Annotated in this window: 56 protein-coding genes (2 of these 56 cut by a window edge); 30 read left to right on the top strand and 26 right to left on the bottom strand. The window is 67.4% G+C overall.

Annotation, left to right across the window (positions count from 1 at the left end; genetic code table 11):
• Positions 1-19, top strand: the 3' portion of a protein-coding gene (locus ACTRWB_RS32180) for a patatin-like phospholipase family protein (protein ID WP_446904243.1). 1,121 nt of this gene lie to the left of the window's left edge; the window shows 19 of its 1,140 coding nt (coding positions 1,122-1,140); its start codon lies beyond the left edge, outside the window; it ends in the stop codon at positions 17-19.
• Between the two features lie 317 nt (positions 20-336).
• Here ACTRWB_RS32180 and ACTRWB_RS32175 read toward each other — a convergent pair whose 3' ends face one another.
• Both ACTRWB_RS32175 and ACTRWB_RS32170 read right to left on the bottom strand, forming a co-directional pair.
• Positions 337-1,500 carry an alpha/beta hydrolase gene (locus ACTRWB_RS32175; protein WP_446904242.1) on the bottom strand — a complete coding sequence of 388 codons (1,164 nt, stop codon included), beginning with the start codon at positions 1,498-1,500 and terminating at the stop codon, positions 337-339.
• Positions 1,501-1,585: 85 nt separating this feature from the next.
• A complete protein-coding gene (locus ACTRWB_RS32170) occupies positions 1,586-2,296 on the bottom strand; it encodes an HAD family hydrolase (RefSeq protein WP_446904241.1) in 711 nt (236 codons plus the stop codon).
• 196 nt (positions 2,297-2,492) lie between these two features.
• Here ACTRWB_RS32170 and ACTRWB_RS32165 point away from each other — a divergent pair, with 196 nt between their 5' ends.
• The 4 genes from ACTRWB_RS32165 to ACTRWB_RS32150 all read left to right on the top strand — a co-directional run bounded on the left by ACTRWB_RS32165 (position 2,493) and on the right by ACTRWB_RS32150 (position 6,162).
• Entirely contained in the window at positions 2,493-3,104 is a 612-nt protein-coding gene (locus ACTRWB_RS32165; protein ID WP_129515306.1) for a pyridoxamine 5'-phosphate oxidase family protein, read from the top strand.
• Between the two features lie 832 nt (positions 3,105-3,936).
• Positions 3,937-4,395: an MEKHLA domain-containing protein gene (locus ACTRWB_RS32160; protein WP_446904240.1), complete on the top strand. Its 459-nt coding sequence runs from the start codon at positions 3,937-3,939 to the stop codon at positions 4,393-4,395.
• A 314-nt stretch (positions 4,396-4,709) separates the two neighbouring features.
• Positions 4,710-5,018, top strand: coding sequence for an ArsR/SmtB family transcription factor (locus ACTRWB_RS32155; protein WP_129515308.1), 309 nt, complete (start codon positions 4,710-4,712; stop codon positions 5,016-5,018).
• A gap of 82 nt (positions 5,019-5,100) precedes the next feature.
• Positions 5,101-6,162, top strand: a complete 1,062-nt coding sequence (locus ACTRWB_RS32150) for an alkene reductase (protein WP_446904239.1) — start codon at positions 5,101-5,103, stop codon at positions 6,160-6,162.
• A gap of 18 nt (positions 6,163-6,180) precedes the next feature.
• On the opposite strand, the gene ACTRWB_RS32145 is transcribed toward ACTRWB_RS32150, so the two are convergent.
• Complete coding sequence (locus tag ACTRWB_RS32145; RefSeq protein ID WP_446904238.1) at positions 6,181-6,708, bottom strand: GNAT family N-acetyltransferase; 528 nt, start codon at positions 6,706-6,708, stop codon at positions 6,181-6,183.
• An 87-nt stretch (positions 6,709-6,795) separates the two neighbouring features.
• Here ACTRWB_RS32145 and ACTRWB_RS32140 point away from each other — a divergent pair, with 87 nt between their 5' ends.
• Entirely contained in the window at positions 6,796-7,407 is a 612-nt protein-coding gene (locus tag ACTRWB_RS32140; protein ID WP_446904237.1) for a LysE family translocator, read from the top strand.
• A 72-nt stretch (positions 7,408-7,479) separates the two neighbouring features.
• On the opposite strand, the gene ACTRWB_RS32135 is transcribed toward ACTRWB_RS32140, so the two are convergent.
• Complete coding sequence (locus ACTRWB_RS32135) at positions 7,480-7,842, bottom strand: helix-turn-helix domain-containing protein (RefSeq protein ID WP_446904236.1); 363 nt, start codon at positions 7,840-7,842, stop codon at positions 7,480-7,482.
• A gap of 4 nt (positions 7,843-7,846) precedes the next feature.
• Positions 7,847-8,149, bottom strand: coding sequence for a type II toxin-antitoxin system HigB family toxin (locus ACTRWB_RS32130; RefSeq protein ID WP_446904235.1), 303 nt, complete (start codon positions 8,147-8,149; stop codon positions 7,847-7,849).
• Positions 8,150-8,785: 636 nt separating this feature from the next.
• Between ACTRWB_RS32130 and ACTRWB_RS32125 the strand changes: the two genes are divergently transcribed.
• Entirely contained in the window at positions 8,786-9,742 is a 957-nt protein-coding gene (locus tag ACTRWB_RS32125) for an alpha/beta hydrolase family protein (RefSeq protein ID WP_446904234.1), read from the top strand.
• On the opposite strand, the gene ACTRWB_RS32120 is transcribed toward ACTRWB_RS32125, so the two are convergent.
• On the bottom strand, positions 9,739-10,659 hold the full coding sequence (locus ACTRWB_RS32120; RefSeq protein ID WP_446904233.1) for a phosphatidylinositol-specific phospholipase C: 921 nt from the start codon (positions 10,657-10,659) through the stop codon (positions 9,739-9,741). The genes ACTRWB_RS32125 and ACTRWB_RS32120 overlap by 4 nt on opposite strands.
• Positions 10,660-10,665: 6 nt before the next feature.
• On the opposite strand from ACTRWB_RS32120, the gene ACTRWB_RS32115 reads away from it, so the two are divergent.
• Positions 10,666-11,688, top strand: coding sequence for a LacI family DNA-binding transcriptional regulator (locus tag ACTRWB_RS32115; RefSeq protein WP_446904232.1), 1,023 nt, complete (start codon positions 10,666-10,668; stop codon positions 11,686-11,688).
• Positions 11,689-11,720: 32 nt separating this feature from the next.
• On the opposite strand, the gene ACTRWB_RS32110 is transcribed toward ACTRWB_RS32115, so the two are convergent.
• The 11 genes from ACTRWB_RS32110 to ypfJ form a co-directional block, all read right to left on the bottom strand.
• Entirely contained in the window at positions 11,721-12,581 is an 861-nt protein-coding gene (locus ACTRWB_RS32110; protein WP_446904231.1) for a carbohydrate ABC transporter permease, read from the bottom strand.
• The gene (locus tag ACTRWB_RS32105; RefSeq protein ID WP_446904230.1) at positions 12,578-13,447 is read right to left on the bottom strand and encodes a carbohydrate ABC transporter permease; all 870 of its coding nucleotides are present in this window, start codon (positions 13,445-13,447) and stop codon (positions 12,578-12,580) included. The genes ACTRWB_RS32110 and ACTRWB_RS32105 overlap by 4 nt, the downstream gene beginning before the upstream one ends.
• Positions 13,448-13,481: 34 nt before the next feature.
• Entirely contained in the window at positions 13,482-14,720 is a 1,239-nt protein-coding gene (locus ACTRWB_RS32100; protein ID WP_446904229.1) for an ABC transporter substrate-binding protein, read from the bottom strand.
• Positions 14,721-14,918: 198 nt separating this feature from the next.
• The gene (locus tag ACTRWB_RS32095; RefSeq protein WP_343493911.1) at positions 14,919-16,127 is read right to left on the bottom strand and encodes a porin; all 1,209 of its coding nucleotides are present in this window, start codon (positions 16,125-16,127) and stop codon (positions 14,919-14,921) included.
• 166 nt (positions 16,128-16,293) lie between these two features.
• Positions 16,294-17,232, bottom strand: a complete 939-nt coding sequence (locus tag ACTRWB_RS32090) for a helix-turn-helix domain-containing protein (RefSeq protein ID WP_129515320.1) — start codon at positions 17,230-17,232, stop codon at positions 16,294-16,296.
• A gap of 68 nt (positions 17,233-17,300) precedes the next feature.
• On the bottom strand, positions 17,301-17,888 hold the full coding sequence (locus ACTRWB_RS32085) for a DUF3156 family protein (RefSeq protein ID WP_446904228.1): 588 nt from the start codon (positions 17,886-17,888) through the stop codon (positions 17,301-17,303).
• The gene (locus tag ACTRWB_RS32080) at positions 17,885-19,387 is read right to left on the bottom strand and encodes an APC family permease (protein WP_129515322.1); all 1,503 of its coding nucleotides are present in this window, start codon (positions 19,385-19,387) and stop codon (positions 17,885-17,887) included. The genes ACTRWB_RS32085 and ACTRWB_RS32080 overlap by 4 nt, the downstream gene beginning before the upstream one ends.
• Positions 19,388-19,571: 184 nt before the next feature.
• Positions 19,572-20,912 (bottom strand): aminotransferase class III-fold pyridoxal phosphate-dependent enzyme, encoded by a 1,341-nt coding sequence (locus ACTRWB_RS32075; protein WP_446904227.1) that lies wholly within the window; start codon positions 20,910-20,912, stop codon positions 19,572-19,574.
• Between the two features lie 63 nt (positions 20,913-20,975).
• A complete protein-coding gene (locus ACTRWB_RS32070; protein ID WP_446904226.1) occupies positions 20,976-22,478 on the bottom strand; it encodes an aldehyde dehydrogenase family protein in 1,503 nt (500 codons plus the stop codon).
• Positions 22,479-22,641: 163 nt separating this feature from the next.
• Positions 22,642-23,379 carry a response regulator transcription factor gene (locus ACTRWB_RS32065; RefSeq protein ID WP_446904225.1) on the bottom strand — a complete coding sequence of 246 codons (738 nt, stop codon included), beginning with the start codon at positions 23,377-23,379 and terminating at the stop codon, positions 22,642-22,644.
• A gap of 154 nt (positions 23,380-23,533) precedes the next feature.
• A complete protein-coding gene (ypfJ, locus tag ACTRWB_RS32060; RefSeq protein WP_446904224.1) occupies positions 23,534-24,415 on the bottom strand; it encodes a KPN_02809 family neutral zinc metallopeptidase in 882 nt (293 codons plus the stop codon).
• Positions 24,416-24,818: 403 nt separating this feature from the next.
• On the opposite strand from ypfJ, the gene ACTRWB_RS32055 reads away from it, so the two are divergent.
• The 5 genes from ACTRWB_RS32055 to ACTRWB_RS32035 all read left to right on the top strand — a co-directional run bounded on the left by ACTRWB_RS32055 (position 24,819) and on the right by ACTRWB_RS32035 (position 29,714).
• Positions 24,819-25,610: an SDR family NAD(P)-dependent oxidoreductase gene (locus tag ACTRWB_RS32055; protein WP_048245673.1), complete on the top strand. Its 792-nt coding sequence runs from the start codon at positions 24,819-24,821 to the stop codon at positions 25,608-25,610.
• Between the two features lie 100 nt (positions 25,611-25,710).
• Positions 25,711-26,754: a LysR family transcriptional regulator gene (locus ACTRWB_RS32050; RefSeq protein ID WP_446904223.1), complete on the top strand. Its 1,044-nt coding sequence runs from the start codon at positions 25,711-25,713 to the stop codon at positions 26,752-26,754.
• Positions 26,755-26,855: 101 nt separating this feature from the next.
• The gene (locus ACTRWB_RS32045) at positions 26,856-27,542 is read left to right on the top strand and encodes a hypothetical protein (RefSeq protein WP_446904222.1); all 687 of its coding nucleotides are present in this window, start codon (positions 26,856-26,858) and stop codon (positions 27,540-27,542) included.
• Positions 27,543-27,642: 100 nt separating this feature from the next.
• Positions 27,643-28,962: an MFS transporter gene (locus ACTRWB_RS32040; protein ID WP_193100151.1), complete on the top strand. Its 1,320-nt coding sequence runs from the start codon at positions 27,643-27,645 to the stop codon at positions 28,960-28,962.
• Positions 28,963-29,012: 50 nt separating this feature from the next.
• On the top strand, positions 29,013-29,714 hold the full coding sequence (locus ACTRWB_RS32035) for a DUF2848 domain-containing protein (RefSeq protein WP_446904221.1): 702 nt from the start codon (positions 29,013-29,015) through the stop codon (positions 29,712-29,714).
• A gap of 350 nt (positions 29,715-30,064) precedes the next feature.
• Here the strand turns inward: ACTRWB_RS32035 and ACTRWB_RS32030 are convergent, their stop codons facing one another.
• Positions 30,065-31,045 (bottom strand): NAD-dependent epimerase/dehydratase family protein, encoded by a 981-nt coding sequence (locus tag ACTRWB_RS32030; RefSeq protein ID WP_446904220.1) that lies wholly within the window; start codon positions 31,043-31,045, stop codon positions 30,065-30,067.
• A 98-nt stretch (positions 31,046-31,143) separates the two neighbouring features.
• Between ACTRWB_RS32030 and ACTRWB_RS32025 the strand changes: the two genes are divergently transcribed.
• Positions 31,144-32,043, top strand: a complete 900-nt coding sequence (locus ACTRWB_RS32025; RefSeq protein WP_446904219.1) for a LysR family transcriptional regulator — start codon at positions 31,144-31,146, stop codon at positions 32,041-32,043.
• Positions 32,044-32,328: 285 nt separating this feature from the next.
• Here the strand turns inward: ACTRWB_RS32025 and ACTRWB_RS32020 are convergent, their stop codons facing one another.
• The gene (locus tag ACTRWB_RS32020) at positions 32,329-33,063 is read right to left on the bottom strand and encodes a FadR/GntR family transcriptional regulator (protein ID WP_446904218.1); all 735 of its coding nucleotides are present in this window, start codon (positions 33,061-33,063) and stop codon (positions 32,329-32,331) included.
• A 199-nt stretch (positions 33,064-33,262) separates the two neighbouring features.
• Between ACTRWB_RS32020 and ACTRWB_RS32015 the strand changes: the two genes are divergently transcribed.
• From ACTRWB_RS32015 to ACTRWB_RS31980, 8 genes are all read left to right on the top strand, one after another.
• Positions 33,263-34,417, top strand: coding sequence for a mandelate racemase family protein (locus tag ACTRWB_RS32015; protein WP_129515335.1), 1,155 nt, complete (start codon positions 33,263-33,265; stop codon positions 34,415-34,417).
• A gap of 206 nt (positions 34,418-34,623) precedes the next feature.
• Positions 34,624-35,814, top strand: coding sequence for a porin (locus ACTRWB_RS32010; RefSeq protein ID WP_446904217.1), 1,191 nt, complete (start codon positions 34,624-34,626; stop codon positions 35,812-35,814).
• Positions 35,815-35,874: 60 nt separating this feature from the next.
• Entirely contained in the window at positions 35,875-37,671 is a 1,797-nt protein-coding gene (locus ACTRWB_RS32005) for a sodium:solute symporter family transporter (RefSeq protein ID WP_446904216.1), read from the top strand.
• 71 nt (positions 37,672-37,742) lie between these two features.
• The gene (locus ACTRWB_RS32000; RefSeq protein WP_446904215.1) at positions 37,743-38,897 is read left to right on the top strand and encodes an oligogalacturonate lyase family protein; all 1,155 of its coding nucleotides are present in this window, start codon (positions 37,743-37,745) and stop codon (positions 38,895-38,897) included.
• Positions 38,898-38,933: 36 nt separating this feature from the next.
• The gene (locus ACTRWB_RS31995; RefSeq protein ID WP_446904214.1) at positions 38,934-39,308 is read left to right on the top strand and encodes a hypothetical protein; all 375 of its coding nucleotides are present in this window, start codon (positions 38,934-38,936) and stop codon (positions 39,306-39,308) included.
• The gene (locus ACTRWB_RS31990) at positions 39,308-40,249 is read left to right on the top strand and encodes an SMP-30/gluconolactonase/LRE family protein (protein ID WP_446904256.1); all 942 of its coding nucleotides are present in this window, start codon (positions 39,308-39,310) and stop codon (positions 40,247-40,249) included. The genes ACTRWB_RS31995 and ACTRWB_RS31990 overlap by 1 nt, the downstream gene beginning before the upstream one ends.
• A 38-nt stretch (positions 40,250-40,287) precedes the next feature.
• On the top strand, positions 40,288-41,181 hold the full coding sequence (locus ACTRWB_RS31985) for a 2-hydroxy-3-oxopropionate reductase (protein ID WP_129515340.1): 894 nt from the start codon (positions 40,288-40,290) through the stop codon (positions 41,179-41,181).
• Between the two features lie 55 nt (positions 41,182-41,236).
• A complete protein-coding gene (locus tag ACTRWB_RS31980) occupies positions 41,237-42,037 on the top strand; it encodes an HpcH/HpaI aldolase family protein (protein WP_446904213.1) in 801 nt (266 codons plus the stop codon).
• A gap of 72 nt (positions 42,038-42,109) precedes the next feature.
• Here ACTRWB_RS31980 and ACTRWB_RS31975 read toward each other — a convergent pair whose 3' ends face one another.
• On the bottom strand, positions 42,110-42,982 hold the full coding sequence (locus ACTRWB_RS31975; RefSeq protein WP_446904212.1) for a LysR family transcriptional regulator: 873 nt from the start codon (positions 42,980-42,982) through the stop codon (positions 42,110-42,112).
• Between the two features lie 145 nt (positions 42,983-43,127).
• Between ACTRWB_RS31975 and ACTRWB_RS31970 the strand changes: the two genes are divergently transcribed.
• Complete coding sequence (locus ACTRWB_RS31970) at positions 43,128-44,588, top strand: MFS transporter (protein WP_446904211.1); 1,461 nt, start codon at positions 43,128-43,130, stop codon at positions 44,586-44,588.
• A 77-nt stretch (positions 44,589-44,665) separates the two neighbouring features.
• On the opposite strand, the gene ACTRWB_RS31965 is transcribed toward ACTRWB_RS31970, so the two are convergent.
• On the bottom strand, positions 44,666-44,863 hold the full coding sequence (locus tag ACTRWB_RS31965) for an oxidoreductase-like domain-containing protein (protein ID WP_129515344.1): 198 nt from the start codon (positions 44,861-44,863) through the stop codon (positions 44,666-44,668).
• A 12-nt stretch (positions 44,864-44,875) separates the two neighbouring features.
• Here ACTRWB_RS31965 and ACTRWB_RS31960 point away from each other — a divergent pair, with 12 nt between their 5' ends.
• Positions 44,876-45,133: a hypothetical protein gene (locus tag ACTRWB_RS31960; protein ID WP_446904210.1), complete on the top strand. Its 258-nt coding sequence runs from the start codon at positions 44,876-44,878 to the stop codon at positions 45,131-45,133.
• Entirely contained in the window at positions 45,118-45,540 is a 423-nt protein-coding gene (locus ACTRWB_RS31955) for a RidA family protein (protein ID WP_193100143.1), read from the top strand. Before ACTRWB_RS31960 ends, ACTRWB_RS31955 begins: the two co-directional genes overlap by 16 nt.
• Before the next feature lie 75 nt (positions 45,541-45,615).
• On the opposite strand, the gene creD is transcribed toward ACTRWB_RS31955, so the two are convergent.
• From creD to ACTRWB_RS31930, 5 genes are all read right to left on the bottom strand, one after another.
• Positions 45,616-47,007, bottom strand: a complete 1,392-nt coding sequence (gene creD / locus ACTRWB_RS31950) for a cell envelope integrity protein CreD (protein WP_446904209.1) — start codon at positions 47,005-47,007, stop codon at positions 45,616-45,618.
• A 103-nt stretch (positions 47,008-47,110) separates the two neighbouring features.
• Positions 47,111-48,562 (bottom strand): two-component system sensor histidine kinase CreC, encoded by a 1,452-nt coding sequence (creC, locus tag ACTRWB_RS31945; protein WP_446904208.1) that lies wholly within the window; start codon positions 48,560-48,562, stop codon positions 47,111-47,113.
• A 14-nt stretch (positions 48,563-48,576) separates the two neighbouring features.
• On the bottom strand, positions 48,577-49,284 hold the full coding sequence (gene creB, locus ACTRWB_RS31940; protein WP_343493934.1) for a two-component system response regulator CreB: 708 nt from the start codon (positions 49,282-49,284) through the stop codon (positions 48,577-48,579).
• A gap of 79 nt (positions 49,285-49,363) precedes the next feature.
• A complete protein-coding gene (locus ACTRWB_RS31935; protein WP_446904207.1) occupies positions 49,364-50,077 on the bottom strand; it encodes an SDR family NAD(P)-dependent oxidoreductase in 714 nt (237 codons plus the stop codon).
• A 105-nt stretch (positions 50,078-50,182) separates the two neighbouring features.
• Entirely contained in the window at positions 50,183-51,091 is a 909-nt protein-coding gene (locus tag ACTRWB_RS31930) for a sterol desaturase family protein (RefSeq protein ID WP_446904206.1), read from the bottom strand.
• Between the two features lie 739 nt (positions 51,092-51,830).
• Between ACTRWB_RS31930 and ACTRWB_RS31925 the strand changes: the two genes are divergently transcribed.
• The 5 genes from ACTRWB_RS31925 to ACTRWB_RS31905 all read left to right on the top strand — a co-directional run.
• Positions 51,831-52,925 carry a hypothetical protein gene (locus ACTRWB_RS31925; protein ID WP_446904205.1) on the top strand — a complete coding sequence of 365 codons (1,095 nt, stop codon included), beginning with the start codon at positions 51,831-51,833 and terminating at the stop codon, positions 52,923-52,925.
• Positions 52,926-53,032: 107 nt separating this feature from the next.
• Positions 53,033-53,338, top strand: a complete 306-nt coding sequence (locus ACTRWB_RS31920) for a hypothetical protein (protein ID WP_080970799.1) — start codon at positions 53,033-53,035, stop codon at positions 53,336-53,338.
• A gap of 47 nt (positions 53,339-53,385) precedes the next feature.
• Complete coding sequence (locus tag ACTRWB_RS31915) at positions 53,386-54,099, top strand: response regulator (RefSeq protein WP_446904204.1); 714 nt, start codon at positions 53,386-53,388, stop codon at positions 54,097-54,099.
• The gene (locus ACTRWB_RS31910; protein WP_446904203.1) at positions 54,099-55,445 is read left to right on the top strand and encodes an ATP-binding protein; all 1,347 of its coding nucleotides are present in this window, start codon (positions 54,099-54,101) and stop codon (positions 55,443-55,445) included. The genes ACTRWB_RS31915 and ACTRWB_RS31910 overlap by 1 nt, the downstream gene beginning before the upstream one ends.
• 266 nt (positions 55,446-55,711) lie before the next feature.
• On the top strand, positions 55,712-55,923 hold the start of the coding sequence (locus ACTRWB_RS31905; RefSeq protein ID WP_446904202.1) for a DUF4410 domain-containing protein. Its footprint extends 556 nt past the window's final position; 212 of the gene's 768 nt are visible here — the first part of the coding sequence; the start codon lies at positions 55,712-55,714; its stop codon lies beyond the right edge, outside the window.

The raw sequence follows: 55,923 nt of genomic DNA, 5'->3' as shown, positions 1-55,923 counted from the left end.
CGCTGAAAAACCGGCATGATGCGCGACGGCGCACCGCGCGCCGATTGCGACGGTGCGATCAGGTGCGCGCAGCCCTGAGGTAGGCGCGGCCGGCGTCGCTCACCTCGACCGCCGCGACGCCACCGGGCACATGGTGCCGGGCCACGTAACCGCGCGCGCAGGTTTCGATGTCGATGTGCGGATAGACGCCGCACCGGCTGTCGTGATGTTCATGGATGCACTCCTGGCAATCCCTTCATCCTGAACCGCGGGCACCCGACCGGGAAATGAATTTATCTGGTCGATTCCTGCATTTTCCTGCTCGATCCATCGTCGCCGCGGATATCGCCCGCACGCTCACTGCCCCGCCGTGCGTATGCCCGGCGCGGTTCCAGCAACGACCGGACACGACTGCGGCAACGCCTGGCCGAACAGCACGGCCAGCCCGCAAGCCGACGTGAACATGCCGAGATTGTCGTGCCCGACGCCCGGCACTTCGACGACCTGCTGCGCGAGATCGTCCGGATGCCGCTTCTTCAGGTAATCGAAATACGCGAGCCCGCGCGCGAGCCGGTACGGGCCCTGAGCCATCGCCGCGCACGAGCGGTCGATGAAATGCGTGTACGGGTTCGTGTCGGCCTGCCCGAGCAGGTACACGACATGGCGCGCGACGTAGCGCGTTTCGAGTTCGCGCACGTCCTGCGACGCGACGTAAGGCGGCGCCGACTTCAGCCCGTATTTCCATTGCGTCGCGCGCGGGCAGGCGCCGCCTGCGATTGCGCCGGCGTCCGGCCGTTCGTCGTCGAAATACAGGTAGCTCGACGGGTTCGCCACCACGTAGCGCACGACGATGCCGGCCTGCGCCAGCGCGTCGCCTTCGTGCCCGGCCACCGCGTAGCGCTGCAGCAACTGCGCGCCGGCGGAATGACCGATCACGACCACGGTCGACAACGCCGGGTACAGGCTGCGATCGGCGAAATGCGCGAGCAACGCGTCGAGCGCGGCGAACGAACTGACCGGGCCCGGCTGGCGCGCCGGTTCGCCGCCCTTCCATCCTTCCTGGGTCCAGGCCAGCGTTTGCGCGGGCAGCGAGAACGCACGCGTATCGGCGCGCGTCAGGAACTGCGGGGCGACGACCATCGTGCCCTGCCCGGCCGCGCCGGCCTTCCCGACGACCTTGAGCCCCGACGCGTAGTACGCATCGGCATTCCGGAGCGTGCCGTGAATCACGATGAAGACGCGCGTGATGTCGGGCGCGGCCTTGTCGAGCGGATGGTCGGCGTAGACGGGCAGCATCGCGCTGCCCTGCGGCGTAGCGACGGTCACGCGCTGGTCGGCGACGGCCTTGACCGGGGCCTCGAGACGTTCGCGCTGCGTGGCGGCATCGGCCGGACGCGCGCCGCCCAGCACACCGATTGCGGCACAGGCTGCCGCGAGCGGAATCGCGTATGACAGGGTTCGGGCGGCCGGCAGCACGCGCGACAGCCGGATTCTTGCAAAGGCGACGGAAATGAGTGACATGGCGACGGACCGGGTTGCGGGTATGACTTTAACGGCGATGGTCGCAGAATCCGTCTCGCGCTGCCGACCGGTTGCGGAAAGCGGTTCAGTCGGCCGGTTCGGCACCACGTTCGGCATCGACGCGGACTTCACCCGAAGCACGCTGCATCCGGCGCACGATCGCGGCCAGTTCGCCGATATGCGCGGTCACCGCCTGCTTGCCCGCACGCGCCCATGCATCGAACGACGTCATCCCGCTCACCGCGCCGACAAACGGCACACCGGCGCGCTCGGCCGCCTGCGCGTCCACCGCATGGTCGCCCACGTAGATCGCCGCGGCGGCCGGCAAGCCCAGCCGCGCCAGCGCCAGTTCGATCCCTTCCGGATCCGGCTTGTGACGCTGCACGTCTTCTCCGCCGATCAGCACGTCGACCAGCGACTGCAATCCGTTCAACGCGAGGATTGCGTCGATCCGGTAACGAAACTTCGACGAAACGATCGCGACCGCGAGACCCTGCTCGCGCAGACGCGCGAGCAGCGGCGGGACTTCGGGGTAGATGCGCGTGCCGTCCACCATGATTTCGTCGGCGCGCGCCACGAAGTGCCGCGCGAACGCGTCGGCCCGCGCCGGGTCGGTTTCGCCTGTCAACGAACGGAACATCTCGTGCAGCGGCAGCCCGATCACGGCGCCGATCTGCGCAGACGTCGCGCCGGCGACGCCAAGTTGTTGCAACGCGTACTCCGTGCATTCGATGATCGCGGCGGACGAATCCGCCAGCGTCAGATCGAAGTCGAATATGACGGCCCGAACTGACATGAAAGATCTCCTCAAACAAGAAAGGCCCGCGCGCGACGCACAGACAGTTTCACAGCATAGGCAAAGAGGTCAGCGAACGGTTGCATATCGAGGTGCAGACGTCAGTACCGCAGCACGTGCGAAACACCACGTGGACACCTCCAGCGCATGTTGTCACAATAATGCACGCCGTATATAGCTGCATGTAGTGCATTAAATGGCATTGTCTCCCGAGCAATTTGACATCTACGGCAGGCCTGACGTCATGCGAAGCCTTCGATGTTCAAGGCTCACCACTGAAACGCTATCGCACATCATCATGAATGCAAGCCAACTCTTTCAACAAGCCACTGAAATCGTCAGCAATTGCGCCTTCTGTTTTGTAGCTTCGAACGATGCGTCCGGTCAGATCAACTCCAGGGTCGTCGAGGTGCTGGAGATCGGGCAGGACCTCACGATTCGTTTCATGACCGATTCGAGAACGCGCAAGGCGCTGGAGATTCGCCAAGGGAAGACGATCAGTCTGTCCTTCCTCAGCATGGCTGACCGAGGATACGTGACGATCGGGACCGTCCCGACAGTCTCCGCGGAAACTGCGCTGAAGCAACGCATCTGGAAAGAATCGCTGCGCTCCTGGTTCCCCAACGGGCCGGACGATCCTTATGTGGTGACCGTTACTTGTGAGCCCGCCTGGGTTGAACTGTGGTCGCGCATGCGGGGGATTGCGCCTGATCCGCTGGGCCTCAACTCGGTTCGTCTGACTCGGACGGATGGCGGCTGGCACGCCCGGCATACGTTCCCGACCGATGGCGAACCATTGCATCCTTGACCGCCCTCCCGACGCGGCGAGCTACGCGCCTTCATTACCAATCATGTTCCCGTGATGCCGCAACAGGCGGCCATGCATGTCTTGACGCCCGGGGTTCCTCAATGGCTTGCCTACACCTGTCCGTCACAGGTGCTGCCGAGGCTTGCGCCAAACGGCAAGGCAGTATTGGAACTGTATGCACCCGCAACGGGAATCCACTCCGCATCCCAATGGACGAGCGCGATGACGCAGGCCGCAGTCGGCGACTATCTCAACGCGATACAGGCCCATCTTCCCGGCCTTTGCTTCGAAGACATCCGTGTATCGGATCCGCAGGATTTCGCGCGGACGCCATCTATACGAGGGGGCGCTCTACGGCATTGCGCCAGGCACCACGCCTGACAAGTTCTTTCCGCATCGGACAGGGCTGCGCGGCCTCTATCTCGGAGGACAAACAACGTTCCCGGGATATGGCGTACCCACGGCGATTCTCTCCGGCGTCCAGGCCGCGGAAGCGGCAGTACAGGACATACGCGCGCATGCGCGAGTTGCGCGTTGCATGACTTCGGGCAGGTCGATCCAGTGAAGCGGAAAGCTTGAGCAGTATCGTCATCCGGGCGTTTTCAAACGATCCGGGAGATTTAGTGACAGCCCGCACACTCATGCTCGTCAGCACCGGATACCTGTTTCGCATCGGCGCGCCGCCTCTCGCACCCACGTTCGGCGCTTCGCTCCCGGCTGCCATGTCCGGCTGTCATGTCCGGATGGCGTACCCGCGCGATCCGGCACGATGCGCAGTGCCGAATGAAGCTGTTGTATCGTAACGGCTTCCGATATTCCCGTGATGTGTCGGATGACTCCGCTCTATCGCGATCCAGCCTTCTATCAGTTGCTTGCCGACAGCCATGCTCAATTGCTCGGTCGCCCGCTCGTGCCGACAACCGTTCCCGAGAATGACGCAACCGAGTGGCTCTATGAGTTCGCCCCGTTTGCAGTGCTCGCACACAACACCGACCCCGATCCGCTCTTTATTTATGCGAACAAGGCTGCACAGCGCCGATTCGGATATAGCTGGGATGAAATCACCCGACTTCCGTCCCGGTTCTCTGCCGAAGCGCCGAATCGCGAGGAACGGCAGCAATTCCTCTCACGCGTGCAGCGGCTTGGTTGCGAGACCGGATACAGAGGAGTTCGCATCACGAAATCCGGCCAGCGCTTCATGATCGAGGAAGCAACCCTGTGGCAACTTCTCGACACGGACGGCAGATTGCACGGACAGGCAGTCGTCATTCCCCGTACATGTGACATCTGATTGCATTCCCCGCGGTCCGCGCGACACAACGCAGCGACACAACGCAAAACCGGAATTGATTGCGCCCCCGACCGGAGAAGGAGCACCTGCGGCAATCATGCGTGCAGCGCCGGACCACCCGGCGCATCGTGATCGATGGTCAGTTCTGGCCCCGTAGCACACGCCGGCCAACCGCCCGCGACGATAGCGAATCGCCTCGGTCGATAGCTATCAACCCCATTGCCAGCAGTGCTTTCAAACATATCGTCAAATCCCGATATAAGATTCGCCCATCGACGATACCCGTCTGCCCGACCGAAACACCTGCTCCATCCATGCCGACCGAACTCGACATCGACGCGATCCTGAAAGCGCTCTCGAACCCCGTGCGCCGGGAGATCCTCGTCTGGCTGAAAACGCCGGGCGAGTACTTCCCGGCACAGACGCTGCCGCACGAACAAGGCGTCTGCGCGGGCCAGATCGACGCGCGCTGCGGGCTGTCGCAGTCGACCGTCTCCGCGCACCTCGCGACGCTGGAGCGCGCGGGGCTCGTCACGTCGACACGGATCGGCCAGTGGGCGTTCTTCCGGCGCAACGAGGCCGTCATCGACGCATTTCACGACGCTTTGCGCCGCGATCTCTAATCAACCGGCCGTATCGGCCATGCGGGCCCGCGTTGCACATGACGCGACGGTGCGCCCGCCTTTCGTGAAGAGGTTATCTGCCATGCCCACGCTGTTCGACCCCGTTACCCTCGGCGACCTGACCCTGCCGAACCGCATTGTGATGGCGCCGCTCACCCGCTCCCGCGCGGGCTCGACGCGCGTGCCGAACGCACTGATGGCGCGTTATTACGCCGAGCGTGCATCGGCCGGCCTGATCATTACCGAAGCCACGTCGGTCACGCCGCAGGGTGTCGGCTACGCGGACACGCCCGGCATCTGGTCCGACGAGCAGGTCGAGGGCTGGAAGCGCGTGACGCAGGCCGTGCACGCGGCCGGCGGGCGCATCGTGCTGCAACTGTGGCACGTGGGCCGGATCTCCGATCCGATGTTCCTGAACGGCGACCTGCCGGTCGCGCCGAGCGCGATCGCCGCGGGCGGCAACGTGAGCCTCGTGCGTCCGCAGCGTCCGTTCGTGACGCCGCGCGCGCTCGAACTCGACGAGATTCCGGGCATCGTCGCCGCGTACCGCAAGGGTGCCGAGAACGCGAAGGCGGCCGGCTTCGACGGCGTCGAGATCCACGGCGCGAACGGCTACCTGCTCGACCAGTTCCTGCAGGACAGCACCAATCGCCGCACCGACGTGTACGGCGGCCCGATCGAGAACCGCGCGCGCCTGCTGCTCGAAGTGGTCGACGCTGCGATCGACGTGTGGGGCGCCGGCCGCGTCGGCGTCCACCTCGCGCCGCGCGGCGACGCGCACACGATGGGCGATTCCGATCCGGCAGCGACGTTCGGTTATGTCGCGCGCGAGCTCGGCCGCCGCAAGATCGCGTTCATCTTCACGCGCGAATCGTATTCGGGCGACCATTTGAGCCCGCGCCTGAAGGAAGCGTTCGGCGGCCCGCTGATCGCGAACGAGCAGTTCACGTTCGACACCGCGCAGGCCGCACTCGCGGACGGCAACGCCGACGCGATTGCCTGGGGCAAGCTGTTCATCGCGAACCCCGACCTGCCGCGCCGCCTCGAACTCGGCGCGCCGCTCAACAAGCCGGTGCCGGAAACGTTCTACGCGGAAGGCGAAACGGGCTATACGGACTACCCGGCGCTGAGCGACGCGGCCTGACGGCCGGGCAGCACGTGTTCAGGCGCGCACGTCCGCGCGCATGAACACGCGCTGCGTTTCGTCGAGCCCGCGCTCGACGTGGTGCGCGCGGATCGCGCGCAGCGTGTCGTCGAGTGCGGCCTCGTCGACGATCCGGAAACCGAGGCGCGCGTAGTACGGCGCATTCCACGGTGCATCGCGGAACGTCGACAGCACGACCTGTGCGATGTGCTCCTGCGCCGCGCGCGCGGTCACCTGTTCGATCAGGCGCGCGCCGATCCGCTGTCCGGCATGCGACGGCGCGACATCCAGTTCCTCCAGATAAAGCCGCTGCGCATCGAGCAGCCGGTAGAACGCAAACCCGACGCACACGCCCTGCGAGTCGACCGCAACATACGCGCGACCGCCGTCGATGCGCGCGAGCACGTCGGACGCATCGGTCGGCTCGGCGTCCGCAATATCGGTCATGCCGATCTCGCGAAACCGCTGCGCGGCGGCGACTTCCACAGCGGCCATCGCGGTCGCGTCTTCCCGCGTGGCGGGGCGAATCAGGATCGATGCGGACATGAAGGCAATTCAGGCAGGCAGTCTGGAACGGCCGTCACTATAATCGAAACCTCATACGTTTCGAACGCCCCACCCCCGAGGTCCGTCATGACGTTGTCCGCACTCGCCGTCTTCGCCTTCGCCCTGCTCGTCACCTCCGGCACGCCCGGCCCGAGCGTCGCCGCGCTCGTCTCGCGTGTGCTGACGAACGGCGTGCGAGACGTGCTGCCGTTCCTCGCGGCCATGTGGCTCGGCGAAGCGCTGTGGCTCACGCTCGCGGTCGCCGGGCTGTCCGCGTTCACGCGCACGTTCGCGGCGGGCCTGATCGTGCTGAAGCTGCTCGGCGTCGCGTACCTGCTGTTCCTCGCGTGGAAGATGTGGACCGCGCCGACCGACACGCGTGCGGACGACCTGCCGCGCGGCCAGTCGCCGTGGCGCATGTTCGTCGCCGGCATTCTGGTAACGCTCGGCAATCCGAAGATCATGGTGTTCTATCTTGCGCTGCTGCCGACCATCGTCGACCTCACGCACGTCGGCGTGACGGCCTGGGCCGAGCTGGTCGGCACGATGCTCGCGATCCTGATCGCCACCGACTGCGTCTGGTCGCTGCTCGCGTCGCGGGCACGGGCTTTCCTGACGTCGGTGCGCGCGAAGCGGATCGCGAACCGCACGAGCGCGGCGGCGATGGCCGGTGCGGCAGTGGCGATCGCGACGCGCTGAGCAATTTAGCGGAGTCGAAAGCCAGGGCCGCACGTCAGCGCATCAGGCACTGCACCGAAATGCGTGTCTTTGTTACGAAGTCCCGATCAGCACGTCCGCAGGGATATGCAACCCAGCATGCAGCTTGCGGATCATGGCAAGGCTCAGTGCCCGCCGGCCAGCCAGCACCTCGTACACGCGATTGCTGTTTCCAATGTACGGCCGCATGTCAGGAACCGACAGCTCTGCCTGCTCCATTCGAAACTTGATCGCATCGATCGGATTCGGTGCCTTCAATGGGAAGTGCTCGCTTTCGTAGCGCTCGATCAGGATCGCCAGAATCTCCAGTTCGTCGCCTTCCGGCGTGCCAGGCGCCGGATCGGCATCGACAAGCGCGGACACTACCTTCAACGCGGCATCGTAGTCAGCCTCGGTTCGAATCGGGTGAATGTTCATTTCGTTACTCCATGTCCACGGTTGCTGCATCCACCTTGTCGTATTCCGCATGCGTGCCAACAAACTTCACGTACACCACGCCGATCTGGTGGGCCACCGCAACGATCAGCCGAAAGTCGTTGCCCTTGATGTTGAAGACCACACGATTCCGACCGACGAAGCTGGCGCTAGCGTACTGATCCTTGATGTGCTGCGGGGTCTTCCAATCGGCCTTCGACGCTTCCGCATGCCACGCGAGCAATGCCTGCTCGGCCTGCACATGGCGCTCGATGAAGTTGAGCAGGGTTCTTTTGGCGACAATTCGCATGGGTATAATCCTAGTCCCAATTTGGGACTTGTGCAACTAGTGAAAGGTGCGCGTTGTCTGCAACCGAATCGAATCGTTCCGCTGCTCCGCGTTTCAGCGAGCGCCCAGCGGCCTGGCCATTGCGCCAATTCAATCAGTTCGTGCACCGAAACAGTCGACTCGAGGGTCTCCTGGATTTCCTTGAACGCGCCGTAACAGGCGTTGCATTGCGTCATGCACAGCGCGCATGGCAAAACGGGAATTCTAGCGATGACGAGAGATATCGACGAACCCGCCGGACTCCTCAAACCTGATTGCGTAGCATTCAAACGACCCGACACCCTCCACTTCACAACCGCGAATCTTTCCGCGCATGCGCACCTGTCGCCCGATTATTCGTTATGAAGTGTGGCGAACAAGCCAGATCGCAGGCAGAACGCTCGCAGTGCCACAACACGGAACTCGTTCCAGCACCACTGCATCGCGCTCAATAATGTGCGTTGTGACGTGCAACGGATATCGTCCGACGCATCGACGATTGGGTCACGGCAGAGCGAGGTCGGCAAAGGCGCCTCTGTACACGGCTGCGGATTTTCGTCACGATACGCCGCATCGTGATGGCGATCTGCCAACGCCCTGCTCCGGGAACCATACACAATGAAAACCTGGCTATCGGCTGTCCTGCTCTGCCTGTCCGCAACCGTCGCACACGCGGCCGGCGTCAAGTTCGTCCGGATCCCGGCCGATGCCGGCGGCCCCGAACTGAAGGCCATCGTGTGGACGCCCTGCGCGGACGCCGCGCAGGCCCTCACGGTCGGCCCTTACGAGTTGAAAGGGAAGCGCGATTGTCCGACCGTCGGCGACAAACTGCCGCTCGTCGTGATCTCGCACGGCCACGGCGGCACGTTCCTCGACCACCACGACCTCCCTGAAACGCTCGCCGACGCGGGCTTCGTGGTCGCGGCGATCAATCATCCGGGCGACACGTTCTCCGACATGAGCCACGCGGCCGACATTCAGGAGTTCGTCGAACGCCCCGTCGACATCAAGCGCCTGGTCGACTACATGCTGGGCAATGCATCCGACGCCGCGCGAATCGATCCCGCACGGATCGGCTTCTTCGGCTTCTCGCGCGGCGGCTATACCGGTCTGGTGCTGGCCGGCGGCAATCCGGATTACGTGCATGCGCAGGTCGCGTGCACGGACCCGACCTTGCTGATCTGCCGGCAGATTCGCGACCGCGACCTTGTCCTCCCGCCACTGACGCACGACCCGCGCATCAAGGCCTACGTGCTGGCCGATCCGCTCGACGAATTCCCGACCGCCGACACGGTGAAGGAAGTTCATGCCCCGATCCAGCTCTGGGCGTCGGAGGAAGGCGGCGACGGCGTCGAGCCGGCCACCCTCCCCGCGCTGGCCGGCCTGTTGCCGCAGCGGCCGGAATTCCACGTCGTGCGGCATGCCGCACATTTCGCGTTCGTCGCACCCTGCTCCGACGCATTGAAACAAAAGGCGCCGCGCGTGTGCGTCGACGCCGGTGAATTCGATCGCGTCGCCTTTCACCAGGCATTCGACGCAAAGGCGCTCGCGTTCTTCAGCGCCAATCTCCGCTAGCAGCGAAACGCCTTGCGCCACACACCCGACGCCGGCGCATGGTCGTTGCACGCGATCAGCGCGCGCACCAGCGCCCAGTCGTCGTCATCGCAGAAATCGAGCAGCATCGCGCCGTACGGGCCTGGCTGCTCGCGCAATCGTTCGGCCAGCCGCGCATGGATGCCTTGAACGCGACCGTCGCCATGTGCAACCACCGACGGATTCGCGCCCATCCCGGTCCCGCTGCAGAAATTGAGCGCCCAGCGGCCGCTATCCGGCAATGGCAGGTGCGTCAGCAGTGTGTCGATCGCGCGCCACTTCCAGCCGATCGACGCGGCAACGGGCACGCGATACTCGTCCTGGATCACGAACGCACCATCGGGATGATCGATCGAAAACGTCGCGTTGTCGGGCCACGCGGTCAGGTCGATGCCGAGCGGCCGGCCGCTGCGAAAGCGCCGCAGCAGCACGACCGCGCCGCGCACGTCGGCGAGCGCGGGCAGCGTACCGCCGGCATGCCAGCGCAGCCGCGGGTGCCGCGCGCGATGCGCGTCAAACGTCGCATCGAAACCGCGCGTGCACGCGTGCGCCGGCCACTCGTCCTTCACCGACATCACGATGCATTCGCGCGGATGCGCATCGAGAAAGCTTGTGCAGGTTGCCAGCACGTCGTCGAAGGTCATGCCGAGCGCGATGCCGCCGTGATGGATGTCGAACGCATCGCGCACGTGCCGGCAGCGAATATCGAGCAGCCGCACACCATGCGCGAGCTGCGCGTCGAGTGGCGCGCGCTGCGTGCGCACTAGCCCATCGTCGACCGTATACGCACAGGTGTCATGGCTGCCCGGTAAGGTCAGCGTATGCAGCAGCCGCGCATCGTCGAGCGCCGACATCCAGTCGGCAGGCGGCATGCACGTATCGTGGTTCGAAGGAATCATCAATCAATGAATGACAAGGAAAGAAAACCGTGGGTGACGGCGTCGGATGTCGCGGCGCGTGCCGGTGTATCGCGCTCCGCGGTATCGCGTGCATTCTCGCCGACCGCGAGCATCGCGCCGCAAACACGCGAACGCGTGATGGTCGCCGCGCGTGCGCTGGGCTACCAGGTCAACCTGATCGCGCGCGACATGATCACGCAGCGCAGCAGCATGATCGGTGTCGTGACGGCCGGTTTCGAGAACCCGTTCCGCGCGCGGCTGCTGTCGGACCTGATGGCCGCGCTCGGACAGCGCGGGCTCACGCCGCTCGTGACCAATGCGGAAGATCCGCGCCAGGTCCGGCAATCGCTCGAACAGCTGCTCAGCTACCGGATCGCGGGCCTCGTGATGACGTCCGCGTCGCCACCGCTGTCGGTGGCGCAACAGTATCTCGAACACCGGATTCCCGTCGTGATGATCAACCGCGAGGCGAACCTGCCGGGCGCGGATGTCGTCGTCAGCGACAACGCGGCGGGCGCCGTCCATGCGGCGCAGCGGCTCGTGCGGGCCGGCGCGCGCCGGCTCGCGTTCGTCGGGCCGCGCGGCGCGAGCTATAGCGCGCAGTCGCGCGCCGCGGCGTTCGAGCAGGCGATCGGGCGCGGCGACGCGTTCGACGCGACGCTTGCGCGGGTACTCGACACGCCGTCCGACACGCATGCAAGCGGGATCGACGCCGCGCGGCAGCTGTTCGCGGCCGGCGAGCGACCTGACGGCGTGTTCTGTTCGTCCGACCTGCTCGCGCTCGGCGTGATCGACGTCGCGCGCAGCGAATTCGGGTTGCGCGTGCCGGACGACCTGCGCGTGATCGGCTTCGACGACATCCCGGCCGCCGACTACGATGCGTATCGGCTGACGACGCTCCGGCAGGACACGCGCAGCCTCGCACACGCGGCGATCGACCTGCTTGCCGACCGGATGCAGACGTTCGACGGCCCGTCGCGCACACGCGTCGTGCCGGTGACGCAGGTGGTGCGGCATAGCTGCGCGTGACAACGTGAAATGGAGCGCGGCGTCGCCGCGCGTCACTTCAGCCCGCCCGCGAATCCGCGCAACAGGTAACGCTGCACATAACCGGCCACGGCCAGCGTGGGCAGCGACGCCATCAGGCCCGCGCTCATCAGGTCGCCCCAGTCGATGCCGTTCTCCGTCACGTAGCCGGCGATCGCGAGCGGCAGCGTGAAGCGGCTCGGCGTCGACACGAACAGCAGCGCGATCAGGAACTCGTTCCACGCGGCGATGAACACGAAGATCGCGGTCGCGATCAGCCCCGGCGCGCACAGCGGCAGCACGATCTGCACGAGCCGCCGCGCGAGCCCCGCACCGTCGATGCACGCCGCCTCTTCATACTCGACGGGCACGTCGCGCACGAACGCGAGCAGCATCCAGATCGCCATCGGCAATGCGTAGATCTGGTACGCGAGCATCAGGCCGAGCGTCGAATCGAGCAGGTGCAAGCGCTTCGCGAGCGCGAACAGCGGCACCGCGATCGTGATCGGCGGCATCAGCTTCAACGCGAGCACGAGCACCAGGAACAACAGGTCGAGCCGCGCCGGAAACCGCAGCCGCACGAGCGCATACGCGGCCGGAAACGCGAGCGCCAGCGCGAGCAGCGTCGTGCCGAACCCGACCAGCAGCGAATTGAAAAGCGGTGCGCCGATGCCGTTGGACCACACCGACGCAAAATGCTCGAAAGTCGGCGCGGCCGGCCAGATCCGCAACGGATGATCGAGGCGCTCGAGCGTCGGCATGAAGGCCGCGCCGGCCATCCACAGGCACGGCAGCAGCAACAGCGCGAGCGCTGCAACGCGCAGCGCCCACGGCATCGCGCGACCGAATGCGGCGCCCGTTCGCGCGCGAGTGATGCCCGCGGGTTGCGCCGTCATGCGCGCCGCTTGCGAACCGTCTGCCATACATACCCCGAGACCAGCAGCGCGGACGCCGCAAGCATCAGCACCGACGCGGCACTCGCCGGCCCGACGTTGAAGAAGCGGAAGCCCGTGTCGTAGATATAGGTCGACAGCGTCTGCGTGGCGTTGCCGGGGCCACCGCCCGTCAGCGCATAGACCTTGTCGAACAGCTTGAACGTGTCGATCGAGCGCAGCAGCAGCGCGAGGCCGATCTGCGGCGCCGCGAGCGGCAGCGTGATGTCGCGCAGGCACTGCCACTCGCTCGCGCCGTCGGTGCGCGCGGCTTCGTACAGCTCCTGTGGAATCGACTGGAGCCCGGCCAGCACGATCAGGAACGCCATCGGCGTCCACTGCCACACGTCGACGAGCGCGAGCGACCACAGCGCGAGATGCGGATCGGACAGCCAGCGCACGCCTTCGATGCCGAACGTCGCGAGCAGCGCGTTCAGGAAACCGTCGAAGTTGAGCCAGTTGCGCCAGATCGCCGAGCACACGAGCGTGGACAGCATCATCGGCAGGATCGCGAGCGGCAGCGCGATGCGCCGCCCCGGAAACGCGCGCACGAACAGCAGCGCGAGGCCGAAGCCGAGCGCGACCTCGGCGAGCGAGGCCACGATCGTGAAGCGCAGCGTGTTGCCGAAGCCGGCCGTGAACGCGTCGTCGCCGAGCACCGCGCGATAGTTCGCGAGCCCCGCGAACGCACGGCGGCCGGCCGCATAGTCGACCTGGCAGAACGAATCGATCAGCACCTGCGCGACCGGATACAGCGCGAGCGCGGCGAGCACCAGCAGCGCGGGCCCGAGCAGCGCGACGAACGGCAAACTGCGGCCGAGGGCTTTCATGCGCGGGTTCCGGGCGGCGAGTCGAGGCGGGCCGTCACTTGCCGGCCGTGGCCATCGCCTGCGCGATCTTCTGCTGCGCCTGGCGCAGCGCCGCGTCGGGCGCCGCCTGCCCGGTCAGTGCGAGCTGAAGCTGGTCGCCGAGAATGCTCTCGACCTGCTGCCAGTCCTTCACCCGCGGCCGCGCACGGCCGGCCTCGAGCGCCTTCAGCTGATCGGGATACCAGCGGTACTGGCGCACCAGCGCCGGATCGGTGAACACGCTGCGGCGGGTCGGCGGAATGCCGATGCCGGCGAGGCGCGTCTGCGTGTCGCGGTTGGTCAGGTACGCCAGGAAGTCCTGCGCGAGCTTCGCGTGCGGCGCGTCCTTCGGAATGCCCATCTGCCAGATGCCGAGCATCGGCGCCGGGCCCGCGGTCTGCCCGGGCGGCGGTTGCAGCGCGATCTGCCCGACCACGCGCGACTGCTTCGGATCGTCGAGCGCCGGCACCCACGCGGGCCATACTTCGATCGACTGCGCGGCCGTGCCGCGCTGCAGCGCATCGCGCACTTCCGCCGCGCCGTACACGTCGACGTCCTTCGGCGCGGACGCCTTCAGCGCGAGGAAGGTCTTCAGCGCGGCCTGCGCCTCGCGCGAATCGATCGTCACGTTGCCGGCATGGTCGAACACGTCGCCGCCGTAGGCCCACAGGATCGGCAGGAAGCCCGTCACGACCGGGTTGCCCTTGGTGCCGCGAAACACCACGCCCGACACGCTCTTGTCCGCGCCGCCGACGGTCTGCGCGATCTTCAGCACGTCGTCCCAGTTGCGCGGCGGCTGCAGCTTGTACTTCGCGAGCAGATCCTTGCGGTACGCGAACATCTCGACGTTGCCGACGATCGGCAGCGCGTACAGTGCACCCGCCGCGTTGCGGCCGAGCGCGACGGTAGACGGCACGAGGTCGGCGTCCGCGAGCGACGCGGGCAGCGGCTTCAGCCAGCCGTTGCCGATGAATTCGGGCGCCCAGGTGTCGTCCATCATCACGAGGTCGTACGCGCCGGTGCCTTCGCGCATCGACAGCTTGAGCTTCTGGTACAGGTTCGCGTTCGGCAGCTTGAGCAGCTCGATCTCGGTGCCCGGGTGCAGTTTGTTGAAGCCGGCGACGGCGTCGGCCAGCCCCTTGCCGTAAATGTCGTCGCGGCCTGCGATGACGAGATCCGCGGCAACGGCGTGCGACGCGGCGAAGGACAGCGCAAGGGCGGCGGACAGCGCGCGCAGGCGGCTCAGCAAGGTCATGGGGTCTCTCTCGTTCGGCGTGGTGGCGGGACGGCCAGGCGTTGCACACGTGTGCAACACGAGTGACGCTGCTGGCCGCCTGAAGCGAACGCCATTGTTCACGCCGATCGTTAAGAATTTATGGCACCCGGCGGAACAGGCGGCCGCCGTGCCCGGCCGCCCCGGCCCCGCCTTCCCGGCCAGACCTCCCCGGCCGGATCAGAAGTTCACGCGGATCCCGGCCATCACCGCCAGCTGCCGGCTCGAGTTGCTGTTCGCGAGCACCGGGATTTGCGCGTAGTTCACCGCGTTGCCGTTCGCGTCGGTGCCGAGCCCCGTCCCGCTCGCGATCTGGCCGATCGCGACCGCATACAGCGCCGTGCGCTTCGACAGGCTGTAGTTCGTGCCGACGTTCACCTGGTGGAAACGCGTCGTGCCGCGCCCATCGGTATGCGCGGCGTTGAAGATGTACGCGACGCCGCCCTGCAGCGCGGGCGTGAACATGTACGTGACGTTCAGCTCGCCGATGTCGAACGTGAACGCCTGCGTGCGCGGCTGCGCGGTGGTCGAGAAGTAGCGGCTGTCGCCGAGGCGCGTATGCGTGTAGGTGAGCGCGACCGTCGCCGCGCCGAGCGTCAGCGAGCCGCCCGCGCCGAACGCGCGCATCGAGCCGGCGTCCTGCAGCAGGCAGTACATCGCGCCCGGGTTGCTGCACGCGAAATCGCCGATATAGCCGCTCGCGCCGCCGAGTGCCGCGTCGAGCGGCTGGTGCAGGTCGAGATAACCGACCGAGAACGCCACCGGCGCGCGCGTGTACGTCGCGGCCACCGAATAACCGCGCTTCGCGGAAAAGTCGCCGGCCTGCCCGCCGAAGCTGAACGTGCCGCCGACCGTGAGGCCGTTGAAATCGGCGCTCGTGAACTTCACCGCGTTGTTGAAGTTGAACGCGGCATTCAGGTTGTCGACGTCGCCGAGATGCGAGCCATACGGCGTCGCCCAGTTGTTGCTCGACACATACGCGCCGAGCATGTCCGTGTACGAATCGTATTGGCGGCCGAGGCCGAGCGTGCCGATCGTGTCCTTGCGCAGCCCGACCCACGCCTGCCGGCTGAACGCGGTGCCGCCCTGCAGCGCCTGCCCGTTCGCGGACAGGAACTGCTGCTCGAGGTTGAACACCGCGTCGAGCCCGCCGCCGAGCGGCTCGGCGCCCTGGAACCCGAAACGGGACGGCACGAGGTTGCCGCCGCCCATCTGCCACGCATGGCCGCCGCCCGTGCTGCCGTCGGCGCGCGTGAACTGCTGGTTCGTCGAGTAGATGATGCCGGTGTCCACCGTGCCGTACAGCGTCACGCTGCCCGAAGTCTGCGCGTGTGCGTGCATGCAACCCAGCGTGGCCGCGGCTGCGGCCAGTCGTCGTCCGATCTTCATGTCCCGCCCTTTGTGATGATCGATTCGCAGTGCAAATCGATGGTGTTGTCGATATGGGTGACAGGACTCTATCCAGCGAAAATTCAGGACCTCTATCGCAAATCGGCAAACGGTGGAATGTGCGACGCGCGACGCGGCCCGGCGGCTGCGTCGCGGTGCACGTGCGTCATGCGGGACGCGTCGTCTGGGAAGGCAGTTCGCCGAACAGGTCGCGATACTCGCGCGCGAAATAACCGAGATGCGTGAACCCCCAGCTCGCGGCGGCCTCGCCGACGCCGAGCTGCTGCACGGAGGTCGTGCGCAGCATGCGCCGCACCGCGTTCAGCCGGATCGTGCGCAGATAACCGACGGGCGTGACGTCGGCCACGCGTTGAAAGCTGGTTTGCAGCGTGCGGCGGCTGCAGCGCAGCGCGCGGCACAGTTCGAGCACGGTGACGGGTTCTTCGGGCCGGTCGCGCAGATGCTTCTCGCAGCGGCTCACGATGTCGCTGTAAGTGGCGTGCGTGATGTCGCGGCGCTCGACGCCGATGCCCTGTTCGAGCGCATCGAGAAACATGCCGAGCATCGCGTCGCGGAACATCTTGCGGGTGGCCGCGTACTCGAGGTGACCGGGGTTGCGCTGCGCATCGTCGATCAGCGACGACAACCGCACGCCGAGCGCGACGCCCTGCGCATCGGACAGCCGCGTCACGTGCCGCAGCTTGCGCGCGCCGGCCGCGCCGAATTCGGCCTCGCACAGCTCGTCGACCATGTCGGAGGCCGCGCTGATCCCGACGAGCCCCATCCCTTCCGGCGTGTGGAATTCGAAATCCTCGCCGGCGCGCAGCGCGAGCAGCGCATAACCGTCGACCGGCTGGCCCTGGAAGGTGCCGGCGAGCGGCACGGACAGCGGCACCGCGAGTGACGTGCGCCCGGCCGGTGCGAGCCCGGTTTGCGCGACGCGCCGGTTGGTCGTTTCGCGGAAGAAGTGGAAATCGTCGTACAGCACCTGCGTGACCGTGCCCTTGAAGCGGCCCGGCGTCATCTGGCGGTAGACCTGATGCCAGCCCGCGATCGCGAGCCCGTGATCGTGCACGTCTTCGTGTGAGCGAGACTGGAACAACATCGGCGCCTCCGGTGAAACCCTGATTCCTGGATGCGGCCGTGGCGTTCGCCCGGCCGCAACGCCACAGCTTACCCGCGCAAAAACCTGTGCAGTGCGGTTTCGAACGCAAGACAGGCCGCCGACAGCGCGGCGGCCTGCTCGCCGGTCAGGCGGACATAACGGCGAAACGACGGCATCCGGTTCACGATCTCGCTGCCGCCGAACGGCACGATCGCGAGTGTCCAGCGGCCGTCGCGCGCGTCGATCGCGCAGTCGGTCAGGTGCAGCGGCCGCAGCGCGTCGGCCAGCGACGGCTCGGCGACCAGCGCCGCCACCGTGTCGACGAATCCGGGGTCACATCCGGGCACGAGCATCGCGTCGATGCCGGTGCGGCGCAGCCAGCCGGTCTGCCGCACGCGGGCGCTGCCCTGCGCGGCCGGGCCGCAGGCGGTCGCCGTCACCTTCACGCTGACCGTATGCATCAGGAACTGGCGCTCGACGCGCTCCTCGACGCTCACGCGCACGCCGTTCGGCAGCCGCGCCGTCGGGCTGCCGACACCGTCGGCATCGTGCGCGGCGTGCAGATCGGCGAGCACGCGCGCGGCAATCGCGCCGGGCCGATGGCCGGGCGGCGGCGCATCGGGCGCCGCGCGCCACCGGGCGAGCGCGGCCTTCACGACGCGACGTGCTCGTTGCGCAGCACTTCCTCGACCGGCACCGGCTTGAACGGATGCCGGCGCTGCACGACCAGCGTCCAGAACAGCGCGTACAGCGCGGTGAGCCCGAGCATCGCGCCGAACGGCACGTAGATGTCGCGCGCGTTCATGCCGGGCGGCGTGATGTACCAGATCGCGAGCACGATACCGACGCTCGACACGATCTGCGGCAGCGGGAACAGCGGCGAACGGTACGGGCGCGGCAGGTCCGGGCGGCGGATGCGCAGCATCACGACCGATGCGGTGACGAGCAGGTACGCGGTGCCCCACGCGCAGGTCGCGGCGAGCACGAGGTGCAGGATGCTGTCGAGATTGCCGTTGATCAGCCACGCGTGAACGATCGGCACGACGGCCGCCGCGACGATGCCGACCACGGGCGTCTTGAAGCGCGGATGCAGGTACGCGAAGCAGCGCGGCAGCGCGCCGTCGATCGCCATCCCGTACAGGATGCGCGGCAGCCCGGCCATCAGCGTGTTGATCGTGGCGGCGCCCGCGAACAGGAACGCAACGCCGAACCAGATGCGGCCGAACGGGCCGAGCACCTGCAACGCGAATGCGGGAATCGCACCCGGCGTGTCGAGCAGGTGCGTGAGGCCGTCGGGGCTCACGGGCACGTTCGCAACCTGGCGGCGGATCGCCGCGCCGTACAGGAACATGCAGATCGCGACGCCGACGAGGCCGATCGTCATCGCGCGCGGGATCGTGCGGCCCGGCGCCTTCATTTCCGGCGCGAGCGGCGTGACGAACTCGCAGCCGACGAACATGAACATCGCCATCCCGACCAGCGACAGCACGGCCGGCACCGACGTGCCGACTTCCGAGCCGCCGAACCAGCCGTCGAGGTGCACGGCCGGCGCGGCCACGAGCCCGAGGATCCCGAAGATCATCAGCGACAGCCACATGCCGGCCGTCAGCACGATCTCGAGCTTGCTGAACACCTTGATACCGATGATGTTGGTGATCGCGAACGTGATCACGAGGCCGACGCCGACGAGCCACGAGCTGTTGTGCTTCTCGAATGCCGCGTTCAGCGATTCGAAATTGACGAGCGCCATGATGCCGCTCAGGATCGTTTCCGCCGTGCCGGCGAACACGTGCACGAGGAAATACGCGGAGATCGTGCCGGTGATCGCCCAGAAGCGGCCCAGCCCGCACGACAGGTAATCGTAAACCGAGCCGGCCGTCGGCAGCATCGCGGCAGCTTCGGAGAACGTGGTCGCCTGCGCCTGCATCATCACGAACGCGATGATCATCGCGACCGCGAACGCCCAGCCGCCCATCCCGAAGCCCGACGTCGCGGTGAGGATCACCGGGCTTGCCATGATGAGGCCGACGGCGCTCGCCAGCGCGGTCGGAAAACCGACCGCGCCCGCCTTCAGCGCCGTGCCGCCGCCTGCTTCGGCCGGTGAGCCGGCGGGCGTGCCGCCCGCGGCGCCGGTAACTCCTGACCATCCCGACATCTTTGTCTCCTTCCTTTGTTGACCCGAACCCGTGCTTCGTCGCCCGGGCTTCCTGTCGATCAAAACGCGATCCGATGTCGAAAAAATACGCAGGCAAAATAATCCGGTCATAGCGCAAATCGGCAAACCCGCGACGGCGGGGCCACGCCGCCCGCCACAGGCCTGCCGTCACGCGGTCGCGTCGTCAGGCGAACGGCACGGCCTCGAAGCCCGCCGCGAGCGCATCGACGATCCGGTCGAGCTGCTCGCGCTGGATCACGAGCGGCGGCGACAGGATGATCTTCGTGCCGACCGGGCGCACCATCACGCCGTTCTCGCGCGCGACTTCCGCGACCGCATTCGCATAACCGGACAGCGGGTCGATCGGCTCGCGCGTCGTCTTGTTCGCGACGAGGTCGAGCGCGAGCATCAGCCCCTTGCCGCGCACCTCGCCGACCGCCGCGAAGCGTTCCACGAACGGTTGCAGCGCTTCGAGCAGATACGCGCCCTGCTTCGCCGCATTCGCCGGCAGGTCTTCCTTCACGACGATGTCGAGGCTCGCGATCGCGGCCGCGCACGCGACCGGGTGGCCCGCATACGTGTAGCCGTGCATGATCGCGCCGCCGAAGTCCGCATTCTCGGCGAACGCGTCCTCGATCCGCGCGTTCACGACCGTCGCGCCGAGCGGCACGTAGCCCGACGAGATCCCCTTCGCGAGACACATGATGTCGGGGCGCACGCCCCAGCCGCGGCTGCCGAATAGGCTGCCGCTACGGCCGAAGCCCGTCACGACTTCGTCAGCGATCAGCAGCACGCCGTAGCGGTCGCACACCTCGCGTACCAGCGGCCAGTAGTTGGCCGGCGGCACGATCACGCCACCCGCGCCCTGGATCGGTTCCGCGATGAACGCGGCAACCGTATCGGGGCTCTGGAACAGGATCTCGCGCTCGAGCATTTCCGCGCAGATCCGGCCGAGTTCCTCCGGATCCTGCGTGAACGGGTTGCGGTACAGCCACGGCGTCTCGACGTGGAAGCAGCCGGGCAGGTTCGGCTCGTAGTTGCGGCGGAACACCGTGTTGCCGTTCACCGACGCACCGCCGAAGTGCGTGCCGTGATAACCCTGCTTCAGCGAGATGAACTTCGTTCGATCGGCCTGGCCGCGCACCTTCCAGTACTGGCGCGCGATCTTCAGTGCGGTCTCGATCGAATCGGAGCCGCCCGAGCTGTACAGCACGCGGCGCATCCCTTCCGGTTCGAGCATGTCGATCACCTTCTTCGACAGCTCTTCCGCACGCGGATGCGAAATGCCGTCGAACAGCTGGAAGTATTCGAGCTCGTCGAGCTGGCGCACGATCGCGTCCTTCACTTCCTGGCGGTTGTGGCCGACGTTCACGTTCCACAGGCCCGCGACGCCGTCGACGAGCTTGCGGCCCTCTTCGTCGAACACGTAGCAGCCGTCGCCGCGCACGATGCGGATCGGCTTGCGCTGCTTCATCTCGTTCGGGTGCACCATCGGATGCCAGAATTTCGCTTCGTTGTAGCTCATTGCAGTCTCCACTGTCGGATCGTTTGAACGTGGGTCGTTCGGGTTCGAGGTTCGCGCCGCGCGTCAGTGCGCGATGCAGACGGATTTGGTTTCGGTGAAGCCTTCGATCGCGTACTGGCCGAATTCGCGGCCGATGCCCGATTGCTTGTAGCCGCCGAACGGCATCGACGGGTCGAGCGGGATATGGCAGTTCACCCACACGGTGCCGGCCTCGATCTGCGGCACCAGGTTCATCACGCGCTTCAGGTCGTTGCTCCAGATGCTCGCGGCGAGACCGTACGGCGACGCGTTCGCGAGGCGCACCGCGTCGGCCGCATCGTCGAACGGCACGACGACGATCACCGGGCCGAACACCTCGTCGCGCACGATCGCGCTGTCCGGGTGCGGATCGGCGATCACGGCCGGTTTCACGAAATAGCCGGGCAGGTCGTCGGCCGGCGTGCCGCCCGCGAGAAACGTGAGGCCCGCGCGACGCGCGCCTTCGATGTGTTGGATGACCTTGTCGCGATGGTGCGCGGACACGAGCGGGTTGATCTGCGCGGTCGTGTCGAGGCCCGCGCCGAGCTTCATCGACTGTGCGACGCCCGCGAGGCCGTCCGCGAGCTGCGCGTACTTGCTGCGGTGCACATAGATGCGCGACGCGGCCGCGCACACCTGCCCCTGGTTGAAGAACGCGCTGGCGGCGACGCCGTCGAGCGCCTGCGCGACGTCGATGTCGTCGAGCATCACGATCGGGTTCTTGCCGCCGAGTTCCAGCGAGAAGCGCGTCATGTTCTGCACGGCCGCCGCGCCGACCAGCTTGCCGGTCGCGGTCGACCCCGTGAACGAGATCTTCGCGATCGACGGGTGGCTCGCGAGCGCGGCGCCGCACGTGCGGCCGCCGGTGACGACGTTGAACACGCCGGGCGGCACGCCGGCTTCTCGTGCGAGCTCGGCGAGGCGCAGTGCGGTGAGCGGCGTTTCCGGCGACGGCTTCAGCACGATCGTGCAGCCGGCCGCGAGCGCGGGGATCAGCTTCCACACCGCGATCATCAGCGGGAAATTCCACGGCACGATCGCGGCGACCACGCCGACAGGCTCCTTGCGCGTATAGGCCGTATAACGTGCGCCGGGCGGGAACGGGATCGACACGTCGAGCGTCTGGCCGGTGATCTTGGTCGCCCAGCCGGCCATGTAGCGCACGTATTCGACGCTCGCGCCGACCTCGATCGCACGCGACACGTGGATCGACTTGCCCTGGTTCAGCGTTTCGAGCTGCGCGAGCGTTTCGGCGTCGGCTTCGATCAGGTCGGCGAGTTTCAGCAGGATGCGTTCGCGGTCGGCCGGGCGCAGCCCGCTCCACACGCGGGCGTCGAACGCGCGCTTCGCGCTGTCGACCGCGCGATCGACGTCGTGCTCGTCGGCGTCCGCGACCGTCGCAAGCCGCTCGCCCGTCGCGGGGTCGTACACGTCGAGTCGCGCGGCCGCGTGTGCGGGCTGCATGTCACCGTCGATGAAGAGGCCGAAATCGCGCGCAACGAAGGTGCGCACGGTGTCGCTGACGGCGACGAAGTTCGTGTTGCTCATGGGCGTCTCGATGATTGTCGTGGCTAGGCCGCGTGTGCGTGGGCACGCGGGCGTCGTTCCACTGTATCGACGAGGGATCACGCTCGGTGAGCGCAAATTGGCAGCGCGTGGGGGGATGGCGGCAGTCGCAAACAACGGACCGCGTCATCGGAAACGGACGGTGTTACAGGAACAACGCCCCGACCAGCTCGGTGCGGTTCGACACGCCGAGCTTGCGGTACATGCGCATCAGGTGCGTCTTGATCGTCGGTTGGCCAAGCGCGAGATCGCGCGCGATCTCCTTGTTCGAGCGGCCGTCGCGCACGAGGCGCGCGATCTGCTCCTCGCGGTAGGTCAGCCGCTCTTCGCAACCGATCCGGTGGATTCCGCGGCGCGCGCGCAGCAGCGGGCTCAGCGCGGCTTCGGCGACCGGCTGCAACCGCGCGAGCGCGTCGATCTCGCCGGGTGCGAACCGCCCTGCCGTGCTGTTGCCGGCCGCGCCGCCTGCTTCGCCCGTGCCGAAGCGCAGCAGCGAGAATGCGCCGACCGTTCGGCCCGCGTCGCGCAGCCAGATCTCGACGACGTCGGCCACATCGTGCCGCCGCAGGAAGCGGGTCCAGTACGCGGACGCCTCGCGTCTTTCGTCAGGCAATTGAGACGCGAGCGTGACGACCGCGCACTCGCCCGCCGCGCAGCGCGACGGATGCAGCGGATCGAGCATCCGGTAGCGCGCGACATAGGTGCGATGCATCGATTCCGGCATCCCGAACAGCTCGAAATCGGCCGGTTCGCCGCTCTGGTCGAGCCGGTAGAACACGATCGCGGACGGGCTCGCGAACGCGTCGAACGCGTCCACGCACGCACGCAACGCGCTTTGCCAGTCGGCGGCGCCCTGGTCGGCGGGAACGGAGGGGGTCGGCATGGTGGAATCGGCTGGCGGGCGAACGCATCGAAGTTCGGGCCAGCCTACCGGCGCCGAAAAGCGCCGGTGAGCACAAATCGGCAAATCGTCCCGGTGTGGCCGGTGTGCCGGGTCGGCCGGAACGACGCGGGCGCAGCGATGCGCGCCCGCTCTGTCAGCGCGCGTTCGCGGCGAACGTGTCGCAGGCGCTGATCTCGCCCGACTCCATCCCGCGCCGCAGCCAGTACACGCGCTGGTCGCTGGTGCCGTGCGTGAAGCTTTCCGGCACGACGTAGCCCTGCCCTTGCTGCTGCAGGCGATCGTCGCCGATCGCGGCCGCCGCCTTCAGCCCCTGCTCGAAATCGCCGGGTTCCATCAGCCGCTGGTTTGCGCGCTGCGCGTTGTTCGCCCACACGCCGGCGAAGCAGTCGGCCTGCAGCTCCATCCGCACCGACAGCGCGTTCGAGTGCGCCTGGCTCGAACGCCGGCGCGCGGCGTCGACCTTGTCGGAAATGCCGAGCAGGTTCTGCACGTGATGGCCAACCTCGTGCGCGATCACGTAAGCCTGCGCGAAATCGCCGCCGGCGCCGAAACGCTTGCGCAGTTCGTCGTAGAAACCGAGATCGATATACACCTTGCGGTCGGCCGGACAATAGAACGGCCCCATCGCCGTCTGGCCCGTGCCGCAAGCGGTCGGCGTCGAGTTCGTGAACATCACGAGCTTCGGCGGCGCGTACTGCGCATGCAGCTGGGTGTTGAACACGCCCGTCCACGTACGCTCGATATTGCCGAGCACCTTGCGCGTGAACACCGAGCCCGGATCGTTCGCAGGCGCGCCCTGGCGCTGCGTCGGCGCGGGCTGCGCCTGCTGCTGGTGGCCCTGCAGCGCCGAGGCGCCTTGGAGCACCACGCGCGGGTCGATCCCGAAGAAATACGATGCGGCCAGCGCGACCACGATCGTGCCGATGCCGATCGTCGCGCCGCGCCCGCCGCCGAAACCGCCGGCACCGCGGCGATCCTCTACGTTCATGCTTTCTCTTTCGTCGTCCAGCCTCATGACCGGCCCTCCCTGTTCTTGTCGATGGTCCGATCGCGCCAGCGCGCAACCGGGCGATCCACCGTGGCCACACGATCCACCGGCAGACATGATGTCTGCGCATCGGCCGCACGCTTGCGCCGATCTCGCCGGCCTGCCGCTCCGCTCGCACGACGGAATCGGCCGACCAACGTGCCGCGCGTCGATGCGCGGGCACGCCCGCGCTATTTTGCCGGGCTTTCGTGACTTATCCCAAAAATGTGGAGGATAGAGCGATTCGGTGCCGGACATCGTCAGCCTTTGCAAAATGGGCCGCGACCGTTCCGGCCGCCCGGACGCCGTCCGCGTTCATCCTTTCGGCTGATAGCGGCACTTGCCGGCGCCGCCTAAAGTGACCGGCAACGCCACCTTTCCGGAGAACGACATGACGCACCCGCAACCCCGCACGATCGCGATCACCGGCGCGGGCACCGGCATCGGCGCCGCGTGCGCGCGCCGCTTCGCCAGCCGCGGCGACCGCGTCGTGCTGATCGGGCGCCGCCAGGCGCCGCTCGACGCGCTGGCCGCCGAAACGGGCGGCCTCGCGCTCGCCGGCGACGCCGCGAGCACGGCCGACTGGGCCGGCTTCCTGCCTCGGATCGCCGAGCGCTTCGGCCGCGTCGACGCGCTCGTCGCGTGCGCGGGCGGTCACGGCGTCGGCCGCGCGGACGAAACCGACGACGCACAGTGGCGCAACGCGATGCATGCGAACCTCGACACCGCGTTCGTCAGCGCGCGCGCATGCCTGCCCGACCTGATCGCGCAGCGCGGCAGCATCGTGCTGGTCGCGTCGATCGCCGCGCTCGCGGCCGGGCCCGGTGTCTGCGGCTACACGGTCGGCAAGCACGCGCTGCTCGGGCTCGCGCGGTCGCTCGCGCGCGACTACGGGCCGCACGGCGTGCGGGCGAACGCCGTCTGCCCGGGCTGGGTCCGCACGCCGATGGCCGACGCGGAAATGGAACCGCTGATGGCCGCGCACGGCGACACGCTCGACGGCGCGTATGCACGCGTCAGCGCCGACGTGCCGCTGCGGCGCGCGGCCGATCCGGACGAAATCGCGGCCGTCTGCGCGTTCCTCGCGTCGCCCGACGCGTCGTTCGTCACCGGCGCGACGCTCGTCGCCGATGGCGGCGCGATGGTCGTCGACGTGCCGACGCTCGCGTTCGACACGCTTTGATGCCGCTGGAACGCGCGGCCCACGCCTTCGCTGCCGCCGAAATCCATTAACATCGACCCGATCCGCCGCTTGCGCGGCACCGCCTCACATTCGGGACGCGATGAACATCCGGTTTCTTGAAACCTTCGTCTGGCTCGCGAAGCTGGAAAACTTCCGGCTCACGGCCGAAAAACTGCACACGACGCAGGCCGCCGTGTCGAGCCGCATCGCGTCGCTCGAGGAAGCGTTCGACGTGCGCCTGTTCGACCGCAACACGCGCTCGGCCACGCTCACGCCGGCAGGCCGGCGCATGCTGGCCTACGCGGAGCGGATCGTGCGGCTCGACGGCGAAATGCGCCGCGATATCGATGCCGCGAGCGACGCGGGCCTGATCCGGATCGGCGTGATCGAGTCGATCGTGCACAGCTGGTTTCCGGCGCTGATGGCGCAACTGCGCGAACGCTATCCGCGTCTCGACGTCGAGATCACGAGCGACACGACGCTGCACCTGATCCGCCTGCTCAGCACCGACGGCGTCGACCTGATCCTGCAGACCGACCCGGTGCCGGGCCCCGACTTCACGAACCTGCCGCTGTGCGAATTCCCGGTGCACTGGGCGGCGAGCCCGCGCCTCGGGCTCGGCGGCCAGCCGCTCGACGTCGCACGCCTGGCTGAATATCCAATCATCAGCTTCTCGCGCCACTCGGGGCCGCACGCGACGATCGAGCGGCTGTTCGCGGCCGTCGAGCGGCCGGCCAGCATCAACTGCATCACGTCGGTCGCCGCGATGATCCGCCTCGTCGCCGACGGCTTCGGCGTGGCCGCGCTGCCGCCCGCGATCATTGGGCGCGAACTGCACGAAGGTGCGCTCGAACTGCTCGACGTCGAGCCCGAATTCCCCGCGCTGCCGCTCGTCGCGACCTACCGTTCGCAGGGCCTGCCCGTCGCCGCGCGCATCGCCGAACTCGCGAGCGAAGTCGCGCGCGCGACGTCGGCCACCGCGAACCTAGTGAAACCGGCCGCACCTGCCAGGCCCGATACCATCGACGCATCGCCCGCCCGTACGGCGGCAAAAACAACGACGAAAGCGAAAGCGAAGCGCACGACGAAAGCCGCGCCGCCCGCCGCCGCCCCTGCCGCGAAACGCCGCCCGCGCCGCTCATAAGAAAACCTGTTCACCGCGAATTTGTTTTCTTGTTGGACGGGCGCGGCCCGTCTTCGGGAAACTGCGGTTCCTGACACACCCCCGTCACGAGGAACCCCGCGATGACCCGCCTTTCCCTTCCGCACGGCCAGCTTTGCGTCTGGACGGATATCGACCCCGCGCACGAAGCCGACTTCAACGCGTGGTACGACCGCGAGCACATGCAGGAACGTGTCGCGATTCCCGGCTTCACGCACGCCCGGCGCTTTCGTGCGACCGATCGCGGCCCGCGCAAGTACCTCGCGCTGTACGTGACGAACGCACTCGACGTGTTCCGTAGCGACGCGTACCGGCGCGCGTTCACGCAGCAGACCGCGTGGTCGCTCGCGAACTTCGAACGCATGACGGGCACGCAACGACGCGTCGGTGAACTGACGATCGAAGCCGGCGACGGCGAAGGCGCGCATCTCGCGTTGTTCGTGCTGCCGCCGGATCGCATCGACGTGCCGCAGCTGCGCGAACGCTTCGACGCTGCGCTGCGCGAGCCGGGCATCCACGCCGCGCGCCTCTTCTGCACCGCACCCGAGCTGTCCGCGCCGATTGGCGCCGATGCGGCCGCCCGCCCGGCCGCCGATGCGCTCGTGCTGATCGAAGGCAGCGACGCGGCCACGACGCGCCGTGTGGCCGCCGCGCTCGCCGGACACGACGACGTGCGCACCTTCGACCTGCTGTGGCGCGCCGCCGCGCCACTGCCGGTGGCGCACCGCAGCAGCGAAACCGAGCCGGCCGCCGCCGCACTGCCTGCCTGAACCCGCGAACGAACGAACGCGATCGCCGACATCGGCCGCGCCGCATTCGCCATGCGGCCGACACGTCGGCCCCGCGCTTCATCCCGCCATCCGTCACGACATGCCCGAACCCATGAGCACTCTCGCCCAGCCCGCCGCCCACGCGCCCCGCCGCGTCCGCAACAGCCGACTCGCGACCGCGAGCATGATCGGCACGTCGCTCGAGTGGTACGACTTCACGATCTACAACACGCTCGCCGCGCTCGTCTTCAACCATCTGTTCTTCCCGTCGGTCGATCCGCTGGCCGGCACGATCCTCGCGTTCTCGACCTATGCGGTCGGCTACGTGTCGCGCCCGCTCGGCGGCTTCGTGTTCGGCAATCTCGGCGACCGCATCGGCCGCCGCGCGGTGCTGATGCTCACGCTCGTGCTGATGGGCGTGACGACCGCGCTGATGGGCGCGCTGCCGACCTATGCGCAGGCCGGCATCCTGAGCCCGATCCTGCTCGTCGCGCTGCGCTTCGTGCAGGGCGTCGCGCTCGGCGGCGAATGGGCCGGTGCGGTGCTGCTGTCGGTCGAGCACGGCGACCAGAAACGGCGCGGGCTGTCCGCGTCATGGACGCAGATCGGCCCGTCGTTCGGCACGCTGCTCGGCACCGGCTGCATCGCGCTCGTGACGCTGTCGACCACGTCCGAGAACTTCCTGTCGTGGGGCTGGCGCGTGCCGTTCGCGGCCAGCGCGCTGCTCGTCGTGTTCGGCTTCTGGCTGCGGCGCGGCGTCGACGAAACGCCGCAGTTCGAGCAGCTCGCCGAATCGCACGCAACCGCCGAAGTACCCGTCGCCGACGTGCTGAAGTTCCACTGGCGACGCCTGCTGATCGCGGGCGGCTCGCGGATCGGCTCGGACGTGCTGTACGCGCTGATCGTCGTGTTCACGCTGACCTACGTGACGACCGTGCTGCACCTGTCGCGCCCCGTCGCGCTGACGGCCGTGATGATCGGCACGGCCTGCAACGCGCTCGCGGTGCCGTTCTTCGGTGCGCTGTCGGACCGTTTCGGCCGCCGCCCCGTGTATCTCGCCGGCGCGATCGCCGGCATCGTCTGGGCGTTCGCGTTCTTCGCGCTGCTCGATTCGGCGCGGCCCGTCGCGATCGTCGCGGCCGTCGCGATCGGCCTCGTGATCCACGCGGTGATGTACGGCCCGCAGGGTGCGTTCGTCACCGAGCAGTTTCCGACGCGGGTGCGTTATGCGGGGTCGTCGCTGGCCTATACGCTCGCCGGCATCGTCGGCGGCGGCTTCGCACCGCTCGTGATCGCCACGCTGTTCCGGCAGACGGGCTCGACGACGGCCGTGTCGCTGTACGTCACCGCCGCGCTCGTCGTCACGTCGATCGCGCTCCTCGTCGCACGCGAGACCGCGCACCAGCCGCTCGCGGATTGAGCGAGCGCCGCATTCCAGCTCATGCCTTTGCACTTCAAACGGATACCCGCATGCAAGCCCTGTCGTTCAATGTGATTTCCCTGCAAGGCGCGCCGGCCGCCGTCGATGTCGAGATCGAGCGTGTCGTGATCGCCGGCTGGGCCGGCCGCGATCCGGAAGCGATCCGTGCGCATATCGACGAACTCGCGGCACTCGGCGTCGCGCCGCCGTCGACCACGCCGTGCTTCTATCGCGTATCGGCCGCGCTGCTCACGCAGGCGCCGTCGATCGGCGTGCTCGGCGCACGCTCGGGCGGCGAGATCGAATGCGTGCTGGTCGACAGCCCGGTCGGCACGCTGGTCACGGTCGGCTCCGATCATACGGATCGCGAAGTCGAGGCGTACGGTGTGGCCGTGTCGAAGCAGGTGTGCGCGAAGCCGCTCGGGCGCGATGCGTGGCTTTACGCGGACGTCGCGACTCACTGGGATCGAATCGAGATGCGCTCGTGGCTGATTTCGCGCGACGGCGAACGGAAGGCATACCAGCACGGCGCGGTCAGCGGCCTGCTGGCGCCGGAAGCGCTGTGGCAGCGCTTCGACGACCGTCGCACGATACCCGCGCGCTGCGCGATGTACGGCGGCACCGTCGCCGTGCATGGCGCAATCGCGGCGATGGGCGACGGTGCTGCGTTCGAGATGGAACTGCACGATCCGGTGCTCGGGCGCAGCCTGCGGCACCGGTATGCGGTCGAGGTGTTACCGGTTGTGGCGTGACGGACAGCGGGAAACCGCACGGGACGCGGGCGCGGCGGCTTGCAGTCGTCGCGCCTGTTCCTACCTGTACGACTCAAAGCAGTGGTAGTCCGGGAAGTTGAACTGCGAGTTGTCGCAGTACAGCACACCTGCCAGGTTGGTACATCCACTCAATGTGAACATGATTGCGCCCGCAACCGACATTTTCCATCCGGAATACCCCATCGCTCCCCCGTTTTCGCCTTATCGGCGCTGACCGACATGATGCGCATCGGACACGCGTGGGTATGTGGAGAATTGTCGTCCCGGAGTTCTTCAATTCGCGATGACGCTTTCCCGTGCCCGGGCGTAGCCGTGGCACGGGCCCTGGCTCACTTCAGACACCCCAGCCCCGCCAGCGTCGCCTCCACCGCCGTATCGAGCGGCGTCAACGGCTCACGGCCGAGCACCGCGGTCACGCGTGCGTTGTCCATCCGGAGCGGCTCGCGCCACAGGTAGCGCATCTCCAGCATCTCGCGCAGCGTCGTGACGAACGGCGCCGCGGCCCACACGACCCACCACGGGAATTTGCGCACGGCCGGCCGCATCCCGTGCCGCTGCGCGACGCGACTGATGGCTGCGGCCATCTGCGTGCCGTCCGCATCCCAATGCCCGCCGAGATGGAAGCGCGCAAACGGCTCCAGCGTGTCGCGCCGCTCGATCAGCTCGACCATCGTGCGCGCCACGTCCGGCAGGTATGCCCACTGATGGCCAACACCCGGCCGCCCCGGCACGCTGATGGTCGACACGGGCCGCCCCGCCTTGATCAACCCCTGCGCGAACCAGTTGTTACCGGCCCGCACCCCGAAGAAGTCACCCGCACGCACGATGATCGTCCGGACGCCCTGCGCGGTCGCTTCCTGCAGCCGCCGCTCCAGCTCGACGCGGATCGCGCCCTTGCGGGTCGTCGGATGCTGCGGCGCGTCTTCGTGCAGCACCGGAAACGCGTCGGCGCCGTAGTTGTAGACCGTGCCGGGCAGCACGACGGTCGCCTGCGCCACCGTCGCCGCCGCGATCGTGTTGTCGATCATCGGCAGCACCTGAGTCGGCCAGTTCCGGTAGCCGGGCGGGTTCACCGCGTGCACGATCACGCTGCAGCCGCGCGCAGCCCGCACGACCGCCTCGCGGTCCAGCGCGTCGCCGCGCATCCACGTGATGCCATCGCGCTCCACCACCTCGGCGTCGAGCCCGCGCTTGAGCGCGCGCACCTGCCAGCCGGCATCGCGCAGCTGCCGCGCGACTTCCCCGCCAATCCCGCCGCTCGCGCCGAGCACGAGTGCCTGTCGTTGCGTCCCGCCTGCGTTCGTCGTCATAACCGCGCTCCTTGAATGAATCGTCGTGAGATGCATTCTGGCGTGCGGCCGACTAATAAGGAATTGCTTAACCACGCAGATCAGCTATACATTTATGTATGACCATCGATCTGAACTGGGAGCGTTACCGCACCTTCCTCGCGGTGCTGACGGAAGGCTCGCTGTCTGCTGCGGCTCGCGCGCTCGGCATCACGCAGCCGACGGCCGGCCGCCACGTCGCCGCGCTCGAAGCCGCGTTCGGCCAGACGCTGTTCACGCGCTCGCCGTCGGGCCTGCTGCCGACCGAAGCGGCCCTCGCGCTGCGCGGCCATGCGGAGGCGCTGCGCAGCGCGGCAGCCGCGTTCGAGCGCGCAGCCGCGAGCCACGGTGCCGGCGTGCGCGGCATCGTGCGGATCTCGGCCAGCGACGTGATCGCCGTCGAGGTGCTGCCGCCGCTGCTCGCGCAGTTGCGGCGCGACCATCCGGGGCTCGTCATCGAGCTGGTGCCGACCGACCGCATCCAGGACGTGCTGAACCGCGAGGCCGACATCGCGGTCCGGATGGCGCCGCCCGCGCAGGACGCGCTCGTCGCGCGGCGCGTCGGCGACATCGAAGTCGGGCTGTTTGCGCGCGACGACTACGTGGCGCGCAACGGTACGCCCGCGACGATCGACGAACTCGCGCATCACGCGCTGATCGGCTTCGATACGGTCACGCCGTTCATCCGCTCGGCGGGGCGCGGCATGCCGCTGTGGAAACGCGACGCGTTCGCGCTGCGCACCGACAGCAACCTCGCGCAGCTCGCGATGATCCGCGCCGGCTACGGGATCGGCTTCTGTCAGACGGGGCTCGCGAAACGCGACGCGCGGCTGGTGCGCGTGCTGCCGGACGGGCCCTCGATGAAGCTGGAAACCTGGGTCGTGATGCACGAGGACCTGCGGACCAGCCCGCGCTGTCGGGCCGTGTTCGATGCGCTGGCGGACGGGCTGCGCGCTTATGTTGAGGGTGAAACGGAATGAGCAGCGCTGCCGGCGTGCGCCGATGCGCGATCGGCTTGGCCGTGCCCCCCGGCGAAGACAACGTGCAGGTCCGGCGGAGCAGGCCGGCGCGCAAGTTTCACTGACAACGATGCGTTCGTCGACGTACCCGCGCCCAGGCCGAATCGGTGCGCTCGCCGGCCTGACATGTGTGTTGCCGCATGCGTCGTGCCGCGCTCACCGAACTGATGCGTGGATGACCGCAGCATTGCTCAACGATTGCCCCATCGCGTGACGAAGTCGTGCGCGAGCCGTGCGCTCATTGCATCAGCGCTCCGAACCCGATTCTCCACGCGCTTTGGACGCCAGTAGCCGCGCCCGGCTGTTGGACAAATGAATCTGCATCGCCGCGCGCGCGGCGCCGACATCGCCGCGCCGGATGGCCTCGAAAATGTTCGCGTGTTCACCGCTCACCCGCATCGCGTAATTCGCCGGATCGAGACGGGGGCGCGGCGCGAACGCAGGATCGAGCTGCGACAGCACGTCGACAAAAAACGGGTTCCCCGTTGCGCGGGCAATCTCGATGTGAAACCGGAAATCGTACGACGCTGCATCGTCGCCGGCTTGCGCATGCCGGTCGAGCTCTTCGAGCGCCTGTCCGATTGCATCCAGGTCCTGGCGCGTTGCACGCTGCGCTGCAAGCCCCGCACTCTCCGTTTCGATACACATGCGCAACTCGAGGATCGACAGCACATCGCGACGGGTCTGGGTCGCCACCGGCGGCAATTCAACGACCGGCGGCTGGACCGCATCGTCCAGCACGTAGCTGCCGATGCCCTGACGCGTTTCTACCAGCCCGGACATCCGAAGCCGCTGGATCGCTTCGCGAACGACCGCCCGACTCACTTCCTGCGTGCGCATGAGTTCCGATTCGGTCGGCAACAGGTCACCGGGCTTGAGCGCGCCAGTGCGAATCTGCTCGCAGAGCAGATCGAAGACGCCTTCGGCGCGACGGCGTGACCGCCGCGCAACCGGCATAGCGTTCATGGCGTGATCGGTCATGATATATTATCGGTCATCTGATGACTGACAGTAGATAATAGCTGCAGTATAGCGCTGCAGAATGCGTCGCGAGAATCATTTGCCCTCCGGTCGCCATCGATTGCGGCCCGCGCCACCCCGGCGCCGCAGTCCGCACCTTCGCGAACGCACGCCCGGCGCACCAGCCACCCTCCCCCCACCTTGCCATGGAAACGCTCACATGAAGATCGAACGCATCATCCGTACTGTCTTTACCTTTCCGACGCGCCGTGCCGTCGACAGCGGCGGCCACTCGCATCCAGGCGACGAACGGCAGGCGACGATGGCCCTGCTGACCGTCGAGACCGACGACGGGCTTGCCGGTCATGCATTCGGCGCGCCCGACGTGCTCCGGGAAACGCTCGTCGAACACCACATCAGCCCGGTGCTCGTCGGGTGCCACCCGTTCCACCGCGAACGCATCTGGCAGGATCTCGCTCATCGTCAACGCGGCAGCGCCGGGCAACTGACCGACCGGGCGCTCGCGATCGTGGACCAGGCGCTGTGGGATCTCGCCGGCCGGGCGCTGTCGACGCCGGTGTACCAGCTCATCGGCGGATACCGCGACAAGGTACCGGCCTATGGCAGCACGATGTGCGGCGATGAACTGTCCGGCGGTCTCGCCACGCCCGACGACTACGCACGCTTTGCGGAGCAGCTCGTCGCGCGCGGCTATCGTGCGATCAAGCTACACACATGGATGCCGCCCATCGCATTCGCGCCGGATCCGCAGATGGACATCCGCGCGTGCGCCGCGGTGCGCGAGGCGGTCGGCCCCGATATCGCGCTGATGCTCGACGGTTATCACTGGTACTCCCGCTCCGATGCGCTGCGCATCGGCCGCGCGCTCGAGAAGCTTGATTTCACGTGGTTCGAGGAAATGATGGACGAGCAAAGCATGGACTCGTATCGCTGGCTCGCGCAGCAGCTCGACATTCCGATCGTCGGCCCCGAATCGATGGCCGGCAAGCATTACACGCGGGCGGACTGGATCGCGGCGGGCGCATGCGACATCCTGCGGGCCGGCGTCGCGGGTGTCGGCGGCATCACGCCGACGCTGAAGGCGGTCCATCTGGCCGAATCGTTCGGGATGAACTGCGAGATTCACGGCAACGGTGCGGCCAATCTCGCGGTAACCGCCTCGACCGCGAACTGCCGATGGTACGAGCGGGGCCTGCTGCATCCGTTCCTCGACTACGACACGCCGCCGGCCTATCTTCGCAGCCTCCCCGACCCGATGGATGCTGACGGTCACGTCCACCTGTCGCAGGCACCCGGCCTCGGCGAAGACATCGACTTCGACTACATCGCCGCGCACACCGTCGAACGCGGCTGATCCGCAACCCCTTTTCGAATCCTTCCTGCCGCAGCGAGGGTTTACCTCCGCTTGATGGTTTTGTCGTGGCGCTGATATTGTTCGTCGTCAGTTGTACGATGACCAATAAATAAGAGCCATCCCCATCGATGGCCATCGCCTCTCGCAAGGTATGTACGCAAGCGTTGGCCGGGAACGCTTGCGCCACTTTCAGGATTGGATTCGGAATGTCGACGAAAAAACATGCACGTGCCCTCGCAACGACCTGCGTGGGCTTTGTCGCGGTGGCGAGCTGTTCCGGCTCGCTGCGCGCGCAAACCACCCCTGTGGATTTCTCCGGCTGGACAGACAAGGCCTACCAGGCGCCGCTCAGCGATGGCGTCCAGCTGTACGGTCGCTTCATCAACTCGATCGATTACGTAACGGGCGGCGGCAACCCGCCGAGCGAACGGATGGCCAACTACGGATCGGCGTGGGGTTTCCGCGGCACGGAGACGCTGACCTCCGACCTGAAAGCCGTATTCCAGGTCGAAAGCGCGTTCAGCACGAACGACGGCACCGGCACGTTCGGCGCGCGCGAAACCTTCATCGGCTTGTCCAGCAAGACGTACGGCACGCTGCGGATGGGGCGCTTCCAGGCGCCGTACGACCGCCACGGCATCTTCGGCGACGCACTCGCCGAAACCCAGGGCCTCGGCATCACGACCGTCCTGTGGTCGAACTGCGGCATCGCGATGAAAGGCACCGCCGGCTATACGAAGGCGCAGGGTTGTTTCGACATCAAGTATCCGGATTCGATTCGCTACGACTCGCCGAATTTCGGTCCGTTCTTCGGCGCGGTCCAGTACTACGCTTACAACCAGGACATCAACAACCAGGGCCTGGGCGGTGCACACGTATGGTCGGGCTCGATCAACTATGTGAGCGGGCGCCTGCAGGCAGCGATCGGCTACGAGGGCGACTACGGCGTGCTCGGGCCGGGACAGGACAATTACGCGGCCGAAATCACCGCCGGATACCAGGTGACTCGGAACATCTACTTCGGCGGCATCGTGCAGCAGCTCAACTACGAAGTGGATGCGCAAAAGCACAACATCCGGCAGAACATGCTCGGCCTTGTCGCACGCTATACGCCGGGCCCGTGGGGCTTCGAATTCAACTACGGGATCGCGGGCAGCGGTTACGGCAGCGCACCGGTCGGTTCCGCAGTCGGCTCGGTCAAGAAGGGCCCAGGCACCGGCGCGCAACACTTCGTGCTGACGGCCCGCTACAACTTCTCGAAACGGACTGCACTGTACGGCCAGCTCGTCGAGGTCAAGAACGCGGCGAACGGAATCTACAGCATCAAGCCAGCCGGCGCGCGGCAACCCGGCGAATCCGAGCATGGCGTATCGCTCGGGATCATTCACTACTTCTGATCCCGCTCACGGCACGTCTCCCTATTTACTTCCGGCATCAGCTCTCGCGGAACCCGAAGCATGGACATCAACATACTCGTCGTAATCGCCTACATCGGCTTTCTGATTGCCATCACCCTGTCGTTCCGTTCGTTCAACAAGAACACGAGCGACTATTTCAGCGGCGGCGGCAAGGTGCTCTGGTGGATGGTCGGCGCCACCGCGTTCATGACGCAGTTCTCCGCGTGGACCTTCACCGGCGCGGCGTCGAAGGCGTTCAACGACGGCTTCGCGATCGTCGTGCTGTATCTCGCGAACGCGGTCGGCTATCTGGCGAACTACCTGTATTTCGCACCCCGCTTCCGGCAGATGCGCGTCGTCACCGCGACCGAAGCGCTGCGCTCGCGCTTCGGCCGCACGAGCGAACAGAGCTTCGTCTGGATCAGCATGCTCGACGGGCTGCTGTCGGCCGGACAGTGGCTCAACGGCCTCGCGATCATCACGGGCGCCGTGTTTCACCTGCCGGTCGGCACGGTCATCGTTGCGACCGGGCTCGTCGTGATCGCGATGGCGCTCGCCGGTGGCGCATGGGTGATGGTCGCATCGGACTATCTGCAGATGCTGATCGTGATGGCCGTCACGTTCACGTGTGCGATCGTCGCGCTCGGCAACGCAGGCGGCATCGCGCCGATCGTAAGCAGTTTTCACGATTCGTTCTGGATCGGCCACGGCTACGCCTATGCCGGCCTCTTCGCACTATGGGTCGTGATGATCGTCGTGAAGCAGATCTTCATGATGAACAACGGCCTCAACTCGTATCGCTACATCTGCGCGAAAGACAGCCAGCACGCACGCAAGGGCGCCCTGCTCACCTGCGTGCTCAGCATCGTCGGGCCGCTCATCTGGTTCGTGCCCGCGTGGTTCATGCATTACAGGATGCCTGATTTCGCCGGCGATTTCGGCATGCTCGGCCACGATGCGCGCGAAGCCGTGTTCGTTGCATTCGTGTCGAAATTCATGCCGGCCGGCATGCTTGGCTTGTTGATGGCCGCCATGTTCGCGGCGTCGATGTCCGCGATGGATGCCGGCATCAACCGCAACGCCGGCTTCTTCGTGCGCAACTTCTATCGCACCGTGCTGCGTCCGCAAGCGACCGAAAAGGAACTGATGGTCGCGTCGAAGTTCGCGTCGCTGGTCTTCGGGCTACTCGTCGTCGGTGTCGGCATCGTGATCAATTCGGTGCACGGCATGACGCTGTTCGACATTCTCGTCACGCTGAGCGCAATGGTCACCTTCCCGCTTGCCGTGCCGGCGATGCTCGGCTTCGTCGTGCGCAAGACGCCGGACTGGTCGGGCTGGGCAACGCTGCTGGTCGGCCTGGTGGTCTCATACGTATTCGGGATGCTGATCGGCCAGACGACGATCGAGTCGTGGTTCGGCCTGAAGCTGAGCGGCCGCGAATGGGCAGACCTGCGCGTTTCGATCGTGCTGCTCTCACACGTCGTGATCACCGGCGGCTTCTTCGTGTCGACGTGCCTGTTCTATTCCGAAGCCGATCAAAAGCGTGCGGCCGAACGGGTCGAACTGTTCCAGCGCTGGGACACGCCCGTCGAATCGGATGACCTCGACGAAGCTGACGATGCCCGCGAATATCGCCAACGCGGCCTGCTCGGCCGGCTCGTGTGCCTCGCCGCGCTCGGCATCATGGCGCTCTCGCTGCTGCCGAATGCCCTGCATAGCCGCTTCGTGTTCCTGATCTGCGGCGCGATCCTGCTCGTGCCCGGCGCGTGGCTGTTCCATTCGGCCGGCACACGCTCCGCCCTCCGCACGCAACGCGCGGCCGACAACCCAGACTCGATCACGCAATCGCGCACCTGACCACCCATCCGATCCACCCGACGCGACGGCACGGCGTGCGCACCGCGTCGTCACCGCCGCAAGGACAAATCATGAGCAAAGGCCAGACCCTGCATCTCGTCTACGACGAATACGCCGACCCGCAAACCGGCATGACGGTGACGCGCCTCACGCCACCCGACGTGACATGCCACCGCAACTATTTCTATCAGAAGTGCTTCAGCAACGACGGCACGCGACTGCTGTTCGGCGGCGGCTTCGACGGCCACTGGAACTACTACCTGCTCGATCTGCCGACCGGTGTCGCGACGCAACTGACCGAAGGCCCGGGCGACAACACGTTCGGCGGCTTCCTGTCGCCCGACGATCGCCACCTGTATTACGTCAAGGGCGATCGCCGCATGATGCGACTCGATCTCGAGACGCTCGACGAATCGATCGTCTACGAGGTGCCGGACGACTACGTCGGCTACGGCACCTGGGTCGCGAACTCGGCTTGCGACAAGGTCGTCGGCATCGAGATCGCAGCGAGCGACTACGAGCCGCTCACCGACTGGCACAAGTTCAAGGCGTTTTATTATCGCCGCCCCCGTTGCCGGCTGTTGAGCATCGACCTGCGCGACGGCGCCCGGACCGTCGTCCACGAGGTGAACCAGTGGCTCGGTCATCCGATCTACCGTCCGTTCGACGACAACACGGTGGCGTTCTGTCATGAGGGGCCGCATGACGTCGTCGAAACCCGGATGTGGCTCGTCGACGAGGACGGTTCCAATCTGCGCAAAGTACACGAGCATGCCGACGGCGAAAGCTGCACGCACGAATTCTGGGTGCCCGACGGCAGCCGCATGCTCTATGTGTCGTACCGTCGCGGCGACGCGAGACGCTACATTCGCGGCTTCAATCCGAAAGACGGCACGGACACCGAGCTGATGCAGATGCCGCCCTGCTCGCACCTGATGAGCAACTTCGACGGCTCGCTGCTCGTCGGCGACGGCTGCGGCACGCCCGTCGACGTGAACGACGTCGGCGCGCACGAAATCGACAACGACCCTTACCTCTACCTGTTCGAGCCGACGACCGGAACGACGAAGCGCATCGCCGCGCACCACACGTCGTGGGCCGTGCTGGATGGCAACCGGCAGGTCACGCATCCGCATCCATCCTTTACCCCGGACAGCCGCCGCGTGCTGTTCACGTCCGATCGCGACGGCAAGCCTGCGCTCTATCTCGCCGACGTTCCGCGCTGAGCGCGACGTTGCCTCTCCGATCAATCAGGAAACCGAATGAACCCAGCGACCAACACGGCCTCCCTGCCCTTTCACCGCATCCTGCTGACCGGCGCGGGCGGCAACCTGGGCCGCCAGATCCGCGCGCAATTGCACCGGCGGGTCCGGATCGTACGCGTGACCGACATCGTCGACCCCGGCGAGCCGGCTGCCGGTGAGGCAGTCGTCCATGCAAGCTCGAACCACGTCACGGGCCTCTACCCCGTCACGCAGGTCGTCGAACCCGAGATGCCTGCACGCCCGGCCGACAGCTCGATTCCGTTCGAACGCGATGTTCCGGCGGGTGCGCCCGACGTCGAGCCGGCCGATCCCGCGCAGGTCTGCCAGGGTGGCCCGTTCGTGCCGAGCGGCCCGATGGAGGATCCGCGATGATGCCGCCGATCGAGCGACTGTCCGTCGAATTCGTGGAGGGTGGCGGCGCCTACGTCGCCACCGTCGGCGAAAGCCCCGTCTGGCACGCGGAGGAAGCCGCGCTCTATTGGGTCGACATTCCGGCGCGGACGATCCTGCGCGTCGATCCGGCAACGGGCGTACGACACCGGTGGACCGTTCCCGAGCAGATCGGCTGCATCGCGCCGGCCGGCCCTGGACGCCTGATCGCCGGCCTCGAAAGCGGAATCTTCGAAATCGAATTCGATATCTCGGCCCCGGATCCGGTCGTCGGCCGCACCGTCGCCCGGCGAGTCGCGGCGCCCGACTTCGCACGCTCCGGGATGCGCTTCAACGACGGACGCTGCGACCGGCAAGGGCGCTTCTGGGCCGGCACGATGGTGCAGGACATGGCCGCCGCGATTCCGGCCGGCGGGTTGTACCGGTATGAGGCGGCCAACGGGCTGCGCGGCCCGTTCGTCGATGGACTCGTCGTACAGAACGGGCTCGCGTGGTCGCCCGACGGACGGACGATGTACCTGTCCGACTCGCATGCGTCGCGCCGCGTGATCTGGGCGTTCGACTACGACATCGACGACGGTTGCCCGGCCCGCAAGCGCCTGTTCGCCGACCTCCACGACCATGCAGGCCGCCCCGACGGCGCCGCCGTCGACGAAGACGGCGGCTACTGGACCTGCGCGAACGATGCGGGGCTGCTGCTGCGCTTCACGCCTGGTGGCCAGCTCGACCGCCGGATCGCGCTGCCGTTCGCCAAACCCGCAATGTGCGCGTTCGGCGGCCCTGCCCTCGATACGTTGTTCGTCACGTCGATCCGGCTCCCCGGGTGCATGCCCGATGCGCCCAACGGCCGGCTGGTCGCGTTGCGCCCCGGCGTGCGCGGGCTTCCCGAACCGCGGTTCGACCTTCCGGGCGCGGTTCGCTGAACGGTCAGCCCCCCCACTTTCACCGAAAAGGAACAGTCATGAGCAAGATCGGATTCATCGGCCTCGGCATCATGGGCGCCCCAATGGCGGCCAACCTCATCGGCAGCGGTCACACGCTGTTTCTGCACACGCACGGGACCGTTCCCGCGGAACTCGTCGACGCGGGCGGCAAGGTGCGCGCGAGTGCCGCGGACGTCGCGCGCGAAGCCGATGTCGTGATCGTGATGGTGCCCGACACGCCGAACGTCGAGGCGGTGCTGTTCGGTGCCGATGGCGTCGCGCATGGTCTGAGCGAAGGCAAGCTCGTGATCGACATGAGCTCGATTTCACCGCTGGCGACCAAGGAATTCGCCGCACGCATCCGCGCGCTCGGCTGCGAGTATCTCGACGCACCGGTGTCCGGCGGCGAAGTCGGTGCGCGCAACGCGACCTTGTCGATCATGGTCGGCGGCAGCGAACACGCGTTCGCGCGTGCGAAGCCGCTGTTCGAGCGGATGGGCAGGAACGTCACGCTCGTCGGCGGCAATGGCGACGGCCAGACCGCGAAGGTTGCCAACCAGATCATCGTCGCGCTGAACATCGAAGCGGTCGCCGAAGCGCTGCTGTTCGCGGCGAAGGCCGGCGCGGATCCGGCCAGGGTTCGCGACGCGCTGATGGGAGGCTTCGCGTCGTCGCGCGTGCTTGAGGTACACGGCGAACGCATGGTCAAGCGCACCTTCGCGCCGGGATTCAGGATCGCGCTGCATCAGAAGGACCTCGGCCTCGCGCTGTCGAATGCGCGGCAGCTCGGCGTGAGCTTGCCGAACACCGCAACGACGCAGGAACTCTTCAATGTCTGCGTTGCGCACGGCGGCGGCGCGTGGGATCACTCGGCGCTCGTCCGGGCGCTCGAAGTGATGGCCGGCGGCGATCCGATCGCCGGAACCGACTGACAGGCAACGAACGCCGACCATGTGGCCGGCGTCCCCTTTATCGGAGCAACGGACCATGCGTGAAAACCGGATCCGCCAGATCTGGCGTCAAGGCGGCTCAGTCATCAACGGCTGGCTGGCCATTCCGAGCGCGTTTTCTGCCGAGGCGATGGCACATCAGGGCTGGGATGCACTGACCGTCGACCTGCAGCACGGCGTGATCGACTATCAGACCGCGGTCGCCATGTTCGCGGCTATCTCCACTACGGATACCGTGCCGATGGCCCGCGCACCGTGGAATGACCCTGGCATTCTGATGAAGGTGCTTGATGCCGGCGCGTACGGTGTCATCTGCCCGATGGTCAACACCGCCGACGAAGCACGACGACTGGTCGCGGCAACGCGCTATCCGCCGCTCGGCCAGCGCAGTCTTGGACCGATCCGCGCCCAGTTCTATGCCGGCGCGGATTATCCGACGCACGCGAACGACACCGTCGTCGTGCTCGCACAAATAGAAACTGCCGAAGCACTCGGCAATCTCGACGCGATCCTCGCCGTCGACGGACTCGACGGTGTGTACGTCGGCCCGGCCGACCTGTCGCTGTCGCTCGGCTGCCGGCCGACATTCGATGATGTCGACCCGCCAGTCGTCGAGGCCATCGCGCGGATCCGTACGGCTGCGCACGCTGCCGGCAAAGCCGTCTGCATCCATAACGGCAGTGCCGACTTCGCGACGCAGCGGATCCGTCAGGGTTTCGACCTCGTTACCATCAGTTCGGACGTGCGACTGATCGCAGCCGGCGCACAGGCAATCGTCCGCGATATCCGTCAGCGGGATCGCCCGCCAACCGGCCACGACACAGCGCAAACCTACTAAACCGGCGTGCGCGACGTGGATGCCGGGTTCCCCCTTCCGTCGCCCCCCGTTGCCGCATGCGGCCTTTGCCGCTCACATCAGCAGTTGCCGCGACAGCACCTCGCGCGCCTGCGTGACCGACTCGCGCTCGCCCGGCATCGGCGGCGTCAGCGAAAACACCGCGTCGGGCAGCGGTGGCAGCCGGTATTTCGCGCCGAGCCGCATCAGGCCGTCGCCGATCGCCGATGCGCACAGGCAGCCGACGCCGAGCCCCGCCGCGAGCATCGACTGCAGCCCAGCGACACCCGACGCGCTGTGCACGAGCACGTACGGCGTGTGCTGCTCGTCGAGCGAGCGCACCGCGACCTGATGCATCATGCAGTCGTCCGGCAACAGCACCAGCGGCAGCGGCTCGGGCAACTGCTCGGCGAGCACCGGCGACGTGACCCACGACAGCGGCTCGCGCCGCAACACCCAGCGCGTATCGGCCGATGCCGGCCGGAACGGCCCGCTCGACATGTTCATCACGACGCCGAGATCGATCTGCCCCCGTGCGTGCGCCGCTTCGATATCCACGCTCTTCATCGCGCTCACGTGCAGGCTCAGCTGCGGATAACACTCCCGCAGCCGCGCCAGCATGCCCGCGACTTCATTCGTGCGGTAGTAATCGGTGATCGCGACGCGCAGTTCGCCCTTGATCGCCTGCCCGCGCAACTCGTCGAACGCGGCCTCGTTCAGCGCGACGATGCGCCGTGCATGCTGCAGCAGCCGCGTGCCGGCCGGCGTCGGCTCGACGCCGCGCTTGCTGCGCACGAACAGCGGCACGCCGGCGCGCGATTCGAGCTTGCGCACCTGCTCGCTGACCGTCGACTGCGACAGGTGCAGCAGCGGCGCCGCAGCCGTCAGGCTGCCGGCGTCCGCGACCGCCGCGAAAGTACGCAACTGGTCCAGGTCGAAACCGCGCATCACCGTTCTCCATCCATCGATTAACCCGATGGATGCTACCACTCTTTCCCGCTTTTCCGAATCATGAGCTGCCACCAGAATACGGGGTCAATGGCCTGCCTGCGCCACTCACGCATACGGCCCTCATTTTTCGGACCCTGCTTCCATGACCAACCCTACCCTTGCCCCCTGCGCGCCGGCCGGCGCGGCCGCCGCGGCGACACCGCGCAGCCATCACGGCTGGGCGCTCGTGGTCCTGCTGGTCGGCGCCATTCTGCCGCCGCTCGACTACTTCATCGTGAATCTCGCGCTGCCGGCCATCCGCGACGGCATCGGCGCGCGCCCGGCCGAGCTGCAGCTCGTCGTGTCGGCCTATGCGTGCGCGAACGCGGTCGTGCAGATCACGGGCGGCCGTCTCGGCGACCTGTACGGCCGCAAGCGCATGTTCATGCTCGGCATGGCCGGCTTCGTGCTCGCGTCGACGCTGTGCGGGCTCGCCAACAGCGGCACCGTCCTTGTCGGCGGCCGCGTGCTGCAAGGCCTGTTCGCCGCGATCCTCGCGCCTCAGGTGCTCGCGACGATCCGCAGCGTGTTCAGCCCGCAGGAACAGGTGCGCGTGATGGGCTTCTACGGGTTCGCGTTCGGCCTCGCGGCCGTGATCGGACAGCTCGGCGGCGGCGCGCTGATCAGCCTGCATCCGTTCGGGCTCGGCTGGCGCGCGATCTTCCTCGTCAATCTGCCGATCGGCATCCTGGCGCTGATCGGCAGCTGGCGCTTCATCCCGGAAAACCGGCCGCCGGCCGGCCAGCGTATCGACGTGCCGGGCATGGTGCTGATGTCGCTGTTCCTGCTGATGCTGGTGTACCCGCTCACGCACGGCCGCGAAGCCGGCTGGCCGCTGTGGATGGTCGCGTGCCTCGTCGGCGCGTTGCCGATGCTCGGCGCGCTGCTGGCGGTCGAAGCGAGACGGCTCGCCAGTGGCCGCGATCCGCTGCTCGACGTGCGTCTATTCCGCAACCCGGTCGTCGCGCTCGGGCTGATGCTCGCGTTCCTGTTCTACATGCTGAGCGCGTTCTTCCTGAGCTACGGGATCTATCTGCAGGGCTGCCTGAACTGGTCGCCGCTCGCGGCCGGGTTCGCGATCCTGCCGCTCGGCCTCGGCTTCCTCGCGAGCCCGCTGCTGATGCCTCGCCTCGTCGGCCGGTTCGGCGGGTATCGCGTGCTGACGCTCGGCTACGTGATGCTGGCGGCCGGCGTCGCGACCGCCGCCGTGCTCGCCCGCGAAAGCGCGCCCGGGCCCGGCTTCTACGCAGGCATCGCGGCGATCGGTATCGGGCAAGGGCTCGTGCTGCCATCGGTCGTGCGGATCGTGCTCGCGGAAGTCGACGCGGCGCGCGCGGGCGTCGCGTCGGGGATGGTCAGCGCGATGCTGCAGATCGGCGCGGCCGTCGGCGCCGCGACGATCGGCGGCGTGTTCTTCGCGCGGCTCGGCGTGCATCCGGCCGCGGTCGATTACGTGCAGGGGTTCAGGACGTCGATGTTCGTGCTGACGGTCGTATTGGTTGCGTGCATCGCGCTGTCGACAGCGCTCGGACCGCTGCATCGGCGACTGCATGCGGGTGCGTGACACGGGGCGGAAATCGCACCACTAGCCAAGCCCCCAGCGCAGAAGCGGTGCATACGCGCCGCTTGCCAGAATCCGGCTCAGCGGTGATGCGGGTGTTTCGCGTGGCGCGCTTCCCACTCGGCCAGTTCGATCCGATAACGCGCGAGCGCGTCGTCGTAAAGATCGAAGACGCACGGCGAGCAGCCGCTGTTGCAGCAGTCTTCCAGTTCAGGCTGTTGAGGCGGGGTCGGACGCGGATCGTCCTCGGACGGATCGGTGGGGGCAGGCGTGGGCACGGCGAAAATCGAATGACGAAGAACGTCCAGTATAAGGGGATGCCGCCGGGCCTGCCCGCGGCATCGCCCAACCGGCGCTGCGTTACATCCCCGGTATCGTCACCTGGTCATGGCGAATCCGCACGTCGTGCATCGATGCGCCATCATGCGTTCATCGATAATGGCGCGATTGTCGACGACGCGCTCGCGTTGCACGCCGGGTCGCCGCCATTCGTGCAGCCGCGTCTTTCCCATCGACCGACAGGAGTTGCGTCATGGCTGAAGCAGTGAATCCGCCGGAAGTCTGGGCGCCGTTCGGCGCGTTCTCGATGGCCGTGATCCAGGGCGACGGCCGGATCGTGCACCTGAAGGGACAAGTGGCGCTCGATCGAGACGGTCAGGTGGTCGGCGCCGGCGACATGCGCATTCAGGTGCGGCAGACACTCGACAACATCCGCGACGTGCTGGCCGCGATGGGCGGGCAGATGCGGGATGTGATCTCGCTCGTCCACTACGCGACCGACATCGACGCGTTCATGCAGGCCGGCGACATCCGCAAGACATACTTCGCCGAGCCCTATCCGGTGACGACGACCGTTCAGGTCGAGCGTCTCTATCATCCGGAGCTGCTGATCGAGATCACGGCCGTCGCCGAAATTCCGCTGGCGCGGTTTCGGCGGCCTGCACCGCACGCGTGAATCGGCGGTCGGCCCCGGCGGCACGCGGGCCGGCCGGGGTATTCCCGGCCGGCCGCTTGCACGAGACCCGTGTGCTTACTTCGCCGGCTCGGCCGGCTTCACGACACCCGCACCTGACTTGTCGGCGAGCGGCTGCCAGGCGGCGCCGAGCGAATACCAGTCGACGCGGCGCGTGAGCGTCATGATGCCGGCGAGGATCGCGAACAACAGCAGCGAACCGAGCATCAGCGCGTTGTCCTCCGACAGCAGCAACCCGTAGAGCGCCGCATACAGCAACGCAAGCAGCGCCGCGAACGTCGCGCCGCGCTTCACGCTTTGCAGCACGAACGACAGGTAGAAACCGAGCAGCCCGATGCACGCGCCGCTCGCCGCGAGATACGCATAACCGAACGCGATGTGCTCGGACAGGCTCAGCAGCAGCAGGAAGAACAGCGCGAGCGACAGGCCGACCAGCGTGTACTGGATCGGGTGAATGCGCAGCCGCTTCACGAGCTCGTACATGAAGAAGCTCGCGAACGTGAGCATCACGAACAGCGCGCCGTACTTCGTCGCGCGTTCAGCTTGCAGATAGACGTTCACGGGTTCGATCACCGACACCGAAGCCATCTCGATTGCGCCTTGCCCGTCGCCGGTCGCGACCTGCTCGCGCGCCTTCGTGTTGAACGACGTCACGTGCCAGTTGCTGGTGAAACCGCGCGCGTCGATCGTGCGCTCGCCCGGCAGGAACGCGCCGCCGAAGCTCGGATGCGGCCACGTCGACGTCAGCGAGAAATCGTTCTGGTCGGCCACCGGCGCGAACGCGACGGATTCCGCGCCCGCCAGCGGCAGGTCGATGCTGAACGGCACGACCGCCGCCGCGTTTGCGTCCGCCAGCGCCGCGAGATCGAGATTCGCGTGCACGCCCTGGCGCAGGCTGTCCAGCCGCGTGCCCTGCTCCACGTCGAACCGCTTGCCACCGATGCGCAGGTCGGGCTGGGATTTCAGCCCGCGGATATCGCCGATGCCGATCGCGACATACGTGCTGTCGACCGCGAAGCTCACGTGGCCGTCGGCCTGCGGCAGCTTCTTCAGGTCAGGCAGCGCCAGCGTGCCCGTCAGCCGGCTGTCCAGCCCGTACACGAGTGCCTTGTGGATGCCGCGATAGCGCGTCTCGACCTTGAGCGTGCCGTCGACCTTCAGCGTCTTCGGAAACACGAGCAGGCGTTTCGTCTCGCTTCTCAGGCTCGTCTTCGTCGCGCCGCCGGCCGGCGTCTCGTCACGCACGCGCGTGACTTCAGTGTAGCGCACGACGAGCACCGGCCCCGTCACCGTCTGCGGCCCGGCGTAGCTGGCCCAGATGCTCTGCAGCGCACTCTCGCGATACGCGGCGCGTTCCTGCACGATGCTTTGGACCATGTGCAGCGGGATCAGGATCAGCAGCGCGAGAAACGCGGTGATCACGGACTTGAACAACAGGACTCGATTCATTGCTGACGGGTACCGGAGTGGAAGATGCGGTCAGCATGAGCAGGCCCGGTGAACAGCGATTGAAGCCGGCGTGAAGCGAATGTGTGGCGAGCGTGAAGCGCGCTCAGCCCGCCGACGGCAGTGTGAGCGTCGCGCACGCGCCGCCTTCGTCGCGGTTCGCGAGCGCGACCTGGCCGCGGTGCAGCGTCGCCACCTCACGGACGAAACACAGCCCGAGGCCCGTGCTGCGATCCTGCCCGTCGGGGCGCGGCAGCGAGTAGAAGCGTTCGAACACGCGCGACAGCGCGTAGTCGGGCACGCCGGGGCCGTCATCGGTCACGCGCACCACCGCGACCTGTGCCCTGCCCGCCGGCTGTCGTTCGAGCCCGATCCGGATCGTGCTGCCCTGCGGCGCGAAATCCAGCGCGTTGTCGAGCAGGTTGCCGAGCGCCTGGCGCAGCAGGAACGGATCGCCTTCGACGACCGACGGATCCGCGGTGCCGTTCGTATCGATCCGCAGGCTCACGCCACGCTGGCGGGCGCGCGGCTCGATATCGTCGACGAGTTGCTCGAGCACCGGCAGCAGCGCCACCGGCTCGTGCACCGACAGGCGCTGCTTCTGCTCGACTTCGGCCAGCGCGAGCAGCTTGCGGATCATCTGCTCGAGGCGACCAGCCTGGCGGCGGATATTCTCGGTGAAGCGCCGGCGGTTCGCGACCGGCATGTCTTCCTGCAGCAGTTCGGCCGCACCGCTGATCGCGGCCAGCGGGCTCTTCATCTCGTGCGTGAGCGTGTGGATGTAGGTTTCGACGTACTGCCGGTCCTCCAGCCGCCGGTGCATGCTTTCGACCGCGCGCCCGAGTTCGGCCAGCTCGCTCGCGCCCTGCAGCGGCATCGCCGCGCGCTCGCCGGCCGCGATCGCGCGCGCATAGCGCTGCAGGCGCCGCAGCCCGAGCACCAGCCACCACGTGCACGCGGCACCGATCAGGATCGCGCCGCCCATCAGCAACGCGCCGTACAGCATGATCTTGCGCTGGCTGCGCGCGATGAACGGCGCGACGGTATGGTTCGGCTTCGCGATCGTCAGCACACCGATGATCTCGTTCCCGCGCCGGATCGGCGCGGCGACGTGCATCACGGTGCTGCTTTCGTCGTTCGGATCGGCACGCGTGCTGCGCGCGCCGTATTCGCCGCGCAGCGTCCGGTACACGTCGTTCCAGCGCGAATAGTCCTGCCCCACCGCGCCACCGTCCGAGTCGTAACGCACGATGCCGTGCGCGTCGGTGATGTAGATGCGGTAGCTGATCGTGTTCTTGTGCATGCCCCACACGTTCGCGCTGACCGGGCTCGCGTGCAGTTTTTCGAGCTGCCGCGCGAAGGCGCCGTCGGCGATATGCCCGTTCGCCATGTCGTCGGCGGCCAGCGTCGCCAGCACCTGCGCGGTGTCGACGAGCGTGTCCTCCATCGCCTCGCGCACGCCGGGCTTCACTTCCTGCACGAACACGCGCAGCGTGATCAGCGCGGCAAGACCGACGATCAGGAAAAAGCCGAAGAAGATGCGCAGGCCGATATGCATGGCGGTGCCGGTCGTTACGGTTGCAGCGAATAACCCATTCCGCGATGCGTGCGGATCGGGTCGCGCTCGGGATCGATCGCGCGCAGTTTCGCGCGCAGCGTCTTGATATGCGTGTCGACCGTGCGGTCGGCCGAATCGAGCGCCTCGTGCCACACGAGGTCCATCAGCTGTTCGCGCGAATAGATGCGCCCCGGGTGCCGGACCAGCAGCGCCAGCAGCCCGAATTCGTAGCGCGTGAGGTCCAGCGCATGGCCGAGCCACGACACGCGCGCGCCGTCGACGTCGAGCACGAAACCCGGGGCGACGGGCGCGCTTGCCGCGGCCGGCGCAGGCATCGGTTCCGGCGCGGCCGTCCGGTAGAAACGCCGCAGGATCACGCGGACCCGCGCGGCCAGCTCGCGCGGCGAAAACGGCTTGACCACGTAATCGTCGGCGCCGATTTCGAGCCCGACGATCCGGTCGATTTCGTCGTGCCGCGCGGTGAGGAAGATCACCGGCACATCGGTGAAGGTGCGCAGCCGCCGGCACACTTCGAAGCCACTGAGATCCGGCAGGCCGACGTCCAGCACGACCAGGTCGAAGCGCGTGTCGCGCAGATGATCGAGCGCCGCCTGCCCGAGCGTGCAGTGGACGGTCTGCATGCCGTCCGTGCCGAGGGCATAGACGATCGTGTCCGCGATCGCCATTTCATCTTCGACGATCAGGATATTGGGCTGATTCATGGTGTCAGGCTGGGCTCGCGCGTTTCCGGTGCGACATTGTACGCACGGCCGGACCGCGTGCGAGCCGGGACGCGACGCGCTACGCCACGCGGCCGTTCACCGGAATCGACGCGCCAGTGATCGCCTGCGCGTCGGCCGACAGCAGGAACCCGATCGTCGCCGCGATCTGTTCCGGCCGCACCCAGCGCGTGAAATCCGCGTCGGGCATGTCTGCGCGGTTCGGCGGCGTATCGATGATGCTCGGCAGGATCGCGTTCACCGTCACGCCGCGGTCGAGCAGTTCGGCCGCCAGTGCCTCGGTAAGCCGCGCGACGCCGGCCTTCGCGGCCGCGTATGCGCCCATGCCCGCGCCGGCCTTGAACGCCGCGCCCGCGCCGATGTTGACGATGCGGCCGGCCGGGCTCGCGAACAGATGCGGCAGCGCGGCCTTCGACGCATTCAGCGCGGTCTTCACGTTCAGTTCGTACATGCGGTCCCACGTGGCGGCGTCGCCGTCGGCGATCGTCTGCCACACGAATGCGCCGGCGATGTTCAGCAGCGCGTCGACCCGGCCGAATTCGCGCTGTACGGTGTCGAGCGCCCGCGCGGCGGCCTGCGGATCGACGAGATCGATGCCGCCGATGCGCAGCGCGTCGGCCGGCACGCCGGGCAGCACCTGCTCGGCCGACACCGCGCCGCGGCCGATCAGCGCGACGCGTGCGCCGCGCTCGGCCAGCCATGCGGCCGTCGCGACGCCCAGATGGCCGAATCCGCCGGTAATCGCGACGGCCTTGCCTTTCAGGTCATGTTCCATCGATGTTCTCTCCTGGATCGAGGGTGGCTTGATGATGCGTGAGGATATGTGATGTCGGCCGCGGCACGGGCACGTGTGGCCGGCGTGCCGACAGCGTAGCGCCGTTCACGCATCCGTGCGCACGGCGACGAGGCTGCGGCGGCGCAGCTCCTCCGTCGTTTCGCCCTGGTTGCCCGGACGCCAGCCCGGCGGCAGCATCACGTAACGGATCGCGGTCCACACGTCGCGGGCCGTCGCGACGTCGCGGGCCAGGCTCGCCCAGTGCTCGAGTTCGACGACGAACGGATTGCGCGAGCGGGTCGGCGTGACGAGGCCGTAGCGGCACGGCTCGTCGGCGCGTTCGGCGACATAGGTGCCGAACAGCCGGTCGAACACGATCAGCACGCCACCGTAGTTCGCATCGAGATAGTCGAGGTTCGATGCATGGTGCACGCGATGCGCGGACGGCGTGTTGAACACGTATTCGAGCCAGCCGAGCTTCGGCATCCACGTGTTGTGCAGCCAGAACTGGTACATCAGGTTGAACGACAGGATCGCGAGCACGGCTTCCGGACGCACGCCGAGCCAGACGAGCGGCGTGAAGAACATCGCGGCACCGGCGATCTTGCCGGTCCAGCCGAGACGGAACGCGGACGACAGCGTCAACTGGTTCGGCGAATGGTGCACCGCATGGGTCGACCAGAAGAAGCGCACGCGGTGCGACGCGCGGTGATACCAGTAGTAGCAGAACTCCTGGCCGACGAACACGAGCAGCGCGAGCGCGACGCTGTGGAGCGGGATCGTGAAGAGCCGGTGCGCCCACGCAAAATCGAAGACCGGCGTCGCGAGCGACAGCGGCACCAGCGCGAGCAGCTTGCGGCCCGCGAGATCGGCCAGCGACAGCCAGACCTCGTTCCAGTCGAACAGTTCGGGCTGGCGGCTGCGGCGCCAGGTGAGCACGGCCGCCTCGACGAGCGAGACGGCGATGATGAAAAGTGTGACGAAGTAGGCGAGCTTGCCGGTGGTCGTGAGCATGATGGGTCGTTCCTGCGGTTGAAGTCGGACGCGTCATGTGCGGCACGTGCCGCCGTCGCGTCGAATGAAGCGCACTGTAGTGGGCACGGAACGGAAAAACCACGCGGGAAATGTGTCGCCGTATGTCGCGGTGAAGCACGTTCGTGCGACGGACGGCTGTCGCGGGCGCTTGCGGACTGGCGGTTCGCCAGTTGATGGCCCGGCGTGAACATGTCGCGCGTGAAATATGTCGCCGTATGTCGTGCCGTAGCCCGCCGACCGCGTGCGCGCCGGGTGCCGACGGATGCGGATGCGCGACACACGAACACTGCGGTTTCCGAGCGCCGGGCCAATCGTCGGACGGTACGTGGCTGCGACTGCATGTCGAGGTGGCGCGTGCTCCGGTTCTACGTGCAGCACTATCCGCGTTCGATATACATGGCTCAACGCAGCGCATGCATGTTTCAGTCGGCAAATATGTCGCCGCATGTCACGGCGACACCGGTTCGGACTGCGCAGGACGCGCGTCGATCGATACCGTTGCTTGCCCACCTCACGCGACTGCATCGCCGTCGGCCTTGCGTGGTGCGGCACGCCGACGATCGGCACGGCCGATGCACGCATTCGTCGTACCGAAAACACGCCCGTCACGTGTAACACCGCGACATCTTTTATGACGCGACTGGCGCGCGTCGCCGTCCTAAAGTTCGTCCCGTCGCCACGCCACCGCGTACACCGAAACGAACCGCAAGGACACCCGATGAAAACCCGCTTCCTTCTCACCGCCGCCGCACTCGTCACGCTCGCCAGCGCGCCGGCCTTCGCCGGCTGGTCCGGCCACGGCACGGCCTACACGCCGCGCGGCACCTACAACGGCGCGCACGCCGGCTCATGCGGCGGTGGCAGCTGCTCGCATGCGGGCGGCGTGATCGGCCCCGGCGGCGGCCTCGCGACCAATACCGGCACCGTCACGCGCACCGCACCCGGCCAGTTCTCGAACAGCGGCACGGCCGTCGGCCCGAACGGGCGTTCGGTCGAGCACAGCGGCGACACGAGCTGCGCGAGCGGCACCTGCTCGCATACCGGTTCGCTGACGGGCTCGGACGGCCACAGCGCGTCGACGTCGGGCAGCGTGACGCGCAACGGCCCGGGCCAGTACTCGTCGAGCGGCACGATCACGGGATCGGGCGGCAACACGGCCAGCCACTCCGCGTCGACGAATTGCGCAGGCTCGACCTGCTCGCGCTCGGGCACCGTGACGGGCACGGACGGCGGGACCGTCACGCATTCGGGCAGCGCGACGCGCGTGGCGCCGGGCGTCGTGACGACGTCGGGCGGCTCGACGATCGTGCACGGCGGCACGGTCTCGACCGGCGGCACGACGGTGATCCACGGCAGCACGGCGGCAGGCGGCACGGTTGTCGTGGCGGGGGGAACGGTGCCAGTGCCAGTGCCAGTTCCTGTACCCGTCGCACCGCCCCCGTCGGCCGCAGTCGTCGTGACGGCACCGCCGGCTACCGCCGCGGTCGCTATCGCGGCGCCTGCGCCGGCGCCGGTACCGGCTGCTGTCGTGGTCGCGGCACCGCCGCCCGCGCCGACCGCCGTCGTCGTCACGCCGCCGCCGAAGGTCGTGCATGTTGCACCGCCGAAAGCCGTCGTGATCGCGCCCGCCCCCGCACCGCGCATCGTGTACGTCGCACCGCCGCCGCCGAAGGTCCTGTACCTCGCGCCGCCGCTGCCGCGTTCCGTGTACGTCGCGCCGCGCGCCGTGTATGTCGCTCACCCGCCGCGTGCCGTCGTCTGGGTACCCGCTCATTGGGCCGGCCGCATCTGGGTGCCCGCTCACTGGGCGTAACCCGGCACCGGCTGCATCGATTCATCGACCCGTTTCGTTTTCCATCCGTTTCAGTTTCATCAACCACCCGGCCGGCGCAGACCGTCGGCCACGCAAGGAGAAACCCCATGAAGTCCATCAAGAAGATGATTGCCGTCGTCGTTTTGTGTATCGTCTCAGCAGCAGCGTCGGCCCAGCAGGTGCCGCCGGGCGCGGCGAACGGCGGTGCACGCGTCGAACATGCGCTGATGCAGTTGCAGACCCGCTTCGCCAGCGCGAACACGACGCACGACGGCAAGCTCACCCGCGAGCAGGCCGCGGCGGGCATGCCGATGGTTGCGCAGCATTTCGACGAGATCGATGCGCAGCGCAACGGCTACGTCACGCTCGCGCAGATCGCCAGCTTCATGCGCCAGCGCATGGCGGCCCGCTGAACCCGGACGATCAGTCCGGCCACGCGGCACGCACCGGGAGGCAGCCGATGGAACAGTCCTGCAGGATCGTCGTGCTAGACGACGAAGCCGAGCTGCGCAACATGCTGCAGCGCTTCCTGACCGGCCACGGCTTCCAGGTCCGCGCGGTCGCCGATGGCAAGCGGCTCGACCGCCTGCTGCAGCGCGAACCGTACGACCTGCTGGTGCTCGATCTGATGATGGAGCCCGAGGACGGGCTGAGCGTGTGCCGGCGCCTGCGCGCGGAAGGCCACACGATGCCGATCCTGATGCTCACCGCGAAAGGCGACGCGGCCGACAAGGTCGTCGGCCTCGAAACGGGCGCCGACGATTACCTGGCGAAGCCGTTTCTCCCCGACGAACTGGTTGCCCGCGTCCGCGCGCTGCTGCGGCGGCAGAAGATGGCGGCCGGCGAGCCGACGGTGACGTCGCAGCAGTTGCGCTTCGGCGCGTTCACGTTCGACGTCGGCCAGCAGACGCTGATGCGCGACGGCGTGCCTGTCGAAATCCATTCCGCGCAGATGCTGTTGCTGCACGCGCTCGGCTCGTCCCCGAACCGCGCGGTGAGCCGCGAGAACCTGCTCGCTCGTGCGCGCGGCCGCGACCACGCCGCACTCGACCGCAGCGTCGACGTGCAGATCCTGCGGCTGCGCCAGATCGTCGAGGACGATCCCGGCAAGCCGCGCTTCATCAAGACGGTCTGGGGCATCGGCTACATGCTGGTGGCCGGCGTCGAGCCGTGATGCGATTCCCGCTGCCGCGCTCGCTGCTCGCGCGCAACATCGCGCTGCTGGTCGCGCTCGTCGCGTTGTCGCTCGTCTGTTCGCTCGTCGTGCTGCTGCACTACGTGCAACGCCCGCGCATCGAGCGCGCATCGATCATCTTCTCCGACTACGTGCAATTGCTCGACCGCACGCTCGCCGGCCTACCGGCCGACACGGGCCGCACGATGGTCGTGCAGCTCGGCGGCCAGGCCTCGCCGCCGCCCGCCGCGCCGCCGCATGCGCCGAGCCTGGCGGCCTTCTTCCGTACCTGGCAGCGCGACGTGTTCATGCAGGCGCTCGAACGCCACCTACCGCCCGACCTCCCGGCGCGCTGGCAATCGGGCGACGACGAACGCCTGTGGATCCGGCTGCATGCGGCCGGCTCGCCGGTCTGGGTGCCGCTGCCGATGGCCGCCGACGCGCAGGCGAGCGGCATCACGACGGCGCTCGTGCTGTCGGTCGGGCTGGCGTTGCTGGCGGCGCTGACCGGCTACCTGATCCAGCTTCACCTGAACCGGCCGCTCGATGCGCTGGCACGCGCGGCGCAGCGCGTCAGCGCGGGCGAGCGCCCGCCGCCGCTGCCCACCGACGGCCCGACCGAGATCGCCGACGTGAGCCGCGCGTTCAACCGGATGGCCGATGCGCTGCAACAGGCGGAAACGACCCGCTCGCTGATGCTGGCTGGCGTGTCGCACGACATTCGCACGCCGCTCACCAAGCTGCGCCTTGCGCTCGCGATGGCGTTGCCGCGCGGCACGCACGACGCGCTCACCGCATCGGCCGAACATTACCTGGACCAGATCGATACGATCCTGCAGCAATTCATGGACTACGCGGGCAGCGGCGAGCGCGAGACACCGCAACCCGGCGACCTGAATGCGCTGATCGGCCAGCTCGTCGCGGACTTCGCGGGGCTCGGTCACGAATTCGAATTCGACGAAGGCCACGTGCCCGCGTTCGCGTTCCGCCCGATCAGCCTGATGCGGCTGCTGATGAACCTGATGCAGAACGCCGTCGTGTACGGCCGCACCGGCCTCGGCGTGCGTACCTGGACCGAACGGGGCATCGCGTACGCGGTGGTCAGCGATCGCGGCAACGGCATCGGCGCCGCGGAACTCGAACGGCTCAAGGCGCCGTTCAGCCGCGGCGCGAACGCGCGCAGCCATCCGGGCGGCACCGGCCTCGGCCTCGCGATCGTCGAGCGGATCGCGCGCCTGCACGGTGGATCGCTGACGTTTCGCGACCGCGAGGGCGGCGGCCTGGAGGCCGTCGTCGCGCTGCCGCTCGATTCGTCCGGGCCGGCGCGGCCTTCGCTGTCGGCTTGAAGGTCTGGGGAGCCCGGGAGCCTGAGGGCTTGAGGGCCCGGCTGCTTGACCGCCCGACTGCTCGATGGCCGTGCGCGCCGGCCCGTGACATGCGCCGACATAATTCCTGCGTGGCGTGTCACGCCCGACCTCCGCATACTTGCGCCTGCGTGTTGCGCAACGGCATGAACCCTCTCCCCGCCAGCGTCCACGCCCCGCTTCCGATCGTTCGCGTTCCTGAATGCTGCGACAGTATCGGCAACTTCATCCAGGCCACGGAGATCGACATGTTCCCTTCCCTTCACGCACTGACCGCCCACGCCAAACGTCTGACCAGTGCCGCGCTGATCGCCGGCGCGCTCGCGATGACCGGCTGCGCATCGACCGCGACAACGGCGACGAACGCCGCGCCCGCGGCCCGCACGCTGCCGCAGGTTCATGCGGATGTCGTCTATGTGTCCCCGTTCGATGTGGACACGACCGACGTCAAGGTCGACGG

The sequence above is a fragment of the Burkholderia sp. YIM B11467 genome (assembly GCF_052952715.1).
This window is presented reverse-complemented; position numbering and strand designations above follow the sequence as displayed.

Coding starts and splice junctions, on each gene's coding strand:
- ACTRWB_RS31935 (WP_446904207.1), bottom strand. CDS start 50,077: ATGGAACATGACCTGAAAGGCAAGGCCGTCGCGATTACCGGCGGATTC.
- ACTRWB_RS32055 (WP_048245673.1), top strand. CDS start 24,819: ATGACGCACCCGCAACCCCGCACGATCGCGATCACCGGCGCGGGCACC.
- ACTRWB_RS32030 (WP_446904220.1), bottom strand. CDS start 31,045: ATGACGACGAACGCAGGCGGGACGCAACGACAGGCACTCGTGCTCGGC.
- ACTRWB_RS32045 (WP_446904222.1), top strand. CDS start 26,856: ATGACCCGCCTTTCCCTTCCGCACGGCCAGCTTTGCGTCTGGACGGAT.
- ACTRWB_RS32155 (WP_129515308.1), top strand. CDS start 4,710: ATGCCGACCGAACTCGACATCGACGCGATCCTGAAAGCGCTCTCGAAC.
- ACTRWB_RS31980 (WP_446904213.1), top strand. CDS start 41,237: ATGCGTGAAAACCGGATCCGCCAGATCTGGCGTCAAGGCGGCTCAGTC.
- ACTRWB_RS32020 (WP_446904218.1), bottom strand. CDS start 33,063: ATGACCGATCACGCCATGAACGCTATGCCGGTTGCGCGGCGGTCACGC.
- ACTRWB_RS31975 (WP_446904212.1), bottom strand. CDS start 42,982: ATGCGCGGTTTCGACCTGGACCAGTTGCGTACTTTCGCGGCGGTCGCG.
- ACTRWB_RS32130 (WP_446904235.1), bottom strand. CDS start 8,149: ATGCGAATTGTCGCCAAAAGAACCCTGCTCAACTTCATCGAGCGCCAT.
- ACTRWB_RS32105 (WP_446904230.1), bottom strand. CDS start 13,447: ATGAAAGCCCTCGGCCGCAGTTTGCCGTTCGTCGCGCTGCTCGGGCCC.
- ACTRWB_RS32120 (WP_446904233.1), bottom strand. CDS start 10,659: ATGATTCCTTCGAACCACGATACGTGCATGCCGCCTGCCGACTGGATG.
- ACTRWB_RS31985 (WP_129515340.1), top strand. CDS start 40,288: ATGAGCAAGATCGGATTCATCGGCCTCGGCATCATGGGCGCCCCAATG.
- ACTRWB_RS32035 (WP_446904221.1), top strand. CDS start 29,013: ATGCAAGCCCTGTCGTTCAATGTGATTTCCCTGCAAGGCGCGCCGGCC.
- ACTRWB_RS32005 (WP_446904216.1), top strand. CDS start 35,875: ATGGACATCAACATACTCGTCGTAATCGCCTACATCGGCTTTCTGATT.
- creC (WP_446904208.1), bottom strand. CDS start 48,562: ATGCATATCGGCCTGCGCATCTTCTTCGGCTTTTTCCTGATCGTCGGT.
- ACTRWB_RS32000 (WP_446904215.1), top strand. CDS start 37,743: ATGAGCAAAGGCCAGACCCTGCATCTCGTCTACGACGAATACGCCGAC.
- ACTRWB_RS32100 (WP_446904229.1), bottom strand. CDS start 14,720: ATGACCTTGCTGAGCCGCCTGCGCGCGCTGTCCGCCGCCCTTGCGCTG.
- ACTRWB_RS32080 (WP_129515322.1), bottom strand. CDS start 19,387: ATGTCGGGATGGTCAGGAGTTACCGGCGCCGCGGGCGGCACGCCCGCC.
- ACTRWB_RS32040 (WP_193100151.1), top strand. CDS start 27,643: ATGCCCGAACCCATGAGCACTCTCGCCCAGCCCGCCGCCCACGCGCCC.
- ACTRWB_RS31925 (WP_446904205.1), top strand. CDS start 51,831: ATGAAAACCCGCTTCCTTCTCACCGCCGCCGCACTCGTCACGCTCGCC.
- ACTRWB_RS32115 (WP_446904232.1), top strand. CDS start 10,666: ATGAATGACAAGGAAAGAAAACCGTGGGTGACGGCGTCGGATGTCGCG.
- ACTRWB_RS31995 (WP_446904214.1), top strand. CDS start 38,934: ATGAACCCAGCGACCAACACGGCCTCCCTGCCCTTTCACCGCATCCTG.
- ACTRWB_RS32175 (WP_446904242.1), bottom strand. CDS start 1,500: ATGTCACTCATTTCCGTCGCCTTTGCAAGAATCCGGCTGTCGCGCGTG.
- ACTRWB_RS32110 (WP_446904231.1), bottom strand. CDS start 12,581: ATGACGGCGCAACCCGCGGGCATCACTCGCGCGCGAACGGGCGCCGCA.
- creB (WP_343493934.1), bottom strand. CDS start 49,284: ATGAATCAGCCCAATATCCTGATCGTCGAAGATGAAATGGCGATCGCG.
- ACTRWB_RS32010 (WP_446904217.1), top strand. CDS start 34,624: ATGTCGACGAAAAAACATGCACGTGCCCTCGCAACGACCTGCGTGGGC.
- ACTRWB_RS32125 (WP_446904234.1), top strand. CDS start 8,786: ATGAAAACCTGGCTATCGGCTGTCCTGCTCTGCCTGTCCGCAACCGTC.
- ACTRWB_RS31915 (WP_446904204.1), top strand. CDS start 53,386: ATGGAACAGTCCTGCAGGATCGTCGTGCTAGACGACGAAGCCGAGCTG.
- ACTRWB_RS32065 (WP_446904225.1), bottom strand. CDS start 23,379: ATGCCGACCCCCTCCGTTCCCGCCGACCAGGGCGCCGCCGACTGGCAA.
- ACTRWB_RS32015 (WP_129515335.1), top strand. CDS start 33,263: ATGAAGATCGAACGCATCATCCGTACTGTCTTTACCTTTCCGACGCGC.
- ACTRWB_RS32050 (WP_446904223.1), top strand. CDS start 25,711: ATGAACATCCGGTTTCTTGAAACCTTCGTCTGGCTCGCGAAGCTGGAA.
- ACTRWB_RS31955 (WP_193100143.1), top strand. CDS start 45,118: ATGGCTGAAGCAGTGAATCCGCCGGAAGTCTGGGCGCCGTTCGGCGCG.
- ACTRWB_RS31970 (WP_446904211.1), top strand. CDS start 43,128: ATGACCAACCCTACCCTTGCCCCCTGCGCGCCGGCCGGCGCGGCCGCC.
- ACTRWB_RS31960 (WP_446904210.1), top strand. CDS start 44,876: ATGACGAAGAACGTCCAGTATAAGGGGATGCCGCCGGGCCTGCCCGCG.
- ACTRWB_RS32135 (WP_446904236.1), bottom strand. CDS start 7,842: ATGAACATTCACCCGATTCGAACCGAGGCTGACTACGATGCCGCGTTG.
- ACTRWB_RS32145 (WP_446904238.1), bottom strand. CDS start 6,708: ATGTCCGCATCGATCCTGATTCGCCCCGCCACGCGGGAAGACGCGACC.
- ACTRWB_RS32160 (WP_446904240.1), top strand. CDS start 3,937: ATGACTCCGCTCTATCGCGATCCAGCCTTCTATCAGTTGCTTGCCGAC.
- ypfJ (WP_446904224.1), bottom strand. CDS start 24,415: ATGAGGCTGGACGACGAAAGAGAAAGCATGAACGTAGAGGATCGCCGC.
- ACTRWB_RS31930 (WP_446904206.1), bottom strand. CDS start 51,091: ATGCTCACGACCACCGGCAAGCTCGCCTACTTCGTCACACTTTTCATC.
- ACTRWB_RS32150 (WP_446904239.1), top strand. CDS start 5,101: ATGCCCACGCTGTTCGACCCCGTTACCCTCGGCGACCTGACCCTGCCG.
- ACTRWB_RS32070 (WP_446904226.1), bottom strand. CDS start 22,478: ATGAGCAACACGAACTTCGTCGCCGTCAGCGACACCGTGCGCACCTTC.
- ACTRWB_RS31920 (WP_080970799.1), top strand. CDS start 53,033: ATGAAGTCCATCAAGAAGATGATTGCCGTCGTCGTTTTGTGTATCGTC.
- ACTRWB_RS32165 (WP_129515306.1), top strand. CDS start 2,493: ATGGCATTGTCTCCCGAGCAATTTGACATCTACGGCAGGCCTGACGTC.
- ACTRWB_RS32095 (WP_343493911.1), bottom strand. CDS start 16,127: ATGAAGATCGGACGACGACTGGCCGCAGCCGCGGCCACGCTGGGTTGC.
- ACTRWB_RS31910 (WP_446904203.1), top strand. CDS start 54,099: ATGCGATTCCCGCTGCCGCGCTCGCTGCTCGCGCGCAACATCGCGCTG.
- creD (WP_446904209.1), bottom strand. CDS start 47,007: ATGAATCGAGTCCTGTTGTTCAAGTCCGTGATCACCGCGTTTCTCGCG.
- ACTRWB_RS32025 (WP_446904219.1), top strand. CDS start 31,144: ATGACCATCGATCTGAACTGGGAGCGTTACCGCACCTTCCTCGCGGTG.
- ACTRWB_RS31990 (WP_446904256.1), top strand. CDS start 39,308: ATGCCGCCGATCGAGCGACTGTCCGTCGAATTCGTGGAGGGTGGCGGC.
- ACTRWB_RS32140 (WP_446904237.1), top strand. CDS start 6,796: ATGACGTTGTCCGCACTCGCCGTCTTCGCCTTCGCCCTGCTCGTCACC.
- ACTRWB_RS32170 (WP_446904241.1), bottom strand. CDS start 2,296: ATGTCAGTTCGGGCCGTCATATTCGACTTCGATCTGACGCTGGCGGAT.
- ACTRWB_RS32090 (WP_129515320.1), bottom strand. CDS start 17,232: ATGTTGTTCCAGTCTCGCTCACACGAAGACGTGCACGATCACGGGCTC.
- ACTRWB_RS32075 (WP_446904227.1), bottom strand. CDS start 20,912: ATGAGCTACAACGAAGCGAAATTCTGGCATCCGATGGTGCACCCGAAC.